Here is a 56,194-nt window from a genome sequence, read left to right as displayed (position 1 = left end):
GCCGGTCCCGGCGGGCTGTCAGGCCGGCGGCGGGGTGCCGCCGCCGGCGAGGCGGTCAGTCGGCGGTGGGGATCCAGATGCGCATCGCGCCGGGGCCCCGGTTGCCCCAGGTCGCGAAGGGGACGGCGGTGACGGTGGCGGACTCGCCGGCCGCGCCGCCGGCCGGGGCCGAGGTGCTGCGGATCAGCGGCCCCCGGTCGGCGTGGACCTGCACGGGGATGCGCAGGGCCGGGGCGCCGGGAGCCGCCGCCCGGGTCTCGCCCTCGCCGGTCTCGGCGGCGGACTGCGGCCGGGCGTCGGCGGGGGCCTCCTGGACCTGCGCGCCGCGCGCGACGGCGACGTCGTCGACCTCGAGGCCGTGGGGCATGTCGACCTGCTCGAGGCAGTAGACGATCGGCCCGCGCTCGAGGGCGAGGCAGCCGCGGGTGGCGTCGACCCGCGGGTGGTTCGCGGTCCAGCGGGGGGTCATGTCCAGGCTGATGCGGGCCGAGCGCGCCTCGCCGGCCTCGAGCTCCACGTACTCCCCGGTGACCTCCTGCGATCGGCCGTCGTCCGTGGTGACCTCTGCGGTGCCCGCCCAGCCGGGGATGCGCACGGCGATCCGGGCCCCGGGGGCGAGCTCGCCGTCCAGGCGCAGCTGGACGGTGCCCTCGGCGGGGTACCGGGTGTCCACGTGCAGCGTGCCCGAGCCGATCTGCGCGGGCAGGTCGATCTGCGCCGCGGCCAGCTGCAGCACCTCGAGCGCGGGGCCCTCGCCGTCGCGGGCGGGGCGCACGGCGGCGACGTAGCTGCTGATCTGCGCGACCAGGCGGGCGATGTTCGGCGGGCAGCAGGCGCAGGAGTACCACTCCTGGCGCTCGGCCGGGGCGTTCTCCTCGGAGAAGCGGTCGGGGCGGCGCTGCATGGGGTTGGAGTAGAAGAACCGGCGCCCGGTCCCGTCCACGGAGGCGGCGAGCGCGTTGTGGATCTCGCGCTCGATGACGTCGGCGTGGCGGGGGTCGTGCTCGGCGAGGCTCAGGCGCCAGGTCCAGTGGAGATCGGCGATGGTCGCGCAGGTCTCGGCGTAGGCGCGGTCGCTGGGCAGCTCGTAGTCGTTGCCGAAGGACTCGTCGCGGTGGCGGGAGCCGAAGGCGCCCGAGAGGTACATCTTGCGCTCGTGGACGCGGTCCCACTGCTCGCGCATCACCGCGGCGAGGGAGTCCTCGCCGGTCTCGAGCACGAGGTCGGTGACGCCGGCGTTGAGGTACAGCTGGCGCACGGCGTGGCCGATGGGGTCCACCGCCTCGCGCACCGGCAGATGGTCCTGGAAGTAGTGGTGGCCGAAGCCCTCGTTCGGGAGCAGGTCGCGGCCGCGCTGGTCCACGAAGTGCTGGGCCAGGCGCAGGAACCGCTCCTGGCCGGTGTGGCGGTACAGCTCCACCAGGGCCGTCTCGATCTCGGGGTGGCCGTCGATCCCGTCCTCGCGGCCGGGGCCGAAGCGGCGGTCCAGCAGGTCGACCATGCGGATGGCGGCCTCGAGCAGGTCGGAGCGGCCGGCGGCGCGGTCCAGGGCGATGGCGGCCTGCAGCCAGTGGCCCAGCACGTACATCTCATGGACCCAGTGCAGCTCGGCGAACTTCTTCTCGGGGTGCACGCCCTGGATCCAGGTGTGGAGGTAGCCCGAGGGCTCCTGCACCCGCTGGACCAGGTCGATCATCTCGTCGAGCCAGGCGTCGTGCGCGGACGTCCCGCTGCGGCCGATCTCCCAGGCCACCGCCTCGATGACCTTGAACAGATCCGAGTCGGCGAAGACGAAGCCGCGGTGCGGGGCGCCGGACTCGCCGATCACGCGGCGGAAGTTGTCGATCACGCCGGAGGTCTCCAGCTGGGCGATGCAGTGCGGGATCGTCGCGGCGGCGTTGAGCTCCTGCCAGGCGCCGAGCGCCCCGGCCGGATCCAGGCGGACGGAGCGCAGATCCAGCGGCAGCCGGCGCTGCTCGGGGCGTGCGGCGCGCGGCACGGCAGGGGCGACGCGGGGTGCGGCGGCGGTCGCCGGGGCGGCGGCGGGCGCGGGGGCTGCTTCGGGCAGAGCGGTCAACGGTGACTCCTCGTGTCGTGGACGCCGTCATCCTGGGCCATCCGATTAAGCGTTGTCAATAGTGGACACAACGATGGAATGGCGGACGAGGGGTCGGTGACGTCCTGGTGCTGCGTCGGTGCGCCGTCAGCCGCGGGTCGAGACGCGGACGATCAGCCGAGGGTCGAGGCGCGGACGATCAGCCGCGGGGGCGCGGAGACGCGCACGGCCGGGGCCGTGGATCCCTCCAGGCGCGCGACGAGCAGCTCGACCGCGAGCTCGGCCATCTGCTGCACGCCGGGGTCGACGCTGGTCAGCGGCGGGCTGGTGAAGGCGACCTCCACCGTGTCGTCGAAGCCGGTGATCGCGACGTCCTCGGGCACGCGCAGCCCGGCGCGGGAGATGGCGCGCAGCGCGCCGACCGCGACCGCGTCGTTGACGCAGACGGCCGCGTCGAAGCGGGTGCCCGAGCGCAGCAGGCCCACCATCGCGTCCAGGCCGGAGCCCCGGCGGTCCCAGTCCGCGCCCTCGATGAGCAGGTCCGGGTCGACGTCGAGCCCGAACTCGGCCAGGGCCGTGCGGTATCCGGTGAAGCGTGGCGAGCCCGGGTCGGGGATCCACGGGTCCGCGACGTAGGCGACGCGCCGCCGCCCCTGCTCGAGGACATGGCGGACGGCCGCCCGCATGCCCTCCTCCTCGCCCATCACGACGCAGTCGATGCCCTCGGTGGGCGCGCTGCCGACCTGCACGACCGGCAGGCCCGGCGCCTCCCCGAGCATCTCGGCGGAGAGGAAGTGGGGGCACACGAGCATGCCGTCGACGTCGCGGGTGGTGCGGCCCAGGACGGCGTCCCGCTCCGCCTCGGCGTCATGGGCCAGGCGCAGCGTGGTGGTCATGCCCCGCTCCTCGAGGGCGAGGATCAGCGTCTGCGCCATGTAGGCGAAGTAGGGGTTGTACAGGTACGGGACCATGATGGCGATGCGCCCCGAGCTGCCGGCGGCCAGGCCCCGCGCCGCGGCGGAGGGCACGTAGCCCAGCTCGTCGGCGGCCTGCCGGACGGCGGCGCGGGTCGCCTCCGAGACGCGGATCGTCCCGCCGCTGCGCGCCCCGCGCAGCACATGGGAGGCGGTGGCGGTGGAGACGCGCGCCCGGGCGGCGACGTCGGCGAGCCTCACCCGAGCCATGGCGCCTCCTCGGGTCCTCGGTCCGCCGCGGCAGCGGGATCGGGAGCGGGGCTCGGGCCGGAGCCGGAGCCGGGCCCGAGGTCGGGGTCGATCCCGGCGGCGCCGCCGACGGCGCCCGTCGGGCCGATGCCGCCCAGCCCCAGCGTCGACTCGCGGCGCAGGATCCGCGCGCGCAGCACGATGCGCCGGGCCGGGGAGCGGTCGCCGTCCAGCCGGGCCCGGACCTGCTCCACCACGTGCCGGGCCAGGGACGGCAGCCCGAGATCGATGGTGGTCAGGGTGGGGGTGGTGAACTGGCCGTCGTCGATGTTGCCGTGGCCGGTGACGGCGATGCGGCCGGGCACGGCGATGCCCCGCTCGTGCAGCAGGGACAGCGCGCCGATGGCCAGCTCGTCCTCGGCGCAGACCAGGGCGTCGGAGGCCGGGGCCGCGGCCAGGGCCTGTGCGGCCAGCTCGCGCCCCGCGGCGCGGTCGGCGGTGTGCGAGGGGCGCAGCACGGGGGCGTCGGCGAAGGCGCGGGAGAGGGCGCGGGTGAAGCCGTCGGCCGCACCGGCCTCGCGGCCCAGGATCACCACCCGGGAGCGGCCGACGGTGCGCAGGTGGTGGTGGACGGCCCGGGCCGATGCGTCGGAGTCGGTGTCGACGCTGTCCAGGGAGGCAGCGGCGGCGCCGTCGCGCGGCGTGCGGGAACCGCCGGTCGCGCCGGCTGCGTTTCCGGCGGGCTCGTCGGCCGCGTCCCGGGCGGGCCCATCGGCCGCCGCTTCCGGGGGCGCATCGGCCCAGGCCTGCTCGAGGGATTCGGCGGCGCGCACCAGCACGACGGGGTGCGCGGGGTCCAGGGAGGCGGGGTCGATCCCGGCGGGCAGGGCGCCCACGTGCACGACCGCGTCGAAGGAGGCGCCGCAGGCGTCCAGCGTGCGGCGCACCCGCTCGGCGCGGCCGTGGGACGGTTCGATCGCCACCCGCAGCCCCTGGCGCTCGGCCTCGCTCACCAGGGCCTGGGCGAGGTGCGAGGCGGAGGAGGTGCGCAGGTCGGGGACCGACAGGGCGATCAGCCCGGTCCGCCCCGTGCGCAGGGACCGGGCGTGGGTGTTGGGGCGCCAGCCGAGCTCGGCGATGGCGCGCTCGACCTTCTCGCGGACCTCGGCGCTGGTGTTCGGGTGCCCGTTGACCACGCGGCTGACCGATTTCAGCGAGACGCCTGCGCGGGAGGCGACCTCCTTCATCGTCGGCACGTGGCCCTCCTGACCTGCCGCGTGCCGTTCCTGACCGCGGGTCTCTCGCGGGAGGATACCGCGAGAGACCCGCCGGAGGTGATTCGGGGCGTCAGGATCCGGTGACCACGGCGCGGCGACGGAAGCCGAGCAGGGCCAGGACCAGCAGGACCACCACCACGGCCGCCATCGCGAGCGCGCCGCCGGCCGCGGGATCCTCCGTGTAGGGCGCGGCCACCCAGTGGAACGGCGAGATGCCCAGCGCCCACTCCGGGAGGTCCAGCAGGACGCCGAACATGCCGGTCACGAAGGTCGCCGCGACGAGCAGCCAGCTCAGGCCCGCCCAGCGCGGCGCCCAGCCGTACAGCGCCGCCGCGAGCGCCCCGAAGACGAGGGTGGCCGGGGCCTGCGTGGCGAGCACGCCCAGGTGGTCGGCGAGGCTCGGCTCCTCGAGGCCGACGGCCACCGTGCCCAGCCACAGCGCGGCGATCGACAGGGCCAGCAGCCCCAGCGAGCCGCCCAGGGCGAGCACCAGCTGCGCGCCCAGCCAGCGGCCGCGCCCGACAGGGCCGGCGAGGGTGAGCTCGAGGGTGCCGGCGGACTCCTCGCCGCGCGGGCCGCCCTGGGCGGCGACGATCCCGTAGACCGCCGCGCACAGCGCGACGAAGAGCATCATCACGCCGAGGAACGCGCTGCTCATGCCCGTCGGGTCGGTGCCGAACAGGGCGCCGAGGGCGGCGTTCCCGGCGACGAGATCCGCGGCCATGTCCTCGAGCATGCTCATGAGCGTGCCGGTGGCGAACCACATCAGGCCCATGCCCACGGCGCACCAGGCGAGCACGCCGCGCTGCTGGCGCCAGGCCAGGGCCAGCGGTCCGCGCAGACCCTGCGGCGCCCGCGCCGGTCCCGGGCGGGCGGCGAGCAGCCCCTGGCCGAGGTCCCGCCGCGCGGCGAGCGCATCGGCCGCGAGCACCAGCACGAGCCCGAGCGCCGGGGCCAGCAGGATCGGCCACCAGCGCAGGTCGACGTAGGCGCGCATCTGCTGCGCCCAGGCGATGGGGGAGAACCACGACAGGGCGGAGCCCTCGAGGCGGATCATGTCCCCGGCCGCGCGCACCGCGATCGCGAGGCCGAGCGCGGCCAGGGACAGCCCGAGCGTGCCGCGACCGGTCGCGGCGAGCTGGCCGGCGACCAGGGCGACGGCGCCGAAGACCAGGGCGACCAGGGCGCTGCCGCCGGCCAGGGCGAGGGCATCGGGCAGGGAGCGCTCGTCCGCGGCGGCGAAGGTCGCCAGCGCGCACAGCGCCGTGATCACGGCCAGGTGCAGGGCCAGGGTGGTCAGCGCGGCGGCGGCGGGGGCGAGGCGGCCGATGGCCCCGGCGCGGACGAGCTCGGCCCGGCCGCTCTCCTCCTCCGCGCGGGAGTGGCGCACCATGTGCAGGATCGCCATCAGCGAGAGCGCGCCGACCATCCACAGGGTGCCCTCGTTGGCGACGGCGACCATCGGCGTGTAGTGGTCCACCCCGTAGCCGGGGCCGCCCATGACGATCCCGGCGGGGGTGCGCATGACCTGGGCGCGGGCGGCCAGGGCGGGGGCGTCGAAGACGGTGCTCAGGGCGACCGAGAAGTAGGCGATGAAGGCGGTCATCGAGGCGGCCCACACGCTCATGCGCACGCGGTCGCGGCTCAGGATGAAGCGGACCAGCTGCCCCGTCCCGGCCAGGGCGCCGCTCATCGCGCGGCCTCGCTCTCGAGCGCGGCGAGGTCGTCGCCGTAGTGGCGCATGAACAGGTCCTCGAGCGAGGGCGGCGTGGCGGCGAGGGTGACCACGCCGGCTCCGGTCAGCGCGGGCAGCACCGCGCCCATGGCGGCGTCGTCCACGTCGACGGTCACTCGGGTGCCCTCGGCGGTGTCCTCGGTGCGGGGGTCGTGGACGCCGTCCTGCGCGAGCACGGCGGTGGGATCCCCGGTCACCACCGCGGTCACCCGGGTGCGGGTGAGGTGGCGCAGGTCCGCGAGGGTGCCGGCCTCGACGACGCGGCCCGCGCGGATGATGGTGACGGTGTCGCAGAGCTTCTCGACCTCGGAGAGGATGTGGCTGCTGAGCAGGACGGATCGGCCCTGGTCGCGCAGCGCGCGCACCTCGTCGGTGAACACGGCCTCCATCAGCGGGTCCAGCCCCGAGGTCGGTTCGTCCAGGACGTACAGCTCGGCGTCGGAGGCCAGCGCCGCCACCAGGGCGACCTTCTGCCGGTTGCCCTTGGAGTAGGTGCGGGCCTTCTTGTGCGGGTCCAGCTCGAAGCGCTCGATGAGCTCGTCGCGCCGGCGCCGGTCCGCCGTGCCGCGCAGGCGGCCCAGGTAGTCGATGATCTCCCCGCCGGTCAGTCCCGGCCACAGCGCGACGTCGCCGGGGACGTAGGCGAGACGGCGGTGCAGGGGGACGGCATCGGCCCAGGGGTCCCCGCCGAAGAGGCGGACGCTCCCGGAGTCGGCGCGCAGCAGCCCCAGCAGCACGCGGATGGTGGTGGACTTCCCGGCGCCGTTGGGGCCGAGGAAGCCGCGGACCTCGCCGGGGGCGACGGACAGGTCCAGCTGGTCGAGGGCGGTGGTGCGGCCGAAGGTCTTGGTCAGGCCGCGGATGTCGATGACGCTCATGGTGGTCTCCTGGAGGACGGTGGGGGCGCCGGGGTCACGGCTCCGGCGCGGGCTCGGGGCGGCCCTCCGGCGGGTCGGAGAGGTAGAGCAGGTACTCCTCGAGGATGCTGCCGTCGGTGAAGAAGCCCTGCGTGTACAGCTCGAGCATGGGCGGGGTGATCTCGTGGTGCATGCGGTCCAGCAGGGCGGCGGGATCCTCGCGCCCGGAGCCGTCGGCGAGCATCGTGGACAGCAGCACCGCGCCGAGTCCGCTGATCGTGAGGAAGCGGGCGCGGGCGCGCTCGTCGCGGGAGGGGCGGGCGATGCCGCGCTCGACGGCCAGGGCGATGTAGCGCTCGGCGTCCTCGACCATGTGGTCCAGGAACGCGCGGGCGGTGGGGCCTCCGCTGCGCACCGACTGGAGGATGTAGCGGATCAGCAGCGCCTGCTCCTGGTCGCCCGGGGCGTGGCTGAGGAAGGAGCGCTGCGCGGCGTCGCGCACGTTCTGCTCCTTGATCTCCACGATCCGCGCGAGGATCTCCGCGTCGCAGGCCTCGTGCAGACCGGCCTTGGATCCGAAGCGCTTGACCAGCAGGGCGGCGCTGACCCCGGCGTCCTCCGCGATGGCGCGCAGGGTCGCGGCCTCGCCGTCGAGGGCGAAGCGCGAGATCGCCGACTGCAGGATCGGATCCGCGTCCGATGCCTCCGGTGCCATGGCGTCCTCCTCCGATCGGGGCCCGCGGCGTGAACACGTGTTCACGCCTCTGGGGATGATCGTAAACGCGTGTTCACGCCCTGGCAAGCGGGAGCTCCCGGGCGGGGTCGGGGGAGGGGTGAGGGGCCGAGGATTGATTCGAATCGACGCCGCGACCTGCGAACTCGCCCCGTCCTCTTGCGTCCGGCGACGGAAGCGCCCATGATGGGTCCGGATCCGGCTGACGGGCGCGCATGCCGATGCCGACGCGCAGCACCGACGTCCGGACCGACGCCCCCATCACCGACACGACCCGCCTGAGCGTCGACATCATCGATTCGAATCGACACGCCAGGCTTCCGACCCTCGCGACCGACCGACCCTCGGCGACCCGACACGAGAGCAGGACACCGATGTCTCGCACCCCCACCCTCACCCGCCGCGCGCTCGGCGCCCTCGCGGCCCCGGGCCTGCTGGCCCTGTCCGGCTGCGGGGGCGGCTCCGCCCCCACCGACCCCACCGACCTGCGCATCGTCGACTACTACAGCACCCCTGCGGACGACGAGGCGATCGAGTCGACCTTCGCCGCCTGCGCCGAGCAGCTGGGCCTGACCTTCCGCCGCGAGAAGGTCCCCGGCGACCAGCTCATCGCGAAGGTCCTCCAGATGGGCTCCTCGCGGACGATGCCGGACATCCTCATGCTCGACAACCCCGACCTCCAGCAGGTCGCGGCCTCCGGCGCCCTGGTCCCGCTCGAGGACCACGGCATCTACACCGACGGGTTCACCGACCAGGTCGCGGAGCTGGGCCGCTACGAGGGCACGCTCTACGGCGTCGCGCCCACCGTCAACACCATCGCCCTGTTCTGCAACACCGCCCTGCTCGAGGCCGCCGGGGTCGCCCCGCCCACCACCTGGGACGAGCTGCGCGAGGCCGCCCGCGCCCTCACCGGCGACGGGGTCTACGGCCTGGCCTTCTCCGCCATCGCCACCTACGAGGGGACCTGGCAGTTCCTGCCGTTCATGTGGTCCAACGGCGGGGACGAGACCGCGATCGCCGAGCCCGGCACCACCGAGGCCTCGGCCCTCTGGGCGGAGTTCGTCGCCGAGGGCACCGCCTCGCGCGGCGTCGTCAACTGGGGCCAGGGAGACGTCATGGATCAGTTCAAGGCCGGCAGCGCCGCCATGGTCGTCAACGGCCCCTGGAACATCGCCGGGCTGAAGGCCGACGTCCCTGACCTGCCCTGGGAGGTCGTGACCATCCCCGTGCCGACCGCCGGCGACGACTCCGTGGCCCCGCTGGGCGGAGAGGTGTGGACCGTCCCCGTCACCGGCGACGAGGAGAAGCAGAAGAACGCCGCCGCGCTGCTGAAGCTGTTCCTGTCCCCGCAGAACCAGATGGCCATGGGCACCGCCCGCGGCACCATCCCCGGCGACGCGGCCGCCGCCGAGGAGTTCGCCGCCGCCAGCCCCGACCTGTCCACCTTCGTCCAGCAGGTCGCCACCGCCCGCTCCCGCACCGCGCAGCTGGGGCCCGACTGGCCGCGCACCGCCAAGGCGATCTACACCGCCAACCAGCAGGTCCTCGTCGACGGCACCGACCCGGCCCGCGCCTTCGCCGAGGCCGCCCGGACCGTGGACTGAGGAAGGAGAGACCATGACCACCACCGCATCCACCGTCCCCGGCGTCCCGGCCCCGGTCGCGACCGAGGGGTCCGCCCCCGCCCGCCGGCGCCGCCGCGGCGCCGACCAGGCGCTCGTGCGCTACCTGTTCGTCGCGCCCGCCGCCGTGTACGTCCTGGCCTTCTTCGGCTACCCGATCGTGAAGAACCTCGTGATGGGCTTCCAGGCCTACGACTTCACGACCTTCTTCACCGGGCACGCGCCGTTCATCGGCCTGGAGAACTACACCGCCACCCTCACCGACCCCATCTTCCTGCGGGCCCTGCGCAACACCGGCCTGTTCACCATCGGCTCGATCATCGGCCAGTTCGTGATCGGCATGGGCCTGTCGCTGTACTTCCGGCGCCGCTTCCCGCTGTCCGGGGCGCTGCGCTCGATGCTGCTGCTGCCCTGGCTGCTGCCGATGATCGCCTCCGCCGCCGTGTGGCGCTGGATCCTCGAGCAGGACCACGGCGTCCTGAACCGGGTGCTGACGGGCATCGGCCTGATCCAGGAGTCCATCGGCTGGCTCACCACCTCCGACACGGCGCTGATCTCCGTGATCATGGTGAACATCTGGCTGGGCATCCCCTTCAACGTGGCCCTGCTCTACAGCGGGCTGCAGGCGATCCCCGAGGAGCTGTACGAGGCCGGCCAGCTCGACGGCGCCACCGGCTGGAAGTCCTTCCGGCACATCACGCTGCCGATGCTGCGGCCCGTGGTCGGCGTGGTCCTGCTGCTGGGGGTCATCTACACCATCAAGGTGCTGGACCTGATCCTGGGCCTGACCGGCGGCGGGCCCGCGAACGCCACCCAGACCCTGGCCACCCGCTCCTACGAGATGTCCTTCATCGAGTTCGACTTCGGCCGCGGCGCGGCGCTGAGCAACATCCTCATCGTCATCGCCCTCCTGTTCACCGTCGTCCACCTGCGCGCGGGCGCCCGCGCCGCCGAGAAGGGATGAGCGCCATGACCGCAGCCACCGCCCCCTCCGCCTCCCCGGCCTCGCCCGGTCTCGCCCCGCGCTCCGGATCCCGCCGCCGTCGCGGGCGCGCCGCCGCGCACACCGCCCTCGGCATCCTGTTCGTCGCGATCATGCTGTTCCCCGTCTACTGGATGGTCAACGCCTCCCTGGCCCCCGGCGGCAACAGCCTGAACACGACCGTGCTGCCGCTGCGCCCCGACCTCGGCGGCTACACGCGGGCGCTCGCCGACCAGGGCCCCAACCTCGTCACCTCGCTGATCGTCGCCATCGGCGCCGCGGTCCTGTCCCTCGTGCTCGCCGCGCCCTGCGCCTACGCGCTGGCCCAGTTCCGGATCAAGGGCACCGGCGTGCTGCTGTTCCTCATCCTGGTCAGCCAGATGGTCCCCGGGATCGTCATCGCCAACGCGCTGTACACGGCGTACACCCCGCTGGGGCTCATCAACACCATCCCGGGCCTGATCCTGGCCGATGCCACCGCCGGCGTCCCCTTCGCCATCCTCATCATGCGCGCGTACCTGGAGACCTTCCCGACCTCCATCGTCGAGGCGGCGCGGGTGGACGGCTGCGGGCACGTGCGGGCCTTCTGGTCGATCGTCCTGCCCGTCAGCCGCAACTCCCTGATCACCGCCGGGATCTTCTCCTTCCTGTTCGCCTGGAGCGACTTCCTCATGGCGCTGACCCTCACCACGGGGGAGAGCATCCGCCCCGTCACCCTGGGGCTGTACACCTACATCGGCACCAACGACACCGACTGGAGCGCCGTCATGGCCACCGCCGTGCTGTCCTCGCTGCCGGCCGTCGTCCTCATGATCGCCGCGCAGCGCTACATCGCCGCCGGCGCCACGGGAGGCGCCGTGAAGTAGCCTTCCGGCGCCGGCGCCTGCTCGCGCCCCACCCGCCTCACCCCGCCTGCCTCACCACCGCGCACCGTCACCACCCCTCCGAGAGGACCCCTCCCATGACCCATCCTGCGACCCCGCTCCGCGTCACCGTCTGGGGCGAGAACCGCCATGAGCAGCGCGACGAGCGCGTGCGCGCCCACTACCCCGAGGGCATGCACGCGGCGATCCGCGACGGCATCGTCGAGAACCTCGGCGACGCCGTGACCACCCGCTTCGCCCTGCTGGACGATCCCGAGCACGGCCTGAGCGAGGAGGTCCTCGCGCAGACCGACGTGCTCACCTGGTGGGGCCACATGGCCCACGACGAGGTCTCCGACGAGGTCGCCGAGCGCGTCCAGCGCCACGTCCTGGCCGGCATGGGCCTGGTCGTCCTGCACTCCGGGCACTGGTCCAAGCCCTTCGTGCGCCTCATGGGCACCACCTGCACCCTGCGCTGGCGCAACGAGTCCGACCGCGAGCTGGTGTGGACGGTGAACCCCTCCCACCCCATCGCCGAGGGCGTGCCGCACCCCATCGTCATCCCCGAGCAGGAGATGTACGGCGAGCACTTCGACATCCCGGTGCCCGACGAGCTGGTGTTCGTCTCCTCCTTCAGCGGCGGCGAGATCTTCCGCTCGGGCTGCACCTTCCGCCGCGGCAAGGGCAAGATCTTCTACTTCAGCCCCGGCGACCAGGACTACCCCGTCTACCAGCACACGGACGTGCGCCGCGTGATCGCCAACGGCGTGCAGTGGGCGCGCCCGGCCGTCGCCGACCGCGAGGTCCCCTTCCTGGACCGCTACCCCACCGACTGGTTCCTCACCGGTGAGGGCGGCCAGGGCGTGGGCGACGCCGAGGCTGCGGGGAAGGACGCATGAGCGCCCCCGAGCCGCAGACCGCCCCGCCGGCGGAGCAGGGCGCCGAGCCGCTGCCCGTCGTGGTCGTCGGCGCCGGCGGCATGGGCCGCGCCTGGATCGGCACCGTGCTGCGGTCCGATGCGGTGCGCCTGGTCGGCGTGGTCGACATCGTCCCCGGCGCCGCCGAGCGCGCCGTCGCCGAGACGGTGCCGCCGCAGCGGCGCGAGGGCGTCGTCGCCGGCACCGCCCTGGCGCAGGTCGTCGAGGCCTCCGGCGCGCGCGCCGTGGTCGACGTGACCATCCCCGCCGCCCACCACCCCGTGACGACCGAGGCCCTGCACGCGGGCCTGCCGGTGCTCGGCGAGAAGCCCTGCGCGGCGACCCTCGCCGAGGCGCTGTCCCTGGCCGGCCACGCCGAGACGACCGGGACGCTGTTCATGGTCTCCCAGTCGCGGCGCCACAACCCGCACCTGCGCGAGGCGCGGCGCCTGGCCGAGGAGCTGGGCGGCGCGGGCGTGGTCACCACCCGCTTCTCCCGGGCGCCCCGCTTCGGCGGCTTCCGCGAGGAGATGGCCCACCCGCTGATCGTCGACATGGCCATCCATGCCTTCGACGCTGGCCGCGTGCTCATCGACGCCGACCCGGTGAGCGTCGACGCGGTCAGCGCGAACCCGCCGTGGAGCTGGTACGACGGCGACGCCGTGGCGACGGTGACCATCCGCTACGCCTCGGGCGCGACGCACACCTACACCGGCTCCTGGTGCTCCCCCGGGGAGGAGACCAGCTGGAACGGCCGATGGTCGCTCAGCTGCCCCCGCGGCACCGTGGCCTGGGACGGGGACACCGTGCCCTCGGCGACGGGCGAGGACGGGCAGCAGCTGCCGGGCCGCGCGCCGGGTGCCGAGGAGCTGTGGGAGCTGGACGCGTCCCTGGACGCCTTCGCCCGCGCGGTGCGCGAGGGCACCACGCCCGAGTCCGAGGTCCACGCGAACATCTGGACGCAGGCCATCGTCGAGGCGGCCGTGCGCTCGGCCGATGCGGGCCGCCGCGTCACCCTCGACGAGGTCCTCGACGAGGCGCTCGCCGAGGCGAAGGCCCTCGACGCCGCCGGGGGATGGAGCTCCGCGCTCACGACGTGGGAAAATGGCGCGTCCGGCCTGAGCAGGGTGCGCTGATGCGCCCCGTCGGCGCGGGCCGCTGAGCCAGAGGGGACGGGAGCCGTGCGCAGGAAGCAGCCCACCAGCCAGGACGTCGCGCGCCTGGCCGGGGTCTCGCAGAGCACCGTCAGCTATGTGCTGACCGGCTCCCGTCCCATCTCCGCCGCCACCCGCGCCCGGGTGGAGGACGCCATCGAGAAGCTCGGCTACCACCCCAACTCCGGCGCCCGCTCCCTGCGCTCGCGCCGCAGCGGGGTCATCGGCCTGATGATCCCGCAGGCCCGGGTGGGCCGCTCCGAGGCCGTCACCTTCATCGAGGCGATCAGCCACGAGGCGCGCCGCCACGGCTACGACATCCTCCTGGTCACCGCCCAGGAGGGCGCCGCCGGGATCCATCGCGTGGTTCGCACCGGCGTGTGCGAGGCGCTGATCCTCATGGAGCTGGACCGTCGCGACGAGCGCGTGGCCGCGGTGCTGGACTCCGGCCTGCCGGTGGTGCTGATCGGCATTCCGGAGCAGCTCGACGGGATCTGCGCCGTCGACCTCGACTTCGAGCGCCTGGGGAGGATGGTCGTGGACCGTGCCCTCGGCGAGGGCTGCGCGCGGCTGTTCCTGTTCGGCGGCATGACCGCGCGCCTGCACCGCAACGAGGTCTCCCGCTTCCTCGACGGCGTCCAGGCGCAGGTCGAGGAGTCGGCGGCCCGCGAGCCCGGGCGCCGGCTCGAGATCGTCCACGATGCCGCACCGATCCCCGAGGTGCTGGACCGCGCCCGCGCCCTCACCCCCGCCGGCTCCCGCACCGCCGTCTTCGGGCTGGGCCATGCGCCGGAGCTGCTGTTCTCCGCGGCCGCCTCCGGCGCGCTCACGGACCCCGCCCTGTCCCTGATCGCCCTGACCGGCGAGGAGCTCGCGGAGGTCAGCCCCCTGCTCGCGGACGTGCCCCGCATCGACCCGCGCCGCGTCGAGGTCAGCGAGATCGCCGTGCGCGAGCTCGTGCGCCTGCTGCGCACCCCGGGCGCCACGCCCCGCGTGCAGCTCGTCGAGCCCGCCTGGGCCGCCCCGCCCTCCGCGGACGCCGCGCCCGACGGGGCCGGTGCACCTGCGGCCTCCGCGGTGCAGCCCGCCCTGCCCGCCCCCTCAGGAACCGAGGTCCCATGACCCCCGCCCCCGCGACCGGCGGAGCCCTGCTGCGCCGCGCCCTGCGCCGACGCCTCGGGCTCGTGGTCCCCGGCCTGCTGCTCATGGCGACCTGGCAGATCTGCGAGGCGCTCGTGCCGATCTCCATCGGCCTGATCATCGACCACGCCGTCGTCCCGCGGGACCGCGGGGCCCTGGCGATCTCGGTGCTGGGGCTGCTGGCCCTGTTCGCGGTGCTGTCCTTCGGGTACCGCTGGGGCGCCCGGCGCATGAACACCGCCCTGCAGCGCGAGGCGCACGACCTGCGCGTCGAGGTGGCCCGCCACGCCCTGCTCACCCGAGGGGCCCTCGAGGGCCGCCGCCCCGGGGCGGTGCTGTCGCTGTCCTCGGCCGATGCCGACGTCGCCGCGACCGTGTTCCGGCAGATCGGCGTGGGCGGCGCCTCCCTGATCGGCATCCTCGGCGCCTCCGCCTACCTGCTGTGGGCGGATCCGCTGGTGGGGCTGGTCGTGATCGCCGGCGTGCCGCTGACCCTCGCGATCATCGCCGGCCCCTCCCGTCTCATCTCCCGCCGCAGCGGCGACCAGCAGCGCGCCGTCGCCGAGGCCAGCGCCGTCGCCGGGGACACCATGGCCGGCCTGCGCATCCTGCGCGCCATCGGCGGCGAGGCCTGGGCATCGGCCCGCTACCGCCGGGCATCGGCCGATGCGGCCCGTGCCGGGGTGCGCACCGCCGACGTCTCCGGCCGGGTGGCCGGACTCGGGGCCGTCGCCGTGGGCCTGATCCTCGCGGGCGTCGTCGTGGTCGCAGGATGGCGGGTCAGCACCGGCGACCTCAGCGTCGGCCAGCTGGTCTCGGTGATCGGCGTCGCGGTGTTCTTCGCCGAGCCGATCCAGACCCTCACCGCCACCATGGCGGTGCTCGCCCGCTCCCACGGCGCCGCCGGCACCATCGCCGAGTTCCTCGCCGCCGGCCACGACGAGGCCGCCGGGGGCGCCCGGCCGCAGGGCGCCGAGGTGCGCATCGACGGCCTCGCCCTGGGGCCCGGCCAGCACCTTGACCTGCAGGTCAGGGACGGATCGCTGTGCGTGATCGACGTCGCCGACCCGGCCGCCGCCGCCCGCCTCGGCGCGGCGCTCGGCGGGGGAGAGGGCGCGGACCGCATCCGGATCGGCGGGGCGTCGCGGGCCGCCGCGCCCCGTCCCCTCGCCGGCTGCCTCATCCTCGCCCCGCACGCCGCGGACCTCTTCGCCGGCACCATCCGCTCCAACATCACGATGCTCCACGACCCCGCCGCGCCGGTCGATGAGGACGTCCTCGCCGCCAGCGCGAGCGACGAGGTGCTCGGCGTGGTCACCGGCGGCCTGGACCACGAGGTGCGCGAGGCGGGCAGCAACCTCTCCGGCGGGCAGCGCCAGCGCATCGCCCTGGCCCGAGCCCTGCACGCCGACCCCGACGTGCTCGTGCTGGAGGATCCCACCAGCGCCGTGGACTCCGTGACCGAATGGAGCATCGCCCGCGGCACCGCCCGCCACCGCCGCGGCCGCACCACGGTCGTGATCACCAGCTCCCCGGCGTTCCGCGCCCTCGCCGACCAGGTCGTGGAGATCCCCGCCGGCGACGCCGCCGCGCCCGGTGGCACCGCCGCGGCCGGAGGAGCCGGGGCCGCGGTGTCGGGGGAGGACCCCGGACGGGTCGAGGGCACCGGCCGCGCCGACGAGGACGGCCGCGCCCTGGCCGAGGAGTGCGCCCGATGAGCGCGACCACCGCCGCACCGGAGACCGCCGCGCGGATCCTGCCCACGGCGGGCCGCCGCCGCGTCCTCGCCGCGATCCGCCCCCTGCTGGCTCGGCGCCTCGGCCTGCTGCTGCTGATCGCCGTCGCCGGGCTGGTCACCGCGCTGACCGGGCTGGTCGGACCGTGGATCGTGGGAGATCTCGTCGACGAGCTCGGCGCGGGCTCCGGTCTGCGGCCCGTCGTGACCGGCGCCGTCTGGATCCTCGCGGCCGGGATCCTCGGAGCCGTGGGGACGTGGCTGGGCCGATGGTGGATGGGCGCGCTCGCCGAGCCCGCCGTCGCCGCCCTGCGCGAGGACGTGCTCGACGCGGCCCTGGACGTGGACTCCGCCGTGATCGAGACCGGCGGTCGCGGCGACCTCGTCTCCCGCGTCGCCGAGGACGCCCGCATCGTCTCCGACGCCGCCTCCACCATCCTGCCGATGTTCCTCCAGTCGCTGTTCGTCGTGGTCGTCTCCGCCGTCGGCATGAGCGCCGTCGACTGGCGGCTGGGCCTCGTGGGGCTGATCGCCGTGCCGATGTACGCGCTGACCCTGCACTGGTACCTGCCGCGCTCCGGTCCGATCTACCGCGAGGAGCGGCGGGCCTTCGGCGTCCGGTCCCAGCGGATGCTCGGCGGCATCGGCGGCGCCGCGACGCTGCGCGCCTACGAGGCCGAGCACGTCGAGCTCGAGCGCATCGACGACGCCTCCGCCCGTGCCCGCGACCTGTCCATCGACGTGTTCCGGTTCCTCACCCGCGCGTTCTCCCGCAACAACCGCGCCGAGGCCGTGGTGCTGTCCGCCCTGATCATCACCGGGTTCTGGCTCGTGGACGGCGGCAGCCTGAGCGCCGGAGGCGTGGCGACGGCCGCGCTGCTGTTCCACCGCCTGTTCAACCCCATCGGCGCCCTCGTGGGCATGTTCGACGAGATCCAGTCCGCCGGGGCGTCCCTGGCGCGGATGGTCGGCGTGATCGACCTGCCCGGCTCCGCCGCCGAGCGCGCCCTGGCCGGGGAGGCCCCGCGCGCCGCCGCGCCCGGCGCCCCCGAGGTCGGGCCCGATGCCGTCGGGCCCGATGCCGCCGGGTCCGATGCCGGCTCCGCGGTCGGGTCGGCGGCGGTCGCCTCCCGGTCTGCGGCCGGCGACGCCCGGTCCGCGGCTGCGCCGGCCGGACTGCTGCTGCGCGGCATCGGCCACTCCTACGAGGAGGGCCGCCCCGTGCTCGCGGGCATCGACCTCGAGATCGCCCCCGGGGAGGTCGTCGCCGTGGTCGGGGCGACCGGCGCCGGGAAGTCGACCCTCGCCCAGATCGTCGCCGGCACCGTCCCCGCCCGCGAGGGCACCGTGCTGCTGGACGGCACGGGGGTGCGGCAGCTGCCGGCGGCAGAGCTGCGGCGCCGGATCTGCATGGTCAGCCAGGAGGTCCACGTGTTCGCCGCCACCCTCGCCGAGAACGTGCGGGTCCCGCGCCCCGAGGCCTCGGACGCGGAGGTCGGGGCCGCGCTCGCCGCCGTGGGCGCGGCGCCCTGGGTCGCCGCCCTGCCCGAGGGGACGGCCACCGTGGTCGGCGACGGCGGGCACCGCCTCACCCCGATGCAGGAGCAGATGCTGGCGCTGGCCCGCGTCGCCCTCGCCGACCCGGCCTTCGTCGTCCTGGACGAGGCCACCGCGGAGGCCGGCTCCTCCGGCGCCCGCGACCTCGAACGGGCCGCCGGCGCCGTGCTCGCCGGACGCGGCGGTCTGGTCGTCGCCCACCGGCTGTCCCAGGCCGTCACCGCCGACCGCGTGATCGTCATGGAGCGCGGGCGCATCGCGGAGATCGGCACCCACGAGGAGCTGCGCCACGGGCAGGGCCTGTATGCGCGGCTGTGGGAGGCGTGGACCGCCCGCTGATCCGGCGGTTCCGGCGGGCTGCGGACACGGCAGTTCGGGCTGGTCGTCGGCCCCGTGGTCCCGGCTGGCTGCGGATCCGGCGGTTCCGGCCGGCCACGGATGCGGCCGTACCGGCGGGATGCGGACACAGACGGCGGTCTGAGGTCCTCGAGCCAGGCGATTGCCTGGTTCGCGGACCTCAGGCCGCCGTTCGTGCACGGCCCGCGTGCACGAGAGGGCGCCCCGACGCCACCGACCGGGTCCAGGACCCCTCGACGGCGCCCGCGGTCCCCTCGGCGGCCCGCGGGGTCCCCTCGGCACCGGTGGCACGACGAGACGCGGGAGCCGGTGGTGCGGCCGAGCCGGAGCGGCCGATGGCCGGCGCGGGAGCCGGGGCGGCGGCCGCACCGGAGCGGCCGATGCCGATCACGCCGGCTGCGGCGAGCGTGCCCAGCGCCACCAGCGCCAGGGCGGCGCCCGGGGTGGGGGAGCTTTCCTGCAGCACGAGCGTCCCGACCAGCGCGGCGGTGAGGGTCTCGGCGATGGTCAGGCCGGCGACCACGGCCGTCGGAGGCAGGCTCGCGTGGCTGCGCTGCACCAGGACGGCGGAGACGGCGGCCCCTGTGCCCATCAGGGGCAGGGCGAGCAGGGCGTCGGGGCGGGTGATCGTCTCCAGCAGTCCGTCGCGCTGCACCAGGCCGGTGAGGACCTTGAACACGACGGCGATGCCGGCGAAGCCGGTCGCCCCGGCGACCAGGCCGGCCATCGGCAGCAGCTGCGGCCGCCGCGCCGCCGCGGCGCGCCGCCCATGCCGGGAGGCGCCGCCCCAACCGCCCCGCCCGACACGGGCGGGACGACCGGCGCGGGCCCGGCGGAGGCGGTCCAGGGCCATCACCAGCAGGCCGGCGCCCAGGACCGTCGCCTGCACGACGAGGACGGCATGCAGCTGACCGTCGAGCTGTGCGGGCAGCGCCGAGCCCGGGTGGGCGGCGATCACCGTGATCACGCCGAGCACCCCGACCAGGCAGGCGAGGATCGCCGCGATCAGCCGCCGGGTCAGGGCGATGCGCGCGGCGCGGACGCCGATGGCCGTGGAGGCGATCAGCGAGACGACGCTCATCGACTGGACGATGCTCACCGGTGCCAGCGCCAGGGAGGAGATGCTCAGCAGCACGGACGTCCCCAGCAGGGACACCCCGGTGACCCAGCGGGGGCTACGCAGCAGGGCGCGCCACGACCCGGCCCCGCGGTCGGTGACCGCCCGCGACTGCAGCTCGACCCCCACCGCGAGGATGATCGCACTGGTCAGCGCGATGGCGATGCCGAGCGTCGCGCCGCTCATCGGGCGAGCCCCGCCGGGGCCGCGGCGGACGCATCGGGCGCATCGGACCCGACGGATGCCACGGGGGCGGCGGCGCGGATCCGCAGCAGGGCGAGGACGAGCAGCGGGGCGCCGAGCGCGATCGCGAGCGGCCCGGAGCCCGCGGCCAGCACCAGGCCGACGCCGAGGACGGCCAGAAGCACCGCCTGCGCGGCGCGGGCGGGGGAGTCGGTGGCGGGAGGCATCGGGCGCCGCTCGAGCCCGCCGATCACCGCGGCCACCGCCGCGGTCCCCAGCAGCGCGAGGGCGATCCACAGCGGGCGGCCGATCCACCAGGCGGCGGTGGAGGGGGCGGGCATCTCCAGCCCCGTGCTCGCGGTGAGCAGGGCGCCGGCCGCGGCCATGACCAGCAGCACCGGCAGGTTCCACAGGTAGATCGTCATGGCGCGGGCCGAGACGAACTCCGTGGGCGCGGCGACGCGGGGATGCGCGGCGAGGGCCGTGATCTGCGGGCGCAGCAGCGAGAACACCGCGACCTGGGCGGTGCCCAGCAGCAGGAGCGCCGAGGTCGGCGGGTTGAGGTTCTCGACGAGGTCGGGGGAGAAGACGCCTGCCGCGCAGGCGACGGCCAGCAGCACGAGCGCGCCGATCCCGGCCCCGGCGCGCACGCTGCGCGGCAGCGCGTCGATCCGGCCCTCCGCGAGGTGGAACCCGGCCTGCTGGAGGGCGAGCCAGACTGCGGCGAGGTTCAGATACCCGAACGCCTCGACGCCGCCGGCGACCCGCAGCGCGTCCACGAGCACGGCCGCGGCGACCAGGGCGGCCAGGCTCCGCCGGGGTGCGCGCTCGTGCGCGGCGAGCATCGCCGGCAGCAGCGCCTGGCAGGCGAGGAACACGCCCAGGAACCACAGGGGCTGGCCGTAGCGGGCGGCGGCATCGGCCAGGATCTGCGGCGCGATGCCGTCGCCGGCGCCGAGCAGGGCGAGGACCGGGCCGGCCGTGAGGATCGAGAGCAGCGCCGGCACCAGCAGCCGGTGCACGCGCCCGGCCACGAAGCCGGCCGCCGTCGTCCCGCGGGCGGCGCCGCGGCGCCGCGCATGCAGGCCCGCGAAGCCGCCGATCACGAAGAACAGGGGCATGACCTGCAGGAACCAGGTCAGCGGCGGGTACCAGGCGGCGCCGGCCGGGGTGTAGTCGAGGACCGCGCCGGAGGCATCGGCCGTGACGCCCAGCTGCAGGGCGTGCAGCGAGACGATGACGACGATGCACAGGGCGCGGACCAGCTCGATGCCGCGGTCGCGTCCGGTGAGCGGGCGCGGGGCGGGCCGGCGGGACGGGACGGGGCGGCGATGCCGCGGGGACATGCGCCGCAGCGGCGGCGTGGCGGTGACCATGGGGCTCCTCCTCGGGGATGTGCGAGGAGGCTATGGACGCGGTGCCCGGGCGGACATCACCCTGCGGAGCCGCATCGGCCCCGTACCTCAGGGGGAGGGGGCGGCCAGCCCGGTGTCGTAGGCGAAGATGACCGCCTGCACGCGATCGCGCGCCCCGATCTTCGCCAGCAGCTTGCCGACGTGGGTCTTCACGGTCTGCTCGGCGATGAACAGGTCGGCGGCGATCTCCGCGTTGGACATGCCGCGCGCCATCCGCACGAGCACCTCCCGCTCCCGGTCGGTGAGCTGGGCGAGGATCGCGCCGGCGCGAGGCGGCCGCGGCTTCTGCGCGGCGAAGTGCGCGATGACCCGCCCGGTCACGCTCGGGTCCAGCAGGGCGTCCCCCGCCGCGACCAGGCGCACCGCGCGGACCAGCTCCTCCGGTGCGGCGTCCTTGAGCAGGAAGCCGCTGGCCCCGGCCTGCAGCGCCTCGTACACGTAGTCGTCGATGTCGAAGGTGGTGAGCATGATGATCCGCGGGGCGTGCGCGGAGGGCCGATGCGGATCCAGGATCTGCCGCACGGCGGCGATCCCGTCGAGCTCGGGCATCCGCACGTCCATGAGGATCACGTCCGGGCTCAGCCGGGCGGCCGCCGCCACGGCCTCGCGGCCGTCCGCCGCCTGCGCCAGGACCCGGATCCCCTCCTGCGCGTCCAGCAGCGCGGCGAACCCGGCGCGCACCATCCCCTGGTCATCGGCGATCAGCACGCTGATGGTCATGGCCCCTCCTGCACGGTCCCCGTCCCGGGGAGGACCGCCTCGACGCGCCATCCTCCCACGGGCTCCGGGCCCGCCTCGAGGGTGCCGCCCAGCAGTGCGGCGCGCTCGCGCATGCCCCGCAGGCCGCGCCCCGGACCGGGGGAGGGCGGCGCCGGATGCCCGGGCCGCTCCGGCTGCTCGGGATGCGGCCCTCGGGCCGAGGGGACCTGCCGCCGGGGATCCTGCTGCCCCGGATCCTGCCGCCGGGGATCCTGCTGCCGGGGGTCCTGCCGTCCCGGACGGGGCCCCGGGGCCGATGCCTCGGCTGGGCCGTTGCGGACGAGGAGCCGCAGGGCCGGCCCGTCGGCCGCGACCTCGACGCGGATCAGGGCGCCCGGCGCATGGCGGACGGCGTTGCTCAGCGCCTCCTGGACGATCCGGTAGGCGGAGATCTGCACCGAGGGCGGCAGGTCGAGGGCCGGCAGGGCCTCGGGCGGCGGCGCCGTCTCCAGCTCGACCTCCGCCCCGGCGCGGCGCAGGCCCTCCACCAGCTGCGGGATGTCGGCGATGCCCTGCTGCGGGGCCAGCTCGGGGCCCTGCTGCTCGGTGCGCAGCACGCCCAGCAGCCGGCGCATCTCGGTGAGGGACCCGCGGGCGGAGGCGGCGATGTCGTCGAACTCGGCGGCCGCCGCATCGGGCAGATCCGGGATGCGGTAGCGCGCCGTGGAGGCCTGCACCTGGATCAGTGACATGCCGTGGGCGACGACGTCATGCAGCTCCCGGGCGATCCTCGCCCGCTCCTCCACCAGGACGCGCCGCTCCTGCTCCGCCGCGGTCAGCTCGCGCTGGCTGCTGAGCTCCCGGCCCAGACGGTTCCGGCCGGCCAGCAGCACGGCGACGAGGTACGCGGCCAGGACCAGGGAGCCCGTCACGATGAGATCGACGCGGGCCACGCCCGGCGCCGCGGCGCCCGGGCGCAGCCACGGGGCGGCCATCGTCCCCGCCGCCCCGATCAGCACCGGCACCAGGGCCATCCGCCAGCCGTGCTCGAGACCGAGGACGGCCACCAGGGCGACCGCCGCGATCATCGCGGGCACCGACCACGGCCACGGCCACGACGTCGCCAGATCCGCCGGGACCAGCAGCGGCAGCGCGAGCGCTGCGACGCCGAACGCGGCGATCGCGAGGCGCGGCCGGATCAGCGCGAGGGGCGCCGCCCCGCACAGCGCCGCCCCGAGGGCGAGGGCCAGCGGCACCGGCACCGCGTAGAGGACGGCGTGCACCGGCACGGCGACCGCGCACAGCACGACCGACGCGGCGAGCAGCACGATCTCCGGCCGGCGGAGGCTCCGGCGCCGCGCCGCCGCGGCCGGGGCGCCGCGGGGGGCCGATGCGGCGGCGGGGGAGGGCGCGGCCGGGCCGGCGGGGTCGGGAGGGTCGGCGCGACCGGCGGCGGGGTCGGCAGGGTCGGGGGTGTCCACAGCCCGAGGCTACGGAGGTCCGGCACGGCGCGCATCACCCTGCGGGCCCGGCCCGCCCCCTCCCTGCGAGCCACTCCCGCGCCGCCCCGCCCGCCTCTCGCACCGCTCCGCCCGCCGCCGGCGGACACGGACGGCTGCCCCAGGGCCTCGAGCCAGGCGATTGCCTGGCTCGAGGCCCTCAGACCGCCGTTCGTGCACGGCCGGCCGGCGGGCACCCTCCGGAAGTCCAGGGTCGGATCATCCGGAAGGATGACCCGCCGCGCGCGGCGGTAGACCCTCGACGGGCGCGGTGCCGAGGCCCGCCCTGACAGCCTGGAGCCTGGGCTGGGTGTGCCGCGCCCTCCGCCTGCCGTGGCCTGCCTGCCCCGCTGTCCCGACGTTCCGGTCGCCTCGCGCGACCCGCCGCCTCACCGGAACCGCTGTCTCGCCTGACCTGCCGCCTCGCCCCGCCCTGAAGGAGCACCATGACCGCCCTGACCCGGATGAGCCTGCTGAATCGATTGGTGGTCGGGCTCATCGCCGCGCTCGTCGCCGTGTTCGGGGTGGTCGCGACGACGTCCCTGAACCAGGAGACGCTGCCCTCGCTGTCGACTCCCGGCATCATCGTCACCGGCGTGATGCCCGGGGCCTCGCCGGACGTGGTCGAGAAGCAGGTCACCGAACCGGTCGAGACGGCGCTGTCCTCCGTCTCGGGCATCGACAGCGTCTCCAGCGACACCTCCACGGGCACGATGACCGCCATCGTCCTGTGGCCCTTCGGCGAGGACGAGGACGAGATGTCCGACTCCGTGCGCTCCGCGGTCGACGGGGTGAAGTCGTCCCTGCCCACGGGGGCCGAGGTGGAGGTCGTCTCCGCCGCGATCGACGACACCCCTGTGCTGCAGGTCGCCGTCGCCGGACCGGGCGAGGCCGATCAGCTGGGCGAGCGGGTCGAGAACACCCTGGTGCCGGAGCTCGAGGGCGTCACCGGCGTCTCCCGGGTCGATGTCATCGGCCGCACCGAGCAGGAGCTGCGCATCACCGTGCGCGAGCAGGACGCCGAGGACCTCGACGTCGCCGCGACCTCGATCCCGCAGTCCCTGCAGAGCGCCGGGGTCGTCACCCCGGCCGGCGAGGGCCTGGTGGACGGCAGGACGCTGTCGATCGAGGTCGGCTCGGCCCTCGGCACCGTCGAGGACGTCGAGGCCATCCCGGTGACCACGGCCGACGGCGACACCGTGGCCCTGGCCGATGTCGCCGACGTCGAGCTGGTCTCCTCCGAGCGGACGTCGATCGCCCGCGCCGGCGGCGAGGACGCGCTGATCGTCTCCGTCGTCAAGGACAAGGACGCCAACGTCGTCTCCGTCTCCCACGGCGTGAACGAGGTGCTCGAGCGCGCCGGCCCCGAGCTGGGCGACGGCGTCTCCTTCACCACCCTCTTCGACCAGGCCCCCTACATCGAGCAGTCCATCCACGACCTCACCGTCGAGGGCGGTCTGGGCCTGCTGTTCGCCGTGCTCGTGATCCTCGTGTTCCTGGGCTCGTTCCGCTCCACCCTGGTCGCGGCGATCTCCATTCCGCTGTCCCTGCTGGTCGCGATGATCGGCCTGTGGGTCGGCGGCTACACCCTGAACATGCTGACCCTGGGCGCCCTGACCATCGCCGTGGGGCGCGTGGTCGACGACTCCATCGTCGTCATCGAGAACATCCGGCGACGCCAGGGGACCGACGACCTGACCGTCCCCGACATCGTCGACTCGGTGCGCCAGGTCGCCGGGGCGATCACCGCCTCCACCCTGACCACCGTCGCCGTGTTCCTGCCGATCGCCTTCGTCACCGGCATCGCCGGGGAGCTGTTCTCGCCCTTCGCCGTCACCGTCAGCCTGGCGCTGCTGGCCTCGCTGCTGGTCGCCCTGACGATCGTCCCGACCGTCAGCTACTGGGTGCTGCGCCGTGCGCCGCGCCCCCTGAAGCCCGCGAAGCAGCAGTCCTCCGACGCCCGCTACGAGGCGTGGCAGGATCGCCAGCAGGCCCGCGCCCAGGCGCGGTACGAGAAGGCCCAGGCCCGCATCGACCGCCGCAACACCGCCCGGGCCGCCAAGGGCCGCGCCCTGCTGCCCGACGCGCAGCGCGAGCATCCCCTCGCCCCCACCGCCCACGGGGAGGCGTCCACGCCCGTCGACGGCCTGCAGCGCCGTCTCATGCCCGCCATCCGCACCGCCCTGCGCCACCCCGGCCGCACCCTCGCCCTGTCCGTCGTGATCCTCGTGGTCACCCTCGGCATGTCCGGCCTGCTGCGCACCGACCTGCTGGGCAGCCAGGGCCAGACCTCCCTGGCCGTGACGCAGACCCTCGAGCAGGGCACCACCCTCGCCGACAGCGAGGAGGCCGCCCGCCTGGTGGAGGCCCAGCTGGAGGAGGACCCGGACGTCGAGTCGTACGTGTCCTCGATCCAGGCCGCCACCGGCAGCGGCTCGAACTCCTTCACCGTCACCCTGCGCGACGACTCCGACACCGTCGCCGCCACCAGCCGCCTGCGCACCACCATGGGCACGCTCCAGGGCGCCGGGGAGATCGAGGTGCAGGACCTCGCCTCCTCCGCCGTCAGCCAGGACGTCGAGATCCGCCTGACGGGCGAGGACATCGGCGATCTCGAGACCGCCTCGCAGGACGTCGCGGACGCCGCCGGCGAGCTGGACGGCGTCGAGAGCGTCCGCAGCGACCTCGCCGCCGAGCAGTCCGTGATCCGTGTGGACGTGGACCGCCGGGCCGCCGCGGAGCAGGGCTTCACCCAGGCCGATGTCGGTCAGGCCGTCGCCGCCGCGATCGACGGCACGCCCGCCGGCACCGTCACCCTCGAGGGCACCGAGCGGGACATCGTCATCGCGCCGACGCATCCCGGAGCAGGCCCCGAGGAGATCGCCGCGCTCGAGCTGCCCGTCACCCCGCGGCAGACCCAGCTCGCCCAGGAGGCCGAGCAGGACGAGCTCGAGGCCATCGCCGACGAGCGCGCCGACAAGGCCGAGCGCGAGGCGGAGGAGGCCGCCGACGAGCAGCTCGAGTCCGCCCGCGAGGCCCGCGACCAGGCCGAGCAGGCCGTCGAGGACGCCCGCGAGCAGCGCGAGGCCCTCGACGACCCGGCCTCCCTCGCCCCGCAGGACCCGGCGGCCGCGCTCGAGGAGCAGCGGGAGGCGGCCGACGAGTTCGTCGAGCAGGCCGAGCAGGGCTATGAGGACGCGCAGACCGCCGTCGAGGAGCTCGAGGAGGCCCGCGAGGAGCAGCAGTCCGACCGCCAGGAGCAGGAGGAGCTCACCGAGCGCCAGGAGGGCCTGGCGGACATCACCGGCGAGCCCGTCACCGTCGGCGACATCGCCACGGTCAGCCAGGAGCAGGTGCCCACCACCATCACCCGCCAGGACGGGACCCGCCAGGTCACCGTGAGCCTCACCCCCGGCCCGGACCAGCTGAACACGGTCTCGGCGGGCGTGGCCCAGCTGACCGCGGACACCGACCTCCCGGCCGGCGTCAGCTTCGTGGTCGGCGGCGCCGAGGAGGAGATGATGGAGTCCTTCAGCCAGCTGGGCATCGCCATGCTCGCCGCGATCGCCCTGGTGACGCTGGTGATGATCGCGACCTTCCGCAGCCTCATCGAGCCGCTGATCCTGCTGGTCTCCATCCCCTTCGCCGCCACCGGCGCCGTCCTGCTGCTGCTGCTCACGGACACCGCGCTGGGCCTGCCCTCGCTGATCGGCCTGCTCATGCTCATCGGCATCGTCGTGACCAACGCGATCGTGCTGATGGACCTGATCGGGAAGCTGCGGGCGGAGGGCATGGAGCTCATGGACGCCGTCCTGCACGGGACGCGGCTGCGCCTGCGGCCGATCCTCATGACGGCGGCGGCGACGATCTTCGCGCTGGTGCCGATGTCCCTGGGCCTCACCGGCGGCGGCATGTTCATCTCGCAGCCGCTGGCGATCGTCGTGATCGGCGGCCTGACCAGCTCGACCGTCCTCACGCTGGTGCTGGTGCCGGTGCTGTACGTGCTGGTGCGCGGCGGCCGCGAGAAGCGGCGGGCGCGCCGGCAGGCCCGCCGCCAGGCGCGGGAGGCCCGCGCCGAGCGCCGCGCCCGCGACCTCGCCGGGAGCGAGGCGGGGGAGGCGACCGCGGCCGGAGCGGCGGAGGGCGAGGCCTCGGAGCGGCCCACCCACCGCGCCGACGAGCAGGATCCCGCCCGGCCGGCGCGCCGCGACGGGGAGGGCCCCGCGGACCCGGCTCCCGCCGGCGCCTGACCGCCCCGGTGCTCGATCCGCGCCGTCTCCCGACGGGATGACGGCGGGGATCGAGCACCGGGCAGCGGGTGCGGCAGGGCGGGGCGCGGCAGGGCGGGGGCGCGGCGTCAGAGCCGCTCGCGTGCGGTGCCTGTCTCCCGCAGGCGCCGTGGAGCGCGGGCGTCCCAGGCCGCCCCGAGCAGCTCGGCGAGCTCGTCGACCTCGATCTCCGCGAGGCGGACCAGCACGCTGGCGTGGCCGCGGTAGTGGTCGGTCGTGAAGAGGACGGCGGGATCCGCGGCGAGCAGCGCCTCCTTCTCGTCGAGATCCGGGACCCAGCAGACCAGCACCTCGGGCATCTCGTGCATCCGGGCGAAGATCCTCCCGGCGACGAAGAACGCGGGGGTGCCGTAGCTGGGCTTCTCCGAGACCTCGGGCAGGGCGGTGGCCAGGCGTCGGACGTCGTCCTCGGTGCTCATGGCAGATCCTCCTCGATCGCGCCCCCGCCGCCGTGCCCCTTCGAGCGGCGGTCGCCGCGCCCGCGCCGCGCGGTTCCCTCCGAGCCGAGCACGTCGCCAGGGGCGGGGCAATGGTCGGGCCGATCCGGCCCGTCGCCTCGACTTCCCCGGGCCGGTCCGGGAGGATGGTGCGGTTCGCCGAACCCCTGCTGAAGGAGTCACCATGACCGTCGTCGTCACCGCCGTGTTCTACCCCGCCGAGGGCAAGAAGGAGGAGCTCGCGCAGGCGATGCAGCGCGGCATCTCGGCCGTCCACGAGGAGAAGGGCTGCGAGCTCTACGCGATCCACGACGCCGAGGACGGCACCATCACGATGATCGAGAAGTGGTCCACCGTCGAGGATCTCGACGTCCACGGCGGCGGCGCCGCGGTGAAGATCCTCAACGAGGACATCGACGGCCTGACCACCAAGCCCGTCCTGGTCACGCGCATGACGCCGATCCCCGCCGGCACCGACGCTCAGGGCCTGCTCTGACCTCCGCCTGCCGGGGCTGATCCCCGGCGCCTCGTCCCGACGCGGGGCGCCCGCCGAGCCGCGGGCGCCCCGCGGCTCGACTTCCGGGCGGCGCAGGGCGAGGATGGAGAGGTCCGATCTTTCGCCGACGAAGGACCTCCATGACCCGCCCCGCCGCCCGCCCCCGGCCCAGCATCCTGTTCGTCCTCACCGACGACCACGCCGCGCACGCGATCTCCGCCTACGGCAGCCGCGTGAACTCGACCCCGAGCATCGACCGCGTGGGCGCGGAGGGCGCCCGCCTGGACGCGATGTACTGCACCAACTCGATCTGCACGCCCTCGCGCGCGTCGATCCTCACGGGCACGTACAGCCACGTCAACGGCGCCTGCTCGATCTACTCCCAGTTCGACTACCGGGTGCGGACCTTCCCCGAGGTGCTGCAGGAGCGCGGCTACCGCACCGCCCTGTACGGCAAATGGCACCTGGGCACCGCCGAGAAGGCCACCCCGCGCGGCTTCGAGGACTGGAAGGTGTTCCCCGACCAGGGCGACTACGTCGACCCGGTGATGTACGGGCCGGGCGGGCAGGAGCGGATCCGCGGCTACGCGACGGACATCATCACCGCGCAGGCCACGTCCTTCCTCGACGAGCTCGGGGCCGATGACCCCTTCTGCCTGCTGGTCCACCACAAGGCTCCGCATCGGCCGTGGGTGCCGCACCCGCGCCACGAGCACCTCTACGAGGTCGGCACCATCCTCGAGCCGGAGACCATCGGCGATGACCATGAGGGTCGCAGCGACGCCGTGCGGCAGGTGCGGATGACCCTGGACGACCTCACCGAGCACGACGTGAAGGAGCCGGTGCCTGAGGAGCTGCGCGGCGAAGAGAGGCTGCGCGAGCGCAGCGCCTGGAAGTACCAGCGCTACATGCGCGACTACCTGCGCACCGTCCAGGCCGTCGACGACTCCGTGGCCACCCTGCTGGACTGGCTCGAGGAGCATGACCGGGCCGAGGACACCATCGTCGTCTACACCTCCGACCAGGGGTTCTTCCTGGGCGACCACGGCTGGTTCGACAAGCGCCTCATGTTCGACGAGTCGCTGACCATGCCGTTCCTGGTCCGATGGCCGGGGCAGATCCCCGCCGGCACCGAGGTCGAGGCGATGGCCACCAACGTCGACATCGCCGCGACGCTGCTGGAGGCCTGCGGGGTGGAGCCCGCGGCCCTGCCCGCCCAGCAGGGCCGCAGCCTGCTGCCGTGGCTGCGCGGGGAGAGCGTCGAAGACTGGCCCGACGCCGTCTACTACCGCTACTGGGAGCACGACGAGCCCGCCCACCACGCCCCGGCCCACTACGGGATCCGCACCCGCACCCACAAGCTGATCCACTACTACAACGACGGGCTCGGCTCGCCGGGCTCGAGCGATGCGGTGTGGCCCGCGCAGTGGGAGCTGTACGACCTCGTCGCCGATCCGGCCGAGCTCACCAACGTGGCCGAGGACCCCGCCTACGCGGGGATCCGCGCCGAGCTCGAGGCGCAGCTGGCGCGGCTCCAGGCCGACGTGGGCGATGCGCCCTACGCCGGCCCGGACACGCCGCGGCTGGACTGGTCGGTCTGACGGACCGCGGCGGGACGCCCGGGAGCGTCCCGCCGCGGGGCGGGGACCCGCCGCGGGTCAGCGGCTGGAGGCGTCGATCGCCGCCACGTACTCCGCGACGCGCGCGAAGATCTCCTCGTCGTAAGGGCCCCATTCCGGGTGCGGGGTGTCGGGGCCGCGGTAGGGCTCGTCGGCATAGCGCTCCTGGTACTGGGCGAGCAGCGCCTCGAGCTGCCCACGGACCTCCGCGTACGCCGGGTCGTCGGCGATGTTGCGCACCTCGATGGGATCCGCCTGCAGGTCGTACAGCTCCCATTCGCTCTCGAAGATCCGGTCCGAGGCGCCGGGGACGCCGAGACCGGCGCCGTAGTAGTGGATGAGCTTGTGGCTGCGCGTGCGGATCCCGTAGTGCGCCGGGGCGTGGTGGATCGGGTCGTCGTGCTCCCAGTACCGGTAGTACATCGCCTCGGGCCAGTCCTCGACCTGCTCGCCGCGCAGCAGGGGCAGGAAGCTGCGGCCCTGCGAGGTGGGCAGCACCTCCGCGGCATCGAGACCGCAGGCGTCCAGGAAGGTCGCGGCGAAGTCGACGTTGGTGATGATCTCCTCGCAGCGGGTGCCCGGGGCGATCGCGGCGGGCCAGCGGATCAGCATCGGCATCTGCAGGGACTGGTCGTACATGAGGCGCTTGTCGAACCAGCCGTGGTCCCCGAGGAAGAAGCCCTGGTCGGAGGTGTAGACCACGAGGGTGTTCTCCGCCAGCCCCCGCTCCTCGAGGTGGTCCAGCAGGCGACCGACGTTGTCGTCGATCGACTGGATGCACTGGAGGTAGTCGCGCATGTAGATCTGGTACTTCCAGCGCATCCGCTCCTCGCGGTTCTCCGCGCCGCGCAGGTGCTCGGGGACCTCCTGCTTGAGGTCGTCGGCGCCCATGTCGTCGGCGATGCTCATGTGCACGCCGCGCACCGCCTTCGACCGGGACTCGAGGTCGTCGAAGAACGTCTCCGGCTCCGGGATGGTGCCGTCGGCGTAGAGGTGCCGGTGCTTCTCGTCGGGGACCCACGGCCGGTGGGGAGCCTTGTGGTGGACCATCGCCAGGAAGGGCTTCTCGGGGTCGTCGGCGACCAGGCCGTCGATCCAGTCGATCGTCATGTCGGTGACGATGTCGGTGGCGTAGCCCTCGACGATGCGGGGGCCGTTCTCGTCGATCATCTCGGGGTCGACGTAGTCGCCCTGGCCGGGGAAGATCGTCCAGTCGTCGAAGTCGCGGGGGAGCGAGTGGCCGTGCTCGCCCAGGTGCCACTTGCCGAACATGGCGGTGCGGTAGCCGTTCTCGCGCAGGCACTTCGCGAAGGTCGGGACGCGGTAGTCCATCTCGGTCCAGATGGAGGAGACGCCGTTGACGTGGCTGTAGGTGCCGGTGAGGATCGAGGCGCGCGAGGGGCTGCAGATGGAGTTCGTGCAGAACACGGCGTCCATGCGCATCCCCTCCTGCGCGATGCGGTCCAGGTGGGGCGTGCGGTTGACGCGGCTGCCGTAGGCGGAGATCGCGTGGGCGGCGTGGTCGTCGGACATGATGAAGACGATGTTGGGACGGGGCATAGGGCGTTCCTTCGGACGGAGGGTGCGGTGGTGGCATCGGGGGCGGGCATCGGGACGGGGGCACGGCTAGGCGATGTCGCGGGGACCGGCGGCCGGGCGACCGGTCGCAGGGGATCAGCCCTGCGGCGGTGGGGCCTGCCCGGGCGGCGGCTGGATCCGGGGCGTCAGCATCACGTGCTCGTGGCGAGCATCGGGGCGCAGCTCCCCGGCGAGGAGCTCCACGGCTCTCTCCCCGGCCTCCTGCAGCGGTAGCGCGGAGTAGATCAGACGCTCCCACAGCTCGATCCGGGGCCAGCCCGAGGCCAGGGAGGCGACGGTCGTCCCGGGGAAGCCCGCGGTCACGACGGACAGCGTCGCCTCGACGTCGGCGCCCCAGGAGCACAGCACCGCCGTGCTGCCCGCGGGGCCATCGGCCTCGGACAGCGCCGCCCGCAGGCGCGCCGTGAGGCGATCGAGGTAGGTGCGGTCGAGTCCGGGGTCCTGACCCGTCCGCCGCAGCTCCTCGTCCCGCAGTCCGGTGCTGACGACCTGGAGGGCGAGGCGGTCGGCCCGGCCCAGCGCCCGCATGAGCGCGGCCTGGCGCTCCCGCTCGGCACGGGAGGAGACCTCGGGCCGCAGGTGCAGGACGGTGGTGATGCCGCGGCCCCTGAGCTCCTGGACCATGGACTCGGCTCCGGCGGCGTAGTCGAAGTCCACGCTCGAGTACGGCGCCTCGGGGCCCGGGGCGCCGGCGTCGATCGTCACCAGCGGTGCCGAGCCGTCGGCTGCCGCCTCGACCAGGAGCTCCGGGACCGAGACGTCGTCGTGGCCGATGAAGATGAGCCCGTCCAGCAGGCCGCTGCGGCAGTCGTCGATGAAGGACGCCCCGCTCGCGTCGGGGAGCACCGCCATGCGGAACCCGTGCCCGGTGATCGCGGTACCCGCCCCCTGCACGATCGCCGCATACCGCAGGAAGGTGAGCGGCTTGCTCACGACCACGCCGATGCTCCGGCTGGAGCGGGACTGCAGGGACCGGGCGATGCCGTTGGGGGTGTACCCGAGCTCCTTGGCGATGCGTCGGATCCGCGACCGGGTCTCGGCCGCGAGACGCACGCGAGATTCGTCGTTCAGCGCGTAGGACACGGTGGAGACGGACACATGGGCCGCAGCGGCGACGTCCTTGAGCGTCGGGCGGGAGGCGGCGCGGGGGATCATGCCGACGCCTCCGCCTCGGTGCGGCGGCGTGCGAGCTCCTGCACCGTGCTCTCCACGCGGCGGCGCCCCAGCGGGTACGCCAGCAGCAGGATCGCGGCCGCGACGAGGAACAGGATCCCGGGGACGAGGGTCGCGACGGCGTAGATCCCCTGGATGGTCGCGGGGGTCTGCACGGTCTCGGCGGCACGGAAGCCGACCATGCCCAGGGCGAACCCTCCGAGGCCACCTGCTGCCGCCTGCCCGAGCTTGCGGGCCCAGGTGTTCACGGCGTAGACCGTGCCGTCGTCGCGCTCGCCGCTGCGGCGCTCCTCGTCGTCGATGACGTCGCCGATCAGCGCCCACACCATGAGGTTGTAGAACCCGATGCCGAAGCCGGCCGCGAACGCCATGGCGATGAATACCCAGGGGGAGGTGATCTGCAGGAGGAAGATGACGATGTAGAGACCACCGGCGAGCACGAGCGAGGCCGTGACGACCTCCTTCTTGCCGAAGCGGGCCGCGAGGCGCGCCGCGACGGGCGCCAGCAGCAGTCCGGGCAGGTACGAGGTCAGCTGGGCGGGCCCGGACAGGGCCCCGTCATTGAAGTGGTAGAGCCACAGGTAGGCGGCCATCGTGCCCATCAGCAGCGAGCCCAGCATGATGACGATGTTCGCCGTGACCAGGGTGAGCAGAGGGCGGCTGGTGACCAGCGACCGCGCCAGGGACCCGAAGCTGCGACGGTGCGCGACGTCGACGGGGGCGCTGACGCGCTCGCGGACGTTCGCGAAGCACAGGAAGTACCAGAGCACGGCCAGCACGGAGAACACCGCCGCGACCGCGAACATGCGCTGCGGGTCGAGCCGGGAGGTGCCGTCGACCATCGTGTAGATCAGCAGCGGCGGCACGAGCGAGACGAACAGCCCCGCGAAGTTCGCGCCGATGCTGCGGAAGACGGACAGCGAGGCCCGCTCGGCGGGGACGATCGTCATCACCGAGGCCATCGACCCGTAGGAGATGTTCGTGGTCGTGTAGCAGATCGAGCCCCACAGCAGGTAGGTCGCCACCGCATAGGCGAGCTTCGCGCCGTAGGCCCAGTCGGCCGTGAAGGGCACGTACAGCAGCATGCTCGCGATGCCGACGGGGATCGCCATGCGCCCGATCCACGGCCGGAAGCGACCCAGGCGGCTGGGACGGTGGCGGTCCAGGAAGCGGCCCCAGCCGATGTCCGTGAACGCATCGATGAGCCGCGCCGCCAGGAACAGCAGACCCACGTGCGCGGCCTCGAGCCCGGCGACGTTGGTGAAGTAGACCATCAGGTACGCGGAGGCCAGGATGAACGTGAAGTCGTTGCCCAGGTCCCCGAACAGGTAGCCGATCCTGTCGCGGAGGCCGAAGGGGCGCGACGGCGCGAGCGTCGAGGCCGGGCCGGTGGCGGTGGCGGTGGTGGACATGTCTCTCCTTCGAGTCGCGCGGCCGCAGCGGGAGCGGGACGTCGGTGTCGAGTGCCTCGAGCGCCGGGCCGTGTGGTTCGACCGTAGGGGTTCAAACGTTTGAACCGAAGACTCAAAGGTTTGAGCATTGTCGCCGCGCCCGGTGCGCATCGCGACTCCTGCCGGACGCGGACCGCGCTCGTCCCCGGGAGGGGGACGAGCGCGGTCCGGGCAGGGGAGCTGCGGTCAGGGCGTGCCGGGGGTGCTCCGTGCCCGGTCCCGCAGCGTGTCCTCGAGGCGGATCGCGTCGCGGGGATAGGTGACGTAGAGGGCCGTGACGAAGAGCCCGTTGACGAGCATGAGGATGCCGGGGAGCCAGAGCATGACGACCCCCAGCCCGTAGGCCTCGCCGAGGTAGCCGGCGAGGAGGTTGAAGGCGGCGTAGGCGAAGGCCTCGAAGACGCTGAGCATGAGGGCATAGGCGGCGCCGCGCATCTCGGGCGGCACCACCGCGGCGACGATCGGCCGGTTCACGCCGGGGTTGAAGCCCTGCAGCAGGCCGAGCACGGCCCAGAAGGCGGCGAACACGCCGATGCCGCCCCAGTCGTGCTGGGTGGCGACGATGGCCACCGCGCCGAAGGCGAGCTGCGCGAACTGGAGCACGGCGATGCGTCCCCAGCGCGGGAAGCGGACGTGCAGCAGATCGGTCACCGCGCCGCCGACGAGGGTCCCCCCGAGGAAGCCGAGGCCGAACGGCAGCGTCACGACGGCCGCGACGGCCGTGGTGAAGCCGTAGGTCTGCACCAGGAAGATGACTCCGAAGGAGGCGATGAGCAGGTGCCCGCTCACCAGGCGCTGCACGAGCATCAGCACGAAGGTGGGGATCGTGAACATCTGGCGCACCTTGGCCCAGGTGAGCGTGTCGTTCACCGCCCGCTGCTCTGCGGTCATGGAGGTGGACGCGGCCTCGCTCGCGCCGACCCCGGGGTCCTCGAAGAAGAGCCAGACCGCCAGGGCCAGGATCACCATGATCCCGCCCCAGAGATAGAAGCCGTAGCGCCAGCCGTCCTCGACGTTCGCGAGCTGCCCGATCAGCGGCCCGGCGATGGCCCCCAGCAGCGCCACTCCGCCCCAGGTGTATCCGGAGGCGCGCCCGCGGGAGCGCTCGTCGAACAGATCGCTGGTGATCTCCGAGATGAGCGGCAGGGACGCCGCCACGAAGGCGGCGGTGACGCCGTAGCCCAGCAGCAGCGTGCCGTACCCCTGCGCGAAGCCGGTCGCGATGGTCGCGAGGCCTGCGGCGACGGAGGTGAGCACGAAGGTCTTCTTGCGGTTCGTCCTCCGGGCGACGAACGCCCAGAAGGGGCCGAACACGACGGCGATGGCCTTGCCGGCGGCGACCAGCTGGCCGAGGGCGGCGGTGCCGATGCCCAGGGCCGGGAGGATCACGGCGGCGAGCACGCTGAGCAGGCTGGTCTCGTTGTTGTCGGCGAACAGGGATCCGCCGACGAGCGCGAGCTTGCGCCATCGGCCCGGGACGATCACCCCCTTGCCGTCGGGGGTGAGGCGGGGCGCGGGGGCGGAACGCTCTCCTGCGGTCGCAGGAGCCGTCTCCTGGGTCGGGGACATGGCGGATCTCCTCGTCGAGATGGATCAGGCCGCGGCGCGGCGGATTCGGGTCGGTGGGTCAGGAAGCGGGGGCGGCGGTCAGCCGGGCGTCGAGCTCGGCCAGCACCGCAGAGCGCAGCAGCGGCGACAGGGGCGCGAGCTGCAGCAGCGTCGAGGCGCCGGCGAGACGCGCGAGCGAATCGGCCGCGCCTCCCAGCTGCGAGCGCAGGATCTGCGCCCGGTCCTCGTCGGCCATCAGCTCGCGCAGGGAGGAGACGACCACGGGGGACGTCGCGGCGAACTGCTCGGCCGAGGGCAGCGGTGCCAGGGACGCCAGATACGTGGGGTGCTGGGCGCGGGCGAGCAGATGCTCCTCGGTCGCGGGCCCGTGCTCGGGAAGGCCCAGCCGGAGGTACTGCGACGGCGGGGCATCGGCCTGGCGCATCGCCTCCAGCAGCAGCGTGATCATGCGCAGCTCGAGCGCGTCGTCCAGCAGGGGGTGCGTCTGCTCGGGGTCGGTCTCGAGGTCGAACAGGGCCGTGCCCAGGTCCGCGGAGCTGCCCATCGCGCGTCCCGGCAGGCGCAGCACGGGGGCGCCCTGGGTGAAGGACAGCGGGGGGTGGAGCTCGGCGTCGACCAGCTCGGCGGGGGAGAAGCGCTGGTTCATGTGGGTGGGCATGAGCGTGTGCTCGAACAGCGGGCCGTTGCCCGCGTCGACGGCGGCGCGCATGTAGACGTAGCGGCCGTCGGTGACGTTGACGTGCCCGCCGAAGGTGCCGAAGAGGGCGTGCTCGCGGATCGGGGCGTCCTCGGCGAGCACCGGGGCGATCGAGCGCCCCTGCATCCGCGCGGTGGCCGGGATCCCGAAGTAGTCCAGCAGCGTCGGCCCGAGGTCCACGGTCTGCACGAGGCTCTTGCGCGTCTCGCCGGCGCCGCCGTGCCGCGGATCGGCCACGAACAGCGGCGTGTGGATGTTCTCGTCGTACCAGTGCTGGACGTTCTTCCCCCACCAGCCGTGCTCGCCCAGGAGGAGCCCGTGGTCGGTGCAGACGATCAGCAGGGTGTCCTTCCAGAGGTCGTCCTCGTCGAAGCGGTCGAGGACCCGTCCCAGGGAGGCGTCGCACATGCTCAGCAGCGCCGAATACTCGTCGCGGATGCGCTCCACCGTCTCGACGTCCTCGTCGGCGCGCTTGTAGTCGGGCCAGTCGGTGCGGCGCGGATCCTCCGGGTCCAGGCCGTACAGGCGCTGGTACTGGGCGTAGGAGAAGAACGGCTCGTGCGGGTCGAAGCACTCGATCTGCAGCATCCAGCCGTCCTCGTCCCGGTTGGTCGCCAGGAACTCGAGGCCGGCGTCGACCGTGCGGGTCTGCGGGTGGTCGGCCTCGTCGCGCAGGTACTCGCGGTTGATGAGGTCCTGCCGCCACAGCCCGTGGCGGATCCGGCGCGGGCTGTCCTCCGGCTCGATCGGATCGGCGACGTGCCCCTTCCAGGCATCGCCCTCCTGCCCGCGGAAGAACTCGTAGGAGTCGAAGCGGTTGTGGTACGTCGCGCCGCCGTCCTCCCAGTAGTGCTGGTGGTCGGTGACCAGGTGCGTGTACACGCCGTTCTCGCTGAGCATCTGCGGGACGGAGTCGTCGAAGGGCTCCAGCGGCCCCCACGAGCGGTGCAGGAAGTTGTGGCGCCCGGTGTGCAGCTCGCGGCGGGCCGGCATGCACGGCATGGACCCGCCGTAGCAGGTCTCGAAGCGGGTGCTGCGCTCCGCCAGCCGGGAGAAGTTCGGGGCGTGGATCCCGCGCGCCCCGTAGGGCGGGAGGAAGCGCCGGTTCAGGCTGTCGAAAAGGAGGACGACGGCTCTCACCGGCCCGTCCTCTCCGAGGAGCCGGACTTGGAGGGCGCCGCGCCCTGCTCGATCGTCCCCTGCTCGGTCGCGCCCTGCTCGGCGCGCTGCGCGAGCTGCTGCGTGATCACGTCGTGCATCCGCTCGAGCCACGAGATCCACTGGTCGATGGCCGCCTCGCCGTAGGCGTTGAGCTCGTCGGCGAAGAGCGCCAGGGCATGGACGTCGATCTCGGGACGCGCGGCCTCGGAGAGATGGTCCTCGCCGCGGTCGCGGCCCCGGTTCTCGGCGACCTGGCGGCGGCGCGCCTCCAGCTCCTCCTCCAGGAGCTGCAGCGCGCGGGGGAGATCGACCATCGCGGCGATGCGCAGGCGGCCGATGAACTCCGGGTCCTGGAACCGGCGCGGGGGCGAGTACACCGAGTGCACCCAGCGCAGCAGCCGTGCGAAGCCGGCATCGGTCACCGAGTACACCTTGGCGTCCGGGGCGGTGGAGCGCGGGTCGACGACGTGCGAGACCCAGCCCTCGGTCTCCATGCGCGAGAGGAGCCGGTAGATCTGGCTGGGGTGGCGGTCCAGCCCGGAGAACTTTCCCTCCACCCGGGTCCATCGGGCGATGTCGTAGCCGGTCATCGATCGGGCGGCCAGCAGTCCCAGCAGCGGGAACTCGAGCTTCATGGTCATCTCCTCCTCGAGAGCGATGACGAGACTCTAAGTGCATATGCGACTAGGTGCAAGTGCGAGTAGCCTAGGCGTCCGCGCCGTCATCCCTGAGACAATCGGGGACGACCGCGGGCCGGCGGCAGGACGATGGGACGAGCGGAGGGCGTGGATGTCGGAGAACGGGACAGCAGGCTGCGGCTGCGGATGCACCCCCACCCGGGCGCAGGCCCTGGCGCTGGGCACCGCTCCCGCGCCGCGCGACGTTCCCGCGGGAACGCCTGCGGGATCCGCGGAGAACGGCTCGGGGCCATCGGCCGCATCCGCGACTGGCGTCGCCCGCCACCGCATCGAGCAGGCGCACGTCCCCGCGGGAACGTTCGTCATGGGCGACTCCTCGGGGGACCGCAACCGCGGCGACGGCGAGACGCCCCGCCACGAGGTCGCGATCAGCGCCTTCGACATCGACGCCACCACGGTCACGAACGACGACTTCGCCCGCTTCGTCGAGGACACCGGCTACGTCACCGAGGCGGAGTCCTTCGGGTTCTCCGCGGTCTTCCATCTCGCGATCTCCGCGCCGCCCGAGGACATCATGGGCCCCACCTCGGGCGTGCCCTGGTGGGCGGGGGTGAAGGGCGCGCACTGGCGCCGGCCCGGCGGGCGGGACTCCTCGATCGAGGGCATCGGCGACCATCCGGTCACGCATGTGAGCTGGAACGATGCCCAGGCGTACTGCGCCTGGGCGGGACGGCGCCTGCCGACGGAGGCCGAATGGGAGTACGCCTCCCGCGGCGGTCTCGACGGCGCGAAGTACCCCTGGGGCGACGAGGAGCCGGACACCGGCGGCGACCCGGAGCACGGCGGCTGGCGCGCCAACATCTGGCAGGGCGACTTCCCGCGCGCCAACACCCTCGAGGACGGCTGCCTCACCACCGCGCCCGTGCGCGCGTTCTCCCGCAACGGCTACGGCCTGTGGCAGAGCGTCGGCAACGTGTGGGAGTGGTGCGAGGACGTCTTCCACCCCGCCACCTACCGCCGCGGCACCACCGCCGCCCAGCGCGCCCTGGTCACCGATCCCGTCGGCCCCGAGGAGGGGCCCTCGCGCGTGCTGCGCGGCGGCAGCTACCTCTGCCACATCTCCTACTGCAACCGGTACCGCAACTCCGCGCGGTCCCAGAACACCCCGGATTCCTCGATGGGCAACGCCGGCTTCCGCACGGCGTCCCTGCGAAAGGCCGATGCATGAACGCCCCCCGCCGCTTCCCCGGCACCGTCTACCGCGACGGCGACGAGCCCGATCCCCGGTTCAGCCTCGCCAACGAGCGCACCTTCCTCGCCTGGCTGCGCACAGCCCTGGCCCTGTACGCGGGGGCGTTCGCCCTCGAGGCCCTGGCCCTGCCGGAGGCCCTGGGGTGGCGGGCGGCCGCCGCCGGGGTCTTCGTGGTGCTGGGCACCGTCGCCTCCCTGCAGGCGTGGTGGGGCTGGGCCGCGACCGAGCGCTCCCTGCGCCGCGGCACGCCGCTGCCGGGCCTCGGCGCCGGCGCGATCATCGTGGCCGGGGTGATCATCGCGGCGGCCCTGGTGACCATCGGCCTGTTCGCGTGAGCACGCCGCCTGCGGGCCCCACCCCGCCCGCCCCGCCGCCCGGGCCTCCGGGGCCGCCGCCGGGCGGCCCGCCGGGGCGCCCGCGCCGACCGGGCGACGCGCCCTTCGACCCGGGGCTGCAGGTCGAGCGCACCCTGCTGGCATGGCGTCGCACCTGCCTGTCCTTCGCCGCCGCCGGGCTGGTGGCCGCCCGCTTCACCGCCCCCGCCCTCGGGGTGACGGCGGTGGTGGCAGGCCTGGCCGTGGCCGGCTGCGCGATCCTCGCCTACGTCGCCACCGCCCACGGCTACGCCCGCGAGCACCGCGGCCTCGTCGAGGAGGACGGGCTGGCCCGCTCGGGCGTGCCGATGCTCGTGGCCACCGGCGCGGTGCTCCTGCTCGGCGCGCTGTGCGCGGCGTACCTGGTGGCGGGGATCCTGCGGAGCTGAGCCCGGCCCGTGCCCGGGCGGGCCGCACGGCGACCGCGGTGCGGGCGGCCGCCGTGCCGCCTCAGCCCTCCTGCGACCGCCGGAACAGGTCGAAGAACTCGTCCGCGAGGACGACCCGCACGCCCTCCGGCAGGCTCGCCACCAGCTCGGCCGCCTTCGACGGGGTGAAGGACCAGGCGTGCACGTGCACCGCGATGAACAGCGGGCCGGGGCCCTTGCGCTCGGCGATCATCTCCTCGATCTGCGTCCGATAGCTCTCGGGGTCGCCGAAGGGGGACAGGGCGGCGATCAGCGGGACCGCGGCCCCGGGCTCCGAGATCTCGTACGGGTCGCCCGTCTGCATGATGCCGCGCAGGCGCACGTCGCGGGCGTAGGCCTCCAGCACCCGCTCGGGCATGACGGGGTTGTCGCCGTCGGGCGTGGGCGTGGTGTACCCGTAGATGACGTCGAGACCGGTGCGGGCCAGGTAGCCGCCGGTGATGCCCGTGTAGACCGCGAGCTCGTCCTCCGGCCAGGAATCGCCGTAGGTGTAGCCGGCGCCGGAGGGCCCGCACACCAGCAGGTCGTTGTCGGTGCCGGTGTCGCGGAGGTGGCGCAGCAGCGCGGGGCCGGCGTCCTCCAGCAGCGGGCTGACGGTCCAGGAGATCGGGACCTGCCCGCGCGCCGGGTCGTCCCACAGCGCCCGCAGGTGCCGCTGGCAGTACTGGATGTTGTCGCCCTCGCCGAAGATGAGGGTCACGTAGGTCGCGTCCTCGGGGCGCTGCGAGGACCGCCGCGCGGGGACGTGGTGCACATCGGCCGCGACCCCGGACAGCGCGGAGCCGTTGGCGTACCAGTCCGCCGGGACGACGATCACCCCGGCCTGGCTGCACAGCGTCACCCCGGACCACTCGCCGGAGACGTCGTTCGCGAACCAGCCGGCGAAGGCCGACCCGGGCTCGAGCGCATCCAGCAGCTGCGTGAACTGGGAGCCGCTGTCGCCCGAGGGCGGCAGCCAGACCACGAGCGCATCGGTCGCGGCGGCCATGTCGCGGAAGTGGACGAACGGCTCGACCCGGGTGGGGGAGGTGCCGGTGATCGAGACGACGAACTGGTTGACGATGTCCAGAGAGACGGACAGGCTCGTCGCGCCCTCCGGCACCGCGATCCGGTAGATGAAGCGCCCGCCGCCGTCGGCGAAGCGGTGGCCCTCGAGGACCGTCGAGCCGGAGCCGTCGAAGAGGAAGGGCTCCTCCTCCGGGGCACCGGGGGTGAAGGCGGCGATCTGCGCGCCATCGGCCTCGACGGTGACGCCGTAGACGTCCGGGCCCCAGCCATCCTCGGGGAAGGCGTCGGTCATGCGGACGAAGACCGCCTCGGCGTCGAGATGCGCGGACAGGTCGACGGTGCGCACCTCGCGGTTGGAGAAGTCGCGGGTCTGCTCGGGCCAGCGCAGCGCCTCCGTCCAGGCGACGCCGTCGACCTCGACGGTCCGGGTGGGCGGCAGGCCCACCAGCATGCGGTGGGTGCACTGCTCCCACAGGGTCTCGTGGGCCCAGGCGTAGATCGCGGCCGGGTCGTCCTCGAAGCGCCCGCGGAGGTCCTCGAGGATCTCCAGACCGTGCTCGGCGGCGAGCTCGGCGGTGGCGGCGACGCCGCCGTGCAGGGCGGCCAGGGTGGTGGCCACGTTGATGGTGTCCGGCGCGTCCATGTCGTAGACGACGGCGCCGGCGATGCGGTCGCGGTAGGTCTCGACCAGGCTCAGCGGGTCCTCGACGGTCTCGGTGGGCACGGGGAGGTCCGGCACCCAGGTGGCGTCGACCTCGTCCAGGACCAGGTAGATCTCGGGGCGCTCGCGGTTGACCAGGCCCTGCAGGGTGACCAGGAGCGTCTGCGCGAAGCCGTCCAGCTCCCGGGGATCGGCGACCCGCAGGGATGTGGCGCGCGCGAAGGTCGGCAGGACGTGGCCGTCCTTCCAGCGCACGCCGGGCGTGCCGCGCTCGGCGGGGGCCGGCAGCACGGGCGCGGCCGGGGCGCCTGCCGCTGCGGGGCCCGCGAGCGGGGCGGGACCGCCGGCCGCGGCCGGGGACGCGGCCCCGAGGGCCAGGGCGGTGGCGCCGAGGCCCGCGCCGAGGGCGCTGCGACGGCCGAGGGGGCGGCGAAGGGCGGAGGAGGGGAGGTTCCGGTGGGACATCATCGTCTCCAGGGGTGGGGGAGGGAACGCGGGGGTGGGCGCGCTGCGACGAGGTCCGAGCGCGCAGCGGCCGGGATCGGGATCGGCGGCCGCTTCGGGAGGAGGAGAGGGCGCCGGCCCCGCGGCGGGTACCGCGGGGCCGGCGGGAGGGGATCAGACCTCGGGGACGTCCGCGAGGGTGCCGGTGCGGGCGCTCTCGTAGGCGGCGAGGATGATGCCGAGCACGGCGATGCCCTCGTCCTCGGTGTTCAGCGGGCGCTTGCCCGTGGTGAGGCACTCGAGGAAGTCGGCGATCTCCGCGGCGAAGGTGTCGACCTCCTCGTGCTCGAAGACCTGCTCCGTGTCCTCGGCGTGCAGCTTGACGCGCAGGGTGGTGCCGTCGGAGCTGAGCGAGCCCTTCTCGCCCACCACGCTGAAGCGGTCGGTGCCGGGGGCGGCCTGGTAGGCCCACGAGGTGACCAGCTGGCCCACGCTGCCGTTGTCGAAGCGCACCAGGACCTGTGCGGAGTCCTCGCCCTCCATGAAGTCCAGGCGGTGGGTGGACATCATCGAGAAGACCTTCTCGGGGCGGCCGCCGCCGGACAGGTGCATGAGCAGGTAGGTGGGGTGGTAGCCGGTGTCGATGTACTCGCCGCCGCCGGAGGTCGCGGCCTTCGCACGCCAGCCCATGTTCGCCGGGTCGAAGTTGTTGTAGAACGAGTCGGTCGTGCGGACCTCGTACACGGTGCCCAGGGCGCCGGAGTCGATGATCTCCTTGGCCTTGGCGACCGCCGGCATGAACAGCTGGTTGTGCGCGCACATGAGGGTGACGCCGGCCTTCTGCACGGCGTCGCGGACGTCGCGGGCCTCCTCGGGGGTCAGGCACAGCGGCTTCTCGCAGAGGATGTGCTTGCCGGCCTCGGCGGCCGCGACGATCGCGTCGCGGTGCAGGTGGTGGGGCAGGCAGATGTCGACGGCGTCGACCTCGGGGTCCTTCACGAGCTCGGCGAAGTCGGAGTAGCCCTTCGCGCCGGTCTCCTCGACGCGCTGGGCGAGGGTCTTCTCGAAGGCATCGGCGATGGCGGTGATGCGCACGGCGTCGCCGGCGGCCTTGTAGCCGTTCAGGTGCGCGCCGGCGATGCCGCCGCCGCCGATGATGCCGATGCGGACGGGCGAGGTGATGGTCGCGGAGCTCGGGAGGGGGGCGGTGGAGGTGGTGGTCATGGTTCCTGGTTCTCCTGGTGGGATGCGTTCTGGGTCAGCAGTGGTGGGGGCGGAGGGCAGAGCCCGGGGCGGGGCCGCTCAGGCGTGCGCGCGGTCGTTCGCCGCGACGACCAGGGCCGTCAGGGCGCGCGCCCGCCGCAGGTTCTCGGTGGTGGGCTCGCCGGTGCGGATCGCCTCGACCCAGAGGTCGAAGGGGGCGGGGGCATCGGCGGGGACATCGACGCGCTGGAAGCCGTCGCCGGCGTTCACGCGCATCACGGCGCCCTGCTCGTCCTCCTCGAAGCCGTAGATCAGGGAGCCCTCGGTGCCGAGGACCTCGATCGTGAACGGGCTGGCGGGGGTGACGAACCCGGTCTCGACCACGCCGATGGCGCCGTCGGCCGAGGTCACGGTGACCACCGCGTTGTCCTCGACGCCGCGGCCGGTCATGTCGGTGTAGGTCGCACCGGCGACCTGCACGTCCTCGCCCAGGATCAGCTGGGTGAGGTAGACGGGGTGGGCGGCGAGGTCCGAGAACGCGCCGCCGAGGGCCTCGGTCGCGTCGTAGAAGCGCTCGGGCAGCCAGTTGGCGAGGGAGCCGTTGTGGGCCAGGCGCACGCGCGAGTACGTGAGGCGTCCCAGCGTCCCGGCCTCGAGCACCTCGCGCAGGGCCACGCAGTACCCGTGGGACAGGCGCGGCAGCGACACGGTCAGCGCCACGCCGGCGGCGCCGGCCGCCTCGACGAGGACGTCGCAGCCCTCGACGGTGGGGGAGAGCAGCTTCTCGGTGAAGACGTGCTTGCCCGCGGCGATGGCCTTTCCGAGCACCTCGTCGTGGTCGCTGGTGGCGGTGGTGACGGTGACGCCGTCGAGGTCCTCGCGCGCCAGCAGCGCCTCGAGATCGGCCTCGAAGGGGACGCCCAGGCGCTCGGCGAGCTCCTGCCCGCGGGGCGCGTCGTCGTCCCACACGGCGACCAGCTCGGTGCCCGGGTGGTCGATCGCGGCGCGTCCGTACTCCTCGGCGTGCACGTGCCAGGCGGAGAGCACGGCGATCCGCAAGGGCGCTGCCGTGTCCAGGGGGGAGGTCATGGGGTGGATTCCTGCTTCCCGTCTCGTGGGTTTCCTGTCCGGCCGGGAGGCCGGAGGTCTGCGGTCCGGCCGATGGCCGGAGGTCTGGGGGCCGGCCGATGGCCGGAGGTCCGGCCGGTGGCCGGGGTCGGGGCCCGCGATGGTGCCGGGTCCCGGGCCGGCCGAGGGGCCGACGTCTTCAGCCTGCCCGATGGGGGCAGGGCTTGGGGAGGGGCATCGGACGATTCGTCGGATCTTTTCGGGACGGAATCGGCCGGGGCCGCCCGGGCCCCGCGACGCGGAGGTCGCGGAGCCCGGGCGAGGCTCAGGCCTCGGGGATGGGGCTGGGCTTGCCGTACGTCTCGGGCATCTTGAAGTCGGGGAACAGCGCCATCTTCGGGGCGATCAGGGCCTGGTTCTCCTCGATCGCCTCCTGCGGCGTCTTGGACCCCAGCGCCACGGAGGACTTGGCGCGGTCGGTGGTGTCCCACACGGCCGAGCCCACCGGCAGCGGCGGACGGGAGGTCGAGTTCGGGAGCATCTCCCGGAACAGCTCCGCCCCCGGGTTGTACTTCTTCTCGACGATCGCCTGCAGGTTCGTGGGCAGGTTGCCCAGCATCGGCTGGTAGATCGACTGGCCCGGGTAGCCCGCGAAGAACTTCAGGAACTCCCAGAGCGTCTTGGTCATGTTCGCGCCCTTGGGGATCACCAGCGACTGGCCGCCCGACCACGTGTAGGTGGGGTCGCCGTCCTTCTGGACGGGCAGCCAGGTCCACTTCAGCGGGAGGTCCGGGGCGTACTTCTCGTTGCCCTGGATCTGCCACGGGCCGGTCGGCGTGATGGCCAGGCGCTCGGAGAACAGCGCGTTCTGGGTGGGCGGCGCGTTCGGCGGCTGGTAGGTCGCGTAGAAGGCGTCGACCTTGGAGTAGGGGAACTCCTCGGCCCAGTCCGCGTACAGCTCGAACACGGCCTTCCACTCGGGGGAGTCCAGGGTGATCTTCGAGGTCTCGTTGTCGTAGACCTCGGCGCCCAGGCCGAAGGCCCAGGTGTAGGGCGTGCCCTGGTCCACCCACGGCACGAAGCCGAAGCGGTCGTAGTTGCCGCGGGAGTCCTCGTGGGTGACCTGCCGGGCGACCTCGCGCAGCTCGTCCCAGGTGATGACGTGCTGCGTCGGGTCGAACATGTCCAGGTCGATCCCGACGTCCTTGAGGATGTTCTCGTTGTAGAGCAGGCCACGGGCGTCGGTCGCGGTGGGCAGGCCGTAGGTCTGCCCGTCGTAGGTCAGCTCGTCGACCGCGAACTGGATCCACTGGGACTTGAACTCCTCGACGGAGACGTCCTCGTACTCCTCGATGAGGCCGTCGATGGGCTCGAGCAGGCCGATGGAGGCGTTCTGCACGGCGTTGAAGCGGTCCATCCACCACAGGTCCGGCGCGGTCCCGCCGCGCACGGCCGTGATGATCTGGCTGTTGTCCGCCGCGCCGCTGGAGGGGACCTGGTCGATGATGACCTGGACGTCCTTCCCGGCGTCGGTGGCCTTGAAGGCGTCCAGGACCGCCTGGTCCTTGTCGGTGTCGGCGGCGCCCATGCCCCAGTAGCGGATGACGTTGTCGCCGGTCGCCCGGCTGCGGGCGCAGGAGGTGGCGCCCAGGGTCGCGGCGGCGGCGAGGCCCGCACCGCCGAGGAATCGTCGTCTGTCGATCACTTGAAGCCTCCGATCGTGATGCCGCGGATGAAGTACCGCTGGAAGATGAAGAACAGGACCAGCAGCGGCAGGATCACGAGGAACGATGCGGCCATGAGCTGGTTGAAGGAGACGTCCTGGGCGTTGACGGAGCGGAAGGTCTGCAGACCGATGGACAGGGTCTGGACCCTCTGGTCCTGCAGGTAGATCAGCGGTCCCATGAAGTCGTTCCAGGCGCCGACCGCGGCGAAGATCGCGACTGTGGTCAGGGCCGGGCGGGCGGTGGGGAAGACGAGCTTCCACAGGATCGTCCATTCGCTGGCCCCGTCCACGCGGGCGGCGTTGAGCATGTCCCGGGGGATCTGCAGCAGGAACTGCCGCAGCAGGAACACGAAGAACGCGGAGCCGAACATGGCCGGGATGATGAGCGGGAACAGGGTGTTCACCGCGCCCAGCCGGGCCCACATGTCGAACATCGGGATGAGCGTGACCGGGAACGGCAGGAACAGGGTGCCGATGACCACGAGGAAGACCTTGTCGCGGCCGGGCCACTCGATGCAGGAGAAGCCGTAGGCGACGATGAAGTTCGCGACCACGCTGAGGACCACCACGGAGACGGTGATGATCGCGGAGTTCGCGAAGAACTGGAGGAACGGCATGGCCGTGATGGCCTTGACGTAGTTCCCGAACTCCCAGGACTGGGGGAGCAGGGTCGGCGGGAACTTCGCGAGCTCCTCGTTGGACTTCAGCGAGGAGGCGATCATCCAGTACATCGGCAGCAGGAACAGCGCGCTCAGCGCGATCATGACGATCCGGGCGATGAGCGTGGAGTACCACGGCCGCAGGGTGCCGTCGGCGCGACGGTTGTTCTGGTCGGCGTCCTCCGCCCGCTGGCGGCGGCGCTCGGCGAGGTGCGAGGAGTTCTTGGCGGTGCTCGAGGCGGCGCTCGAGTCGTGCTCGGTGAGGGAGGTAGTCATCAGGCGGCGTCCACGTCGTAGTTCACGAATCGGCGCGAGAGCCAGAAGATCAGCAGCGCCAGGGCAAGACCCGTCAGGAACAGCAGCACGGCCAGGGCGGAGGCGTAGCCCAGCTCTGCGAAGCCGAATGCCGTCTTGTACAGGTACATCATGTAGAACAGCGCGCCGCCGTCGGGATCGCCGGATCCGTTGGTGATGACGAAGGCCTCGGTGAAGACCTGCAGCGCACCGGAGACGCCGGTGATGAGGTTGAACAGCAGCACCGGGGTCAGCAGCGGGAAGGTGATCGAGAAGAACTGGCGGATGGGGCCGGCCCCGTCCACGCGCGCCGCCTCGTAGACGGTCTTGGGCACGTTGCGCAGGCCCGCGAGGAAGATGAGGGCCGCGTTGCCGGCGCCGAACTGCGCCATGAGGATGATCGCGATCTTCACGCCCGTCGGATCGCCCAGCAGGTTCACGTTCGATCCGCCGAACAGGCCGATGACCTGGTTGAACACGCCGAACTGCGGGTTCAGGAACACGATGAAGATGAACGACATCGCGAAGGCGGGGATCAGCGAGGGGGCGTAGAAGATGGTGCGGTACCAGGCGACCTCGCGCACGTTCTGGTTCATGGCGATCGCGAGGGTGAGGGCGACGACCAGTCCCAGCGGCACGGCGATGATCGCGTAGAACAGCGTGTTCCCGGTGGCCTTGGCGACCAGCGGGTCCGAGAAGGCGGTGATGTAGTTCTGCACGCCGACCCAGGTGGGGGTCGCCATGCCCGAGTACCGGGTGAAGCTCAGGCCGATCGAGTAGGTCACCGGGTACACGATGAAGACGGCGACGCCGATGATCCAGGGCGAGATGAACAGCAGCCCCAGCCTGAGGTTGCGCTTGTGGGTGAGGGACATGCGGCGTTTCTCGCCCGATGCTCCGGCGAGCGGCGTCGTGGATCGCGCGGGGGCTCCGGTGCCCGCGGCGCGCGCTCCGTCCACGTCGGTGGCGCTCATCGTTCTCCTTCCGAGATGCGGTGCAACCCCGTCGGTGCACCGAGTCATGACGGGTGGTCCGCTGCGCGGGGCAGGGGGCGGGAGATGTCCGTGAAGCGTGTGGGCCGGACCACTCCGTCGTGTCGCCGGGTACATTACTCACACCGATGGACATAAAACAAGGGGCGGCGGAGCGGCCGCTACCATCGGGCCAGGAACGGGCCCAGGAGGACCTCATGCGCGGATCGACCATGCCGGATCTCGGGGCTCGCAACGAGATGGTGATCCTGCAGGCGATCCGGCTGCGGCCGGAGGGCATCTCCCAGTCGGAGGTCGTCCGCCGCAGCGGGCTGTCGCGCCAGGCCGTCTCCCAGATCGTGCGGCGGCTGATCGATCGCGGCCTCGTGCAGACCCACGGCACCCGCGTCAACGGGCGCGGCAAGCCCTCCACGGTGCTGGGCATCGTCCCCGGCTCGCAGCTCACCGCCGGGGTGCACCTGGACCCCGCCCAGCTGACCGTCGTCATCGTCGACCTGTTCGCGCAGGTCATCGCCAAGCGTGCGCTCGAGCCGCCCGGCGAGGACCCGGCGGACGACGTGGTCCGGATCGCCGACGCCCTCGAGGACATGCTCGCCGACCTGCGCGAGGCGGGGATGTCCGCGGCCGACGGCGGCGACGTCGCCGGCGCGCTCGCCGGCATCGGCATCGCCGCGCCCGCGGGGCTGGACGCCGAGGCCGGCATCCTGGTGGACCCGCCATGGCTGCCGGGCTGGCGCCACGAACCGATCGTCTCCGAGATCGAGACGGCCACCGGACTGCCGGCCGTGCTCGACAAGGACACCAACGCGGCGCTCACCGCCGAGAAGTGGGCCGGCAGCTACCCGCAGGAGGAGACGGTCCTGTACATCTACGTCGGCGCGGGCGTGGGCTCCGCCGTCGCGGGCGACGGCACCGTGCACCGCGGCAGCACCACGCAGGCCGGCGAGATCGGGCACCTCCCCACCGGCCTGGACGGGCCGATGTGCCAGTGCGGACGGCGGGCGTGCCTCGGCCTGTACACCGACGCCTCCGGGATCCTGCAGGCCGCGCGCGAGCAGGGGGTCATCGCCGACGACCCCGACGCCCTGGTCGCCGATGCCCTCAGCGAGGTCGTGGCCTGCGCCCGCGCCGGGGACGCGGCGGCCGCCGAGCTCGTCGCCGGGCACGGCCGCGCCCTCGGCGAGGCGCTGCGCACCCTGATCGGGATCCACGACCCGCACCGCATCATCATCGGCGGGCCCTACTGGGGACTGCTCGAGGAGGCGTCCCTGCCGGCGCTGCGCGAGCGCGCGCTGCGGGCCGGCGGCGGCGACCACGGCGTGCTCATCACGTCCTCCACGCTCGGCGACGACGTCGGCGCGATCGGCGCGGCGAGCCTCTTCCTCGAGCGCGAGCTGTCCCCGGCCGGCCGCTGAGCTGCCGGGCAGGACGGCATTCGGACATACCGGAACGCGGGCATTGCGGGATCATCGACCGCACGGTAGGACTGCACCGAGCAGGCGTTTCCCATCCCTTCCTCGGCAGCCCTGGAGGCCACCGTGTCCGATTCTCCTGTCCCTCCTCTCTCCTCCCGTCTCATCGCCGAGTTCCTCGGCACGTTCTGGCTCGTCTTCGGCGGCTGCGGATCCGCGGTCCTCGCGGCGGTCTTCCTCACCGACGACGGCACCCAGCTGGGCATCGGCTTCGTGGGCGTCGCGCTCGCGTTCGGCCTGACCGTCGTCACCGGCGCCTACGCGGTGGGCCACATCTCCGGCGGCCACTTCAACCCCGCCGTCACCCTGGGCGTCTTCCTGGGCGGCCGCATCGAGGCGAAGGCGGTGCTGCCGTACATGGCCACGCAGGTCGTCGCCGGCGTGGTCGCCGCGGCGGTGCTGTTCCTCATCGCCAGCGGCTCCGACTCCTTCGCCATCGACCCCGGCGCCGCGGGATCCTTCGCGACCAACGGCTACGGCGAGCTCTCGCCGGGAGGCTACAGCCTGCTGTCGGCTCTGCTCATCGAGATCGTGCTGACGGCGGTGTTCCTGTGGGTGATCCTCGGGGTGACCCACGGCCGCGCCCCGGTCGGCTTCGCGCCGCTGGCCATCGGCCTCGCCCTGACCCTCATCCACCTCATCTCCATCCCGGTCACCAACACCTCGGTGAACCCCGCCCGCTCGCTCGCCGTGGCGGTCTTCAACCCGGCGGCGCTGGGCCAGGTGTGGCTGTTCCTCCTCGCCCCGCTGATCGGCGCGGCGATCGCCGGCTCCACCTACCGGATGCTGTTCGACCGCGAGTGAGGCGATGGGGACGGAGCCTGCCCGTCCCCGCCGCCGACCCGCACCCTCCGCGCAGGGTGCACCGGCCCGCGCCGGTGCGCCCTGCCGTCGGTGCGCCCTGCCGTTGGTGGGCCCTGCTGCCGGTGCGCTCTGCCGCCGGTGCGCCCTGCGCCGTCTCACACCTCGGTGACGTCGAAGGCGCGCACCATCCCGTCCTGGTCGCCGACGACCACCGCGCCGGGCACCGGGAGGTAGGCGGGGGTGGCGATCACCCGCGAGGTGGTGACCTGGTGCAGCGCGGTGACGTCGGGGGCATCGGCGTCGATCAGGGAGAGCACGCCGGTCAGGCTCACGTGCCAGGCCCGATGGGTCCCGGCCACGGGGGCGAGTCCCGCGTCCAGGGACACCTGGCCGCCCTCGCCGATGGGCGTGATCGTGCCGTCGTCGGGGCTGATGAGCGCCGCCTGCCCGCGCTCCTGGACCACGAGGACGGTGCCGTCGTCGAGGATCTCCGGCGGGGTGTACATCGCCGAGGCGGCCGCCGTCCAGCGGGTCGTGCCGTCGGCCGCATCCAGGCAGTGGAGGGTGTCCACGGTGCCCACCAGCACGGCGTCCGCGCCGATGGGGCGCACGGTCGTGGTCCACGGCCCGTACAGCAGGCGCTGGTAGGCGGTCGACCGCCGCGCCAGCTGCGCGACCCAGCGCTCGGCGCCCCGCTCGAGCGAGTAGCCGCGGGCGGTGCCGTCCCCCGCCCCGATCACCACGGTGTCCCCCAGCACGAGGGGCCGGCCGCACGACTGCACCGGGATCGGCACCGTCCACATCACCGTGCCCGTCTCGTCGATGCGGTTCAGCGTCGGCCCGGCGCTGACCAGCACGCTCTCCAGGCCGTCCGTCGTGACCACGAGCGGGGCCGAGGCGACGCGCTCGGGCAGCTCGGCCCGCCACAGCTCGCGCCCCCGGCTGATGTCGAGCGCGACGAGCGCCCGGTCCAGGGAGGGCACGTAGGCGGTGCCCGCGTCGGGGGAGAGCGCGAGCGGGCGATGGACCGAGCCCGTCTCCACCCGCCACTGCCGGCGCAGGCTGCGCCCCCGCAGGACGAAGGAGATCACCTCGCCCTGGTCGGTGGACACCAGCATTGTGTCCTCGCCGGTGGGGACCACCGCGCCGGTGACCGCCCCGTCCACCTCGTAGGTGCCCAGCGGGCGCACCGGTCCGCCGCGGGTGGTCAGCTCATCGGCCGCCTCCCAGGTCCCGCCGTCGGCGGCGGTGCCGCGCACCCGCACCCGGTGCGTGCCCGGGAGGACCGGCGGGCTGATCGCGGCCACGTCGATCCGCGCCTCGAGCAGGGTGCCGTCGATGCTCATGTCGTACCAGGTGCCGTGCTCGGTGAGGCCGTACAGCGACTCGTCCCAGACCTGCGCCGCGGCGGCGACGAGGGCGTCCTCGCCGCCGATGCGCGCGCTCACGTGCACGGCCGAGCCGGGGGCGCGGGCGTTCAGCCGCCGCGGCATGGCCTGGTGGCCGCTGGCGCGCGGCGTGCCCATCGGGATCGTGACGACCGGCGTGACGGTGCGCTCGCCGTCGTCCCCGGGCGCCGGCAGCGAGACCGCCTCGACGGTGAGCTGGTCCATCTCCTCGGTGGGGCTGTGGCGCAGCAGGTAGTGGACGGGCGAGTTCTTCACCGCCCGGCCCGTGAGGACGATGGTGTCGTTGACCCGGGTGACGGTCTCGGAATGGTTGTGGCCGGCGAGGATCGCCCGCACGGGATGATCCGCGATCAGCGCGAACAGCTGGTCCATGCCGCGCACGTAGTGGAAGTCCGCCCCGGGCGGGCAATGCATGACGATGATGCTGGGCGTGCGCCCGGCCATCCGCAAATCGGCACGCAGCCACTCCAGGGTCGCCCGGCTGACGTGCGCCTCCTCCTGCAGCGGGCCCGAGACCTCGAGCATGATCACGTGGATCCGCTGATGGTCGAAGGAGCGCGAGCCCTCCTCGTGCATCCGCGCGCGGTACACGTTCCCGCCGCTGGGATCCCAGCGCATCTCGTGGTTGCCGGCGACGTGCTGGATTTCCCCGGGGAAGTCCTCCGGGACCAGCCGCAGGTAGCGGTCGTAGGTGTCGTTGGACCCGAACTCGGTGATGTCCCCGCCGTGCAGCACGAGCGGGACGTTCAGGGCGCGCATGTCCTCGAGGACCAGCTGCAGGTGGATGTCCTGCGCCGCGGCGACCGCGTCGATGTGCACGTCGGTGATGAACGAGGCGAAGACGGTGCCGGCGGCCTCGGGGCCCGTCCCCCAGCCCTGGTCGTCATCGCGCGGGCCGTCGAGGATGTGCGCGCGGGCCCACAGCGGCCCCAGGCAGACCACGGCCGAGCCGGCGGCGGCCGCCGCCCCCGTCAGCAGGGCCCGGCGGCCGATGCCGCGGGGCCGTCTCTCCCCGGCGGCGCCCCGGCGCAGGGCGGTCTCGCCGATGCGCTGGGACGCATCGGCCGCGGTGGCCGCGTCGACGCCTGAAGGAGTCGACGCGGCGTGGGCGCTGCTCTCCTCCGGCCTCATCCTTCGATGGTATCGGCCGGGCGCGGCCGATGGGGCGCCGGAGCGGGCCGCGCGGGCCGGCCAGGGCCGGTCGGCGGCGGCCCGGTCCCCGCGGTCGGCGGCGGCCCGGCCCCGGCGGCTACCGGCTGACCGGGTCGCCGTCGGGGTCGAGGAATCGCTGCAGGTCGGCGGGCCGCGGCGCGGATTCCCAGTCGCCGGGCGACATGCACAGCAGGGCGCCGTGCGCATTGCCGCGCAGCAGCCGCTCGGCCGGGTCGGCCCCGGTCAGCCGCGCCGCGAGATAGCCGGCGACGAAGGCGTCCCCGGCGCCGACGGTGTCCACCACCGGCACGGTGAAGCCGTCATGGCGGGTCAGATGCCCGTCGACGAGGCTCGCGGCGCCGTCCCCGCCCAGCTTCGCGACCAGCTCGCGTCCGCCCGTGCCCGCGTCGTCGGGGGAGAGGGACTCCAGGTGCGCATCCAGCGCCCGCAGCAGCGCCTCCGGGTCCTCCGGATCGGTGCCCTCGGGGGCGATGAGCGCCAGCTCCTCGAGCCCGCCGAAGACGACATCGGCCCCCGCGGCCAGGCGGGTGTAGACCTCGCGCACGCCCCCGGGCGGGGCGAGGGAGGGCCGATGGTTCACATCGAAGCTCACCGCGACCCCTGCCGCGCGGGCACGGCGGACGGCGTCCTCGACGGTCGCCGCCGCGCCGGGCGAGAGCAGCGTCGTCACCCCGCCCACGTGCAGCAGGGACGCCGCGGCGAGGAGCTCGTCGGGGACATCGGCCGAGGACATGCGGGATGCGGCCGAGCCTGCCCGGAAGTACTGGACGGTGGTAGTGGCCGAGGTCGGCTTCGCCTTGATCATGAGGCCGGTGGGGGCGTCCGGGTCGACGGCGGCGCGCACGTCCACGCCCTCCGCACGCACCTCGCGCAGGACGCGCTCGCCGAGCGCATCGGCGCCGACCCGGGAGACCCAGGTGACGTCGATCCCGGCGCGGGCCAGCCCGATCGCCAGGTTCGACTCGGCCCCGCCGATCCCCAGGGCGAGGTGGTGGGCGTGGGCGAGGGAGCCGATGCCCTCGGTGCGCATCAGCGCCATCGTCTCGCCGAGGGTGAGCACGCGCGGCCGCGCCGCGGAAGGGGTCATCGGGCGTCCTGCACGGCGGCGACGAAGTCGCGGGCGCGAGCGGCCAGCTCGGTCATCGAACCGCCCTTCAGCGCGTCGCCCAGCAGCGGCCCGCCGACGCTCACGGCCGCGGCCCCCGCGGCCAGCCACGCCCGCGCGGCCTCGAGGTCCACGCCGCCGGAGGGGACGACCTCGATGTCCGGGAACGGGCCGCGCAGGTCCTTCACGTACCCCGGGCCCACCAGGCCCGCCGGGAACACCTTCACCGCCGAGGCCCCCGCCGACCACGAGGAGAACAGCTCCGTCGGCGTCAGGCCGCCGGGAAGGATCGGCACGCCGGAGGCGATCGACGTCTCCACCAGGGACGGGTCCGTCACCGGGGTGACGATGTAGCGGGCGCCGCCGTCGAGGGCGCGCAGCAGCTGCGGATGCGAGGTCACGGTGCCCACGCCCACGTCCACGCTCGCCGCGTACCGCTCCACCAGCGTCGGCAGCACGTCGAGGGTCTTCGGGGTCGACAGGGTCAGCTCGACGCTGCGCACCCCGGCCTCGGCGAGGGTGTCGATGACCTCCGGGTACTGCGCCGCATCGCTGCCGCGCACCACCACCACGAGTCCGGACGCCGCGGTGAGCTGGGGGATGGGGATACGCGTGGTCACAAGGTCCTCCTCGTCGAAGCCGATGTCGCACAGCGCCGCCGCCCGGGTCGCCCGTCGGCGGTCTCTGCTCGCCCACCGCTGCCCGGCGGCCGCTGTGCCTCCCCGAAGCCTACGGCCGAACCCGACCCGGGTAAACGCCTTCCCGCTTGTCGGACCGCCGTACCGTCCCCGTTCCCCGGGTATCTGTCGGAGTGAATCCGTCGCTTCCCCTGCTCGACGAGATCTGTCGGAGTGAATCCGTCGCTTCCCCGCGAGGTAGCGACGGACTTACTCCGACGGATGAGCGTAGCGACGGAATCACTCCGATCGATGCGCGTAGCGACGGACTTACTCCGATCGATTCCCGGGCGACGCGTGAGGGCCAGATTCCGGGGCGGGTCCGTGCAGCAGGCGGCGGGCGGCGGTGAGGGAGCCGTAGCGTGGGGTCATGCGCAGCTGGGATACGACGACCGCGGACTATGAGCGTTCGTTCGGGGCGCTCTGCGCGGGGACGATCGAACGGATCCTTGAGGACGCGGAGGGGCCGCGGCTCCTCGATGTCGGCTGCGGCACCGGCGAGCTGGCGGCACGCGCGGTGGCCCGGGGGTCGCAGGTCGTCGCAGTGGATCCGGCGCCCTCGATGGTGCGTCGCGCCCGGGAGGTGATCGATGCCGCCGCGGCTGCCGGCGGCCCGGGCGCCGGCGAGGTGCGGGAGGCAGAGCTTCCGGACCTTCCGTTCGCCGACGCGGCGTTCGATGCCGTGGTCGCGAACTTCGTCGTCAACCATGTCCCGCGTCCCCTGGACGCGATGCGGGAGATCGCCCGGCTGCTGCGGCCGGGCGGCACGGCGACGACGACGATCTGGCCCGCCGGAGGCGGCGGATGGCAGGAGCTGGTCGGCGGGGCCTTCGCGGCGGCCGAGGTCGTGGCGCCGCCGAGCACCCGCCTGCCGGCTGATCTCGACTTCGCCCGCACCCCGCGGGGCCTCGCCGACCTGGCCGAGCGGGCCGGGCTGCGCGTCGTGCTCAGCGAGGAGCTGCACTGGACGTGGGAGGTGGGGGTCGAGGATCTCTGGGCCGGGATCGCCGGCGGCATCGCGACGCCGGGGCAGACCTATCTGGCGCAGACCCTGCAGGTCAGGCGGCGGGTCGAGGAGGAGTACCGTCGCCGCGCAGCCGGGCTCGCCGGGGACGACGGCCTGCTCCGGTTCGCGAGCACGGCCGTCCGGACCCTCGCGCGCGCTCCGCACGGCGGCGCCTGACCCGGCGGCGCCGCCCGGATGCGGCACGCGCGGCCCGCTCCGCCCGCCCGGATGCGGCACGCGCGGCCCGCC

General features: G+C 73.7%; 43 protein-coding genes. 17 read left to right on the top strand and 26 right to left on the bottom strand.

The window, feature by feature from the left end:
- Positions 1 to 55: 55 nt before the first annotated feature.
- The 6 genes from BF93_RS17110 to BF93_RS17085 all read right to left on the bottom strand — a co-directional run bounded on the left by BF93_RS17110 (position 56) and on the right by BF93_RS17085 (position 7,803).
- Positions 56 to 2,077, bottom strand: coding sequence for a glycoside hydrolase family 127 protein (locus BF93_RS17110; RefSeq protein ID WP_051487146.1), 2,022 nt, complete (start codon positions 2,075 to 2,077; stop codon positions 56 to 58).
- A 152-nt stretch (positions 2,078 to 2,229) separates the two neighbouring features.
- A complete protein-coding gene (locus BF93_RS17105; protein WP_038374312.1) occupies positions 2,230 to 3,240 on the bottom strand; it encodes a LacI family DNA-binding transcriptional regulator in 1,011 nt (336 codons plus the stop codon).
- A complete protein-coding gene (locus BF93_RS19890; protein WP_232226484.1) occupies positions 3,228 to 4,466 on the bottom strand; it encodes a LacI family DNA-binding transcriptional regulator in 1,239 nt (412 codons plus the stop codon). Before BF93_RS19890 ends, BF93_RS17105 begins: the two co-directional genes overlap by 13 nt.
- Positions 4,467 to 4,566: 100 nt before the next feature.
- Positions 4,567 to 6,189, bottom strand: coding sequence for an ABC transporter permease (locus tag BF93_RS17095; protein WP_038374311.1), 1,623 nt, complete (start codon positions 6,187 to 6,189; stop codon positions 4,567 to 4,569).
- Positions 6,186 to 7,109, bottom strand: coding sequence for an ABC transporter ATP-binding protein (locus BF93_RS17090; RefSeq protein ID WP_038374310.1), 924 nt, complete (start codon positions 7,107 to 7,109; stop codon positions 6,186 to 6,188). The genes BF93_RS17095 and BF93_RS17090 overlap by 4 nt, the downstream gene beginning before the upstream one ends.
- Before the next feature lie 34 nt (positions 7,110 to 7,143).
- Positions 7,144 to 7,803, bottom strand: a complete 660-nt coding sequence (locus tag BF93_RS17085) for a TetR/AcrR family transcriptional regulator (protein WP_038374308.1) — start codon at positions 7,801 to 7,803, stop codon at positions 7,144 to 7,146.
- A gap of 392 nt (positions 7,804 to 8,195) precedes the next feature.
- On the opposite strand from BF93_RS17085, the gene BF93_RS17080 reads away from it, so the two are divergent.
- The 8 genes from BF93_RS17080 (at position 8,196) to BF93_RS17045 (ending at position 18,130) form a co-directional block, all read left to right on the top strand.
- Positions 8,196 to 9,425 (top strand): ABC transporter substrate-binding protein, encoded by a 1,230-nt coding sequence (locus BF93_RS17080; protein ID WP_038374346.1) that lies wholly within the window; start codon positions 8,196 to 8,198, stop codon positions 9,423 to 9,425.
- A gap of 13 nt (positions 9,426 to 9,438) precedes the next feature.
- Entirely contained in the window at positions 9,439 to 10,407 is a 969-nt protein-coding gene (locus tag BF93_RS17075) for a carbohydrate ABC transporter permease (RefSeq protein WP_038374306.1), read from the top strand.
- A 5-nt stretch (positions 10,408 to 10,412) separates the two neighbouring features.
- Positions 10,413 to 11,291, top strand: coding sequence for a carbohydrate ABC transporter permease (locus BF93_RS17070; RefSeq protein WP_038374304.1), 879 nt, complete (start codon positions 10,413 to 10,415; stop codon positions 11,289 to 11,291).
- Between the two features lie 95 nt (positions 11,292 to 11,386).
- A complete protein-coding gene (locus BF93_RS17065) occupies positions 11,387 to 12,187 on the top strand; it encodes a ThuA domain-containing protein (RefSeq protein ID WP_038374302.1) in 801 nt (266 codons plus the stop codon).
- Positions 12,184 to 13,341, top strand: coding sequence for a Gfo/Idh/MocA family protein (locus BF93_RS17060; RefSeq protein WP_038374301.1), 1,158 nt, complete (start codon positions 12,184 to 12,186; stop codon positions 13,339 to 13,341). Before BF93_RS17065 ends, BF93_RS17060 begins: the two co-directional genes overlap by 4 nt.
- A gap of 45 nt (positions 13,342 to 13,386) precedes the next feature.
- The gene (locus BF93_RS19170; RefSeq protein ID WP_051487144.1) at positions 13,387 to 14,481 is read left to right on the top strand and encodes a LacI family DNA-binding transcriptional regulator; all 1,095 of its coding nucleotides are present in this window, start codon (positions 13,387 to 13,389) and stop codon (positions 14,479 to 14,481) included.
- On the top strand, positions 14,478 to 16,217 hold the full coding sequence (locus BF93_RS17050; protein ID WP_084148664.1) for an ABC transporter transmembrane domain-containing protein: 1,740 nt from the start codon (positions 14,478 to 14,480) through the stop codon (positions 16,215 to 16,217). The genes BF93_RS19170 and BF93_RS17050 overlap by 4 nt, the downstream gene beginning before the upstream one ends.
- Positions 16,214 to 18,130, top strand: a complete 1,917-nt coding sequence (locus BF93_RS17045; protein WP_038374299.1) for an ABC transporter ATP-binding protein — start codon at positions 16,214 to 16,216, stop codon at positions 18,128 to 18,130. Before BF93_RS17050 ends, BF93_RS17045 begins: the two co-directional genes overlap by 4 nt.
- A 178-nt stretch (positions 18,131 to 18,308) precedes the next feature.
- Here the strand turns inward: BF93_RS17045 and BF93_RS17040 are convergent, their stop codons facing one another.
- From BF93_RS17040 to BF93_RS17025, 4 genes are all read right to left on the bottom strand, one after another.
- Positions 18,309 to 19,451 carry a hypothetical protein gene (locus BF93_RS17040; RefSeq protein WP_038374298.1) on the bottom strand — a complete coding sequence of 381 codons (1,143 nt, stop codon included), beginning with the start codon at positions 19,449 to 19,451 and terminating at the stop codon, positions 18,309 to 18,311.
- Positions 19,448 to 20,824, bottom strand: coding sequence for an acyltransferase family protein (locus BF93_RS17035; RefSeq protein ID WP_232226482.1), 1,377 nt, complete (start codon positions 20,822 to 20,824; stop codon positions 19,448 to 19,450). Before BF93_RS17035 ends, BF93_RS17040 begins: the two co-directional genes overlap by 4 nt.
- A gap of 87 nt (positions 20,825 to 20,911) precedes the next feature.
- A complete protein-coding gene (locus tag BF93_RS17030; RefSeq protein ID WP_038374296.1) occupies positions 20,912 to 21,583 on the bottom strand; it encodes a response regulator in 672 nt (223 codons plus the stop codon).
- Positions 21,580 to 23,043, bottom strand: coding sequence for a sensor histidine kinase (locus BF93_RS17025; RefSeq protein ID WP_051487143.1), 1,464 nt, complete (start codon positions 23,041 to 23,043; stop codon positions 21,580 to 21,582). The genes BF93_RS17030 and BF93_RS17025 overlap by 4 nt, the downstream gene beginning before the upstream one ends.
- Positions 23,044 to 23,507: 464 nt before the next feature.
- Between BF93_RS17025 and BF93_RS17020 the strand changes: the two genes are divergently transcribed.
- Entirely contained in the window at positions 23,508 to 27,311 is a 3,804-nt protein-coding gene (locus BF93_RS17020; protein ID WP_084148663.1) for an efflux RND transporter permease subunit, read from the top strand.
- A 107-nt stretch (positions 27,312 to 27,418) separates the two neighbouring features.
- Here the strand turns inward: BF93_RS17020 and BF93_RS17015 are convergent, their stop codons facing one another.
- Entirely contained in the window at positions 27,419 to 27,769 is a 351-nt protein-coding gene (locus BF93_RS17015; RefSeq protein ID WP_038374295.1) for an MmcQ/YjbR family DNA-binding protein, read from the bottom strand.
- 202 nt (positions 27,770 to 27,971) lie between these two features.
- Between BF93_RS17015 and BF93_RS17010 the strand changes: the two genes are divergently transcribed.
- Together BF93_RS17010 and BF93_RS17005 are read left to right on the top strand one after the other, a co-directional pair.
- Positions 27,972 to 28,283 (top strand): putative quinol monooxygenase, encoded by a 312-nt coding sequence (locus tag BF93_RS17010; RefSeq protein WP_038374294.1) that lies wholly within the window; start codon positions 27,972 to 27,974, stop codon positions 28,281 to 28,283.
- Positions 28,284 to 28,423: 140 nt separating this feature from the next.
- Positions 28,424 to 29,884 (top strand): sulfatase family protein, encoded by a 1,461-nt coding sequence (locus tag BF93_RS17005; RefSeq protein ID WP_038374292.1) that lies wholly within the window; start codon positions 28,424 to 28,426, stop codon positions 29,882 to 29,884.
- Positions 29,885 to 29,941: 57 nt separating this feature from the next.
- Here the strand turns inward: BF93_RS17005 and BF93_RS17000 are convergent, their stop codons facing one another.
- The 6 genes from BF93_RS17000 to BF93_RS19155 form a co-directional block, all read right to left on the bottom strand.
- A complete protein-coding gene (locus BF93_RS17000; protein WP_038374291.1) occupies positions 29,942 to 31,462 on the bottom strand; it encodes a sulfatase family protein in 1,521 nt (506 codons plus the stop codon).
- Between the two features lie 114 nt (positions 31,463 to 31,576).
- Positions 31,577 to 32,656, bottom strand: coding sequence for a LacI family DNA-binding transcriptional regulator (locus BF93_RS19165; RefSeq protein WP_051487142.1), 1,080 nt, complete (start codon positions 32,654 to 32,656; stop codon positions 31,577 to 31,579).
- Complete coding sequence (locus BF93_RS16985; protein WP_038374288.1) at positions 32,653 to 34,086, bottom strand: MFS transporter; 1,434 nt, start codon at positions 34,084 to 34,086, stop codon at positions 32,653 to 32,655. Before BF93_RS16985 ends, BF93_RS19165 begins: the two co-directional genes overlap by 4 nt.
- Before the next feature lie 225 nt (positions 34,087 to 34,311).
- Positions 34,312 to 35,694, bottom strand: a complete 1,383-nt coding sequence (locus BF93_RS19160) for an MFS transporter (protein ID WP_051487141.1) — start codon at positions 35,692 to 35,694, stop codon at positions 34,312 to 34,314.
- A 58-nt stretch (positions 35,695 to 35,752) separates the two neighbouring features.
- Positions 35,753 to 37,531, bottom strand: a complete 1,779-nt coding sequence (locus BF93_RS16975) for a sulfatase (RefSeq protein WP_038374335.1) — start codon at positions 37,529 to 37,531, stop codon at positions 35,753 to 35,755.
- Entirely contained in the window at positions 37,528 to 38,193 is a 666-nt protein-coding gene (locus BF93_RS19155) for a PadR family transcriptional regulator (protein WP_051487140.1), read from the bottom strand. Before BF93_RS19155 ends, BF93_RS16975 begins: the two co-directional genes overlap by 4 nt.
- Positions 38,194 to 38,341: 148 nt before the next feature.
- Between BF93_RS19155 and BF93_RS16970 the strand changes: the two genes are divergently transcribed.
- The 3 genes from BF93_RS16970 to BF93_RS16960 are packed head-to-tail and all read left to right on the top strand — an operon-like array spanning position 38,342 to position 40,205.
- A complete protein-coding gene (locus BF93_RS16970) occupies positions 38,342 to 39,418 on the top strand; it encodes a formylglycine-generating enzyme family protein (protein ID WP_051487139.1) in 1,077 nt (358 codons plus the stop codon).
- Positions 39,415 to 39,777 (top strand): YidH family protein, encoded by a 363-nt coding sequence (locus BF93_RS16965; RefSeq protein WP_038374287.1) that lies wholly within the window; start codon positions 39,415 to 39,417, stop codon positions 39,775 to 39,777. Before BF93_RS16970 ends, BF93_RS16965 begins: the two co-directional genes overlap by 4 nt.
- Positions 39,774 to 40,205 carry a DUF202 domain-containing protein gene (locus BF93_RS16960; RefSeq protein ID WP_084148661.1) on the top strand — a complete coding sequence of 144 codons (432 nt, stop codon included), beginning with the start codon at positions 39,774 to 39,776 and terminating at the stop codon, positions 40,203 to 40,205. The genes BF93_RS16965 and BF93_RS16960 overlap by 4 nt, the downstream gene beginning before the upstream one ends.
- A gap of 61 nt (positions 40,206 to 40,266) precedes the next feature.
- Here the strand turns inward: BF93_RS16960 and BF93_RS16955 are convergent, their stop codons facing one another.
- From BF93_RS16955 to BF93_RS16930, 6 genes are all read right to left on the bottom strand, one after another.
- On the bottom strand, positions 40,267 to 42,378 hold the full coding sequence (locus tag BF93_RS16955) for a GxGYxYP domain-containing protein (protein WP_051487138.1): 2,112 nt from the start codon (positions 42,376 to 42,378) through the stop codon (positions 40,267 to 40,269).
- Positions 42,379 to 42,531: 153 nt separating this feature from the next.
- Positions 42,532 to 43,581 (bottom strand): Gfo/Idh/MocA family protein, encoded by a 1,050-nt coding sequence (locus tag BF93_RS16950; protein WP_038374285.1) that lies wholly within the window; start codon positions 43,579 to 43,581, stop codon positions 42,532 to 42,534.
- A gap of 78 nt (positions 43,582 to 43,659) precedes the next feature.
- Positions 43,660 to 44,649, bottom strand: coding sequence for a Gfo/Idh/MocA family protein (locus BF93_RS16945; protein WP_038374284.1), 990 nt, complete (start codon positions 44,647 to 44,649; stop codon positions 43,660 to 43,662).
- Positions 44,650 to 44,953: 304 nt separating this feature from the next.
- Entirely contained in the window at positions 44,954 to 46,333 is a 1,380-nt protein-coding gene (locus BF93_RS16940; RefSeq protein ID WP_038374283.1) for an extracellular solute-binding protein, read from the bottom strand.
- Positions 46,330 to 47,289 (bottom strand): carbohydrate ABC transporter permease, encoded by a 960-nt coding sequence (locus BF93_RS16935; protein ID WP_051487137.1) that lies wholly within the window; start codon positions 47,287 to 47,289, stop codon positions 46,330 to 46,332. The genes BF93_RS16940 and BF93_RS16935 overlap by 4 nt, the downstream gene beginning before the upstream one ends.
- Positions 47,289 to 48,281, bottom strand: coding sequence for a carbohydrate ABC transporter permease (locus tag BF93_RS16930; RefSeq protein WP_051487136.1), 993 nt, complete (start codon positions 48,279 to 48,281; stop codon positions 47,289 to 47,291). Before BF93_RS16930 ends, BF93_RS16935 begins: the two co-directional genes overlap by 1 nt.
- Positions 48,282 to 48,427: 146 nt before the next feature.
- Here BF93_RS16930 and BF93_RS16925 point away from each other — a divergent pair, with 146 nt between their 5' ends.
- Positions 48,428 to 49,714 carry an ROK family transcriptional regulator gene (locus BF93_RS16925; protein WP_232226481.1) on the top strand — a complete coding sequence of 429 codons (1,287 nt, stop codon included), beginning with the start codon at positions 48,428 to 48,430 and terminating at the stop codon, positions 49,712 to 49,714.
- 123 nt (positions 49,715 to 49,837) lie between these two features.
- On the top strand, positions 49,838 to 50,575 hold the full coding sequence (aqpZ, locus tag BF93_RS16920) for an aquaporin Z (protein ID WP_038374281.1): 738 nt from the start codon (positions 49,838 to 49,840) through the stop codon (positions 50,573 to 50,575).
- Between the two features lie 155 nt (positions 50,576 to 50,730).
- Here aqpZ and BF93_RS16915 read toward each other — a convergent pair whose 3' ends face one another.
- From BF93_RS16915 to BF93_RS16905, 3 genes are all read right to left on the bottom strand, one after another.
- Positions 50,731 to 53,115: an outer membrane protein assembly factor BamB family protein gene (locus BF93_RS16915; protein ID WP_038374280.1), complete on the bottom strand. Its 2,385-nt coding sequence runs from the start codon at positions 53,113 to 53,115 to the stop codon at positions 50,731 to 50,733.
- A gap of 118 nt (positions 53,116 to 53,233) precedes the next feature.
- Positions 53,234 to 54,244, bottom strand: coding sequence for a sugar kinase (locus BF93_RS16910; RefSeq protein WP_038374278.1), 1,011 nt, complete (start codon positions 54,242 to 54,244; stop codon positions 53,234 to 53,236).
- The gene (locus tag BF93_RS16905) at positions 54,241 to 54,882 is read right to left on the bottom strand and encodes a bifunctional 4-hydroxy-2-oxoglutarate aldolase/2-dehydro-3-deoxy-phosphogluconate aldolase (RefSeq protein WP_038374277.1); all 642 of its coding nucleotides are present in this window, start codon (positions 54,880 to 54,882) and stop codon (positions 54,241 to 54,243) included. The genes BF93_RS16910 and BF93_RS16905 overlap by 4 nt, the downstream gene beginning before the upstream one ends.
- Before the next feature lie 427 nt (positions 54,883 to 55,309).
- Here BF93_RS16905 and BF93_RS16900 point away from each other — a divergent pair, with 427 nt between their 5' ends.
- Complete coding sequence (locus BF93_RS16900; protein ID WP_051487135.1) at positions 55,310 to 56,122, top strand: class I SAM-dependent methyltransferase; 813 nt, start codon at positions 55,310 to 55,312, stop codon at positions 56,120 to 56,122.
- Positions 56,123 to 56,194: the final 72 nt, after the last annotated feature.

The organism is Brachybacterium phenoliresistens, from assembly GCF_000576425.1.
GTDB lineage: Bacteria > Actinomycetota > Actinomycetes > Actinomycetales > Dermabacteraceae > Brachybacterium > Brachybacterium phenoliresistens.
This window is presented reverse-complemented; position numbering and strand designations above follow the sequence as displayed.

Bases quoted from the DNA above. Each gene is read 5' to 3' on its own strand.
- BF93_RS17105 (WP_038374312.1), bottom strand. From the start codon at position 3,240: ATGGCTCGGGTGAGGCTCGCCGACGTCGCCGCCCGGGCGCGCGTCTCC.
- BF93_RS19890 (WP_232226484.1), bottom strand. From the start codon at position 4,466: ATGAAGGAGGTCGCCTCCCGCGCAGGCGTCTCGCTGAAATCGGTCAGC.
- BF93_RS17095 (WP_038374311.1), bottom strand. From the start codon at position 6,189: ATGAGCGGCGCCCTGGCCGGGACGGGGCAGCTGGTCCGCTTCATCCTG.
- BF93_RS17090 (WP_038374310.1), bottom strand. From the start codon at position 7,109: ATGAGCGTCATCGACATCCGCGGCCTGACCAAGACCTTCGGCCGCACC.
- BF93_RS17085 (WP_038374308.1), bottom strand. From the start codon at position 7,803: ATGGCACCGGAGGCATCGGACGCGGATCCGATCCTGCAGTCGGCGATC.
- BF93_RS17080 (WP_038374346.1), top strand. From the start codon at position 8,196: ATGTCTCGCACCCCCACCCTCACCCGCCGCGCGCTCGGCGCCCTCGCG.
- BF93_RS17075 (WP_038374306.1), top strand. From the start codon at position 9,439: ATGACCACCACCGCATCCACCGTCCCCGGCGTCCCGGCCCCGGTCGCG.
- BF93_RS17070 (WP_038374304.1), top strand. From the start codon at position 10,413: ATGACCGCAGCCACCGCCCCCTCCGCCTCCCCGGCCTCGCCCGGTCTC.
- BF93_RS17065 (WP_038374302.1), top strand. From the start codon at position 11,387: ATGACCCATCCTGCGACCCCGCTCCGCGTCACCGTCTGGGGCGAGAAC.
- BF93_RS17060 (WP_038374301.1), top strand. From the start codon at position 12,184: ATGAGCGCCCCCGAGCCGCAGACCGCCCCGCCGGCGGAGCAGGGCGCC.
- BF93_RS17050 (WP_084148664.1), top strand. From the start codon at position 14,478: ATGACCCCCGCCCCCGCGACCGGCGGAGCCCTGCTGCGCCGCGCCCTG.
- BF93_RS17045 (WP_038374299.1), top strand. From the start codon at position 16,214: ATGAGCGCGACCACCGCCGCACCGGAGACCGCCGCGCGGATCCTGCCC.
- BF93_RS17040 (WP_038374298.1), bottom strand. From the start codon at position 19,451: ATGAGCGGCGCGACGCTCGGCATCGCCATCGCGCTGACCAGTGCGATC.
- BF93_RS17035 (WP_232226482.1), bottom strand. From the start codon at position 20,824: ATGGTCACCGCCACGCCGCCGCTGCGGCGCATGTCCCCGCGGCATCGC.
- BF93_RS17030 (WP_038374296.1), bottom strand. From the start codon at position 21,583: ATGACCATCAGCGTGCTGATCGCCGATGACCAGGGGATGGTGCGCGCC.
- BF93_RS17020 (WP_084148663.1), top strand. From the start codon at position 23,508: ATGACCGCCCTGACCCGGATGAGCCTGCTGAATCGATTGGTGGTCGGG.
- BF93_RS17015 (WP_038374295.1), bottom strand. From the start codon at position 27,769: ATGAGCACCGAGGACGACGTCCGACGCCTGGCCACCGCCCTGCCCGAG.
- BF93_RS17010 (WP_038374294.1), top strand. From the start codon at position 27,972: ATGACCGTCGTCGTCACCGCCGTGTTCTACCCCGCCGAGGGCAAGAAG.
- BF93_RS17005 (WP_038374292.1), top strand. From the start codon at position 28,424: ATGACCCGCCCCGCCGCCCGCCCCCGGCCCAGCATCCTGTTCGTCCTC.
- BF93_RS17000 (WP_038374291.1), bottom strand. From the start codon at position 31,462: ATGCCCCGTCCCAACATCGTCTTCATCATGTCCGACGACCACGCCGCC.
- BF93_RS19165 (WP_051487142.1), bottom strand. From the start codon at position 32,656: ATGATCCCCCGCGCCGCCTCCCGCCCGACGCTCAAGGACGTCGCCGCT.
- BF93_RS16985 (WP_038374288.1), bottom strand. From the start codon at position 34,086: ATGTCCACCACCGCCACCGCCACCGGCCCGGCCTCGACGCTCGCGCCG.
- BF93_RS19160 (WP_051487141.1), bottom strand. From the start codon at position 35,694: ATGTCCCCGACCCAGGAGACGGCTCCTGCGACCGCAGGAGAGCGTTCC.
- BF93_RS19155 (WP_051487140.1), bottom strand. From the start codon at position 38,193: ATGACCATGAAGCTCGAGTTCCCGCTGCTGGGACTGCTGGCCGCCCGA.
- BF93_RS16970 (WP_051487139.1), top strand. From the start codon at position 38,342: ATGTCGGAGAACGGGACAGCAGGCTGCGGCTGCGGATGCACCCCCACC.
- BF93_RS16965 (WP_038374287.1), top strand. From the start codon at position 39,415: ATGAACGCCCCCCGCCGCTTCCCCGGCACCGTCTACCGCGACGGCGAC.
- BF93_RS16955 (WP_051487138.1), bottom strand. From the start codon at position 42,378: ATGTCCCACCGGAACCTCCCCTCCTCCGCCCTTCGCCGCCCCCTCGGC.
- BF93_RS16950 (WP_038374285.1), bottom strand. From the start codon at position 43,581: ATGACCACCACCTCCACCGCCCCCCTCCCGAGCTCCGCGACCATCACC.
- BF93_RS16945 (WP_038374284.1), bottom strand. From the start codon at position 44,649: ATGACCTCCCCCCTGGACACGGCAGCGCCCTTGCGGATCGCCGTGCTC.
- BF93_RS16935 (WP_051487137.1), bottom strand. From the start codon at position 47,289: ATGACTACCTCCCTCACCGAGCACGACTCGAGCGCCGCCTCGAGCACC.
- BF93_RS16930 (WP_051487136.1), bottom strand. From the start codon at position 48,281: ATGAGCGCCACCGACGTGGACGGAGCGCGCGCCGCGGGCACCGGAGCC.
- BF93_RS16925 (WP_232226481.1), top strand. From the start codon at position 48,428: ATGGACATAAAACAAGGGGCGGCGGAGCGGCCGCTACCATCGGGCCAG.
- BF93_RS16915 (WP_038374280.1), bottom strand. From the start codon at position 53,115: ATGAGGCCGGAGGAGAGCAGCGCCCACGCCGCGTCGACTCCTTCAGGC.
- BF93_RS16910 (WP_038374278.1), bottom strand. From the start codon at position 54,244: ATGACCCCTTCCGCGGCGCGGCCGCGCGTGCTCACCCTCGGCGAGACG.
- BF93_RS16900 (WP_051487135.1), top strand. From the start codon at position 55,310: ATGCGCAGCTGGGATACGACGACCGCGGACTATGAGCGTTCGTTCGGG.